The following is a 57,671-nucleotide window of genomic DNA, read 5'->3' as shown; positions in this document are numbered from 1 at the left end:
CGCCGACGGATGAGTCGACTTGGGCAAGAAGGGTTGTCGGCACTTGAATGAAAGCAACACCGCGCTGATAACACGCCGCTGCAAAACCTGCCATATCACCAATGACACCGCCTCCGAGAGCAATGATCGTGGTATCTCGACCATGATTATGCTCAAGCAAACCGGTATAAATCTGCTCTAAAGTTTCGCTAGTTTTGTATTGTTCACCATCAGGTAAGGTGACCACATCAACCTGAAAATTCGCTAAAGTGCGTTGCAATAGCTCTAAATATAAGGGCCCAACTGTTTCGTTGGTCACCACCATAATTTGGGTTGAACGAAGCACTCCCTGAAAAAAATCGGGCTGACCTAACAGGCCTGGCCCGATTGAAATGGGATAGCTGCGATCACCTAATGCAACGGTTAACCTTTCCATAAGATTGATTTAAAACCCTAACAATTCAATAATCTGATTGGCCACCGCTTTCGCACTTTGATCATCAGTGACGACTCGATAGTCGGCAATTTCTTCATACATCGGCAAACGTTCTTGGGCTAATTGCTCAAGACGCTCACGCGGATCATCGCAGTTTTGTAGCAGTGGTCGACGTTTATCTCGCTGAGTTCGCGCAAATTGCTTCTCAATAGATGTTTCAAGATAGACAACAATGCCGCGAGCTGAAAGACGGTTGCGACTCTCTTTACTCTTAATACAGCCGCCTCCCGTTGCTAAGACGATCCCTTGTAACTGGGTCATATCATCTATAACAGTCTCTTCGCGAGCACGGAAACCTTCTTCACCTTCCACATCAAAAACCCAGGAGATATCGGCACCGGTACGGCGCTCAATCTCACTGTCAGTATCATGAAACTGCATGTGCAGTTGTGAAGCTAAGTGACGTCCAATGGTACTTTTGCCTGCGCCCATCGGACCAATTAAAAAAATATTTCGTTTTTCAGCCATGTTCTCTACATTAACAATCTATTGCGTCAATTCATCCCCCGCTGACAAACTTGCGGAGTACCATCGTAACCAACCTTTTTATTTTACCAAAGATCAGGTGCGCGATTATCTCAGTTTGCACACTGCTTTGGCAACCGGAAATTCAGCTGGGCAGATGCTTAGCCAATATCTTTGGCGATGTGACTATGGTGGGTGTGACAAATATTAATAATTCATTCTTTTGTACTTTGTGAATAGTATGACGAAATAGTTGACCAATTGCAGGAATATCTCCAAGGAAAGGTACTTTGCTCACTGATTTTTGTTTCTGCTGTTGATAAATACCGCCTAACACAATCGTTTCACCATTATGTAATAGCACTTGGGTTTTGATCTCTTGGGTATTAATCGCAACCGCCCGCCCAGTTGGCGTTTCAACTGTATTCCCTTCGTTATTTTGAGTGATTAATAGATTTAATAAAATGCCATTCGATGGGGTGATCTGGGGCGTCACCCTCAGACTCAACTCGGCTTTTTTAAAAGTGACTGAAGTCGCGCCACTGGCAGCTGACTCCACATAAGGGATCTCGCGCCCTTGAGCAATATAGGCAGGTTGCAAGTTCGCAGTGGTGATCTGCGGGGTCGCAATAATTTCGCCTTTATTTTCCTCTTCAAGAGCAGATAGCTCTAGATCGAGCATAGAGGCAGAACCAATATGGCCAAGTTTAAAGGCCGCTTGACTGGTTGGCTGCGCCACTGGCAACTGGATATTCAGCGCATCCATGTTATCAGTTGTCCCTATCTGTGGGTGTTTCATCGTCCATTGCACCCCGAGTTCCTTAGAAATATTCGAATGCACTGTCACCATTCGAGAGGCAATATCAACCTCCCGCACCGGTTTATCCAGTGTGTTAACCAACTGCTTTAAAATACGCATCTCAGAAGAGAGCGCACGAATAATTAATGTATTGGTGCGAGTATCCGCCGATAAAGTGCTGCGAGCAGACAAACGGTGGCGCATCGCTGAACGAATAATCTTGACGAGTTGTTTCACCTTCGCATAGCGAATTGGAATAACCGCACTATGAAGGGAGGCGATACGCGTCGCTATTTTGGCTTCATCAAGCTGCTGGCGCTGACGTTTTAATAACGACTGTAGCGGCTCAATAAACCATGTGTTCTGCACTCGACTGGCATGCAAACCACAAAACTTTAAAATCAATGCAAACACTTTACGCCAATTTTGCTGGTGCAAGGTTAAACTTATTTTCGGTGCAGATTGAGTACGCAATAAAACATCTTGACCGACTCGGTCCGCCAGCCATAACAAGAGCTTATCAACGGGCATCTGAGAAACATTGAGCGCAATTTGCGCCTGCGCCGTGCCAGTCTGAGCACGAATCACTAATTGGTGACGATGCTTATTGGCTTGTAGCTGAGGCTGCAACGCTCCGTTAAATTGCACGCTTAAACGAGCTGGATGAGTCCGCCAGCGCAGCTTTTTTAGTATCGGATGACTCTTTTTTAAGCGTTTTAATGCCAAAATAGAACCATGTACGGGTGAATCAAACCACAAATTTAACTGACCATTTCGGCTAACAGCTCGATAATGGGGTAATGTACCGACAAACTGTAACACCACTTCAGGCTGTGTATCGCGAGTACGAAATTGCAACGACAACGATTGCGGCTGAGCCTCTACCCGCAAAGCATAGCCGCCCCATATCAACCCTATCAACAAAAGTATTAGTGGTAATCTCGCGCCATGTGGCATTGCTGCGGCGTGACATGGGCTATCAGTTGAATGCTGTTGTGTTGAATGCTGAAAAGTCGCCATAGTGTTCCTTCTAATCGCTGACCTTGTGCAACCCAGCGATACCCTCCATTGGGTTGCTGCATTAGCGCGTAATGACTATTTCTCGTGTCGAGCTCACCTCGATAATGCCAATGATGAGGGCACTCTAAATGAGAAGCAGATAATGTTGGGCTATTGCGTTGTATTTTCGTCTTGGCAGACGCCGACGGGCTATCAATAGGTGCACGAGTGCCTGGCTTATCACTTTTCGTCATTGGTCGTAAAAATGGATTGCGAATCGCCCAAGTGGACTCGAAACCACATACCACTATCAGCACAAAAATCATCACACGAGTCATGAATGCGGCGACCAGTTTAATATCAGTTCTATCCGCAACATTTGTCCATCTGCTGTTTCACTGGCAAGTTTCAACTGTTTCAAGCGCTGCGTAATACCCAGCATTGATGCTCGGTTCAGCCACTGGATAAGGGGCCCAAATTGACCATCACCTATCAGGCTAAGCTGATGACCATGGATCTGGTAGGCTCGTAAGGTAAAAGGCAGATGACTCAGCCAATCAGATGCGAGTTTAATTTGCCCTGAGCGGTGCATCGATGAGCGTTGCCAAAGGCTATGTTGTAACTGGCGCTGTGCAGCACTGATCTGAGCGAGCTGCGCGCGACAAGCTAACCAGTCCCAACCTAATCCGAGCAGGGTGAGCATTACACCTAACATGATGAACTTACGCAGTGTGCTCTGTGAACTAATCATGGTTAAGTCTTAATTCCAGTACAAATTGATACTCTTGTTGAGTTGGTTTACGTTGTAGTTTCTTTAATTGCCCCACCCGCACCCAACTAAGTGCGCGTAATCGCTGCAAAAATAGCCTAGCTTGCAGCGCTTTGTGCACTCGCCCTACTAACATTAACCGCTTGCGACTGATACGAAGTTGTCGCAAATAAGCCTTGGGTGGAAGCTGCTGAGTAATATTCATAAGCCGAGTTGACCAAAATTTAACGGGATGTTTATCAATAGCCGACATGGGTTGGCCACGCCATTGCTGACGCAATTGCAGCTCATGATCGCGAGCCGTTGTCAATTGATGATGCAACTGCCGATTATGCAGCGCTAAAGTCCCTAGCAACAATAGCGACAACATCACTACCGACCACGAGAATTTATCGGTGTGAGGACGTGTAGGAACAAAGTTATAACCGCTCATGCGAGATGGCCAAAGCCGCACCGAACGCGGCTAAAGAGTCATCATGTTGAGCCCATAGACGCTCCCCAGAGCGGATTATGACAGGTGATGGGTCAAGCGATAGATGTTCCAAACTACGAATTTGTTTGAGCTCAATACCAGACAAACGTCGCCATAAAAGTTGTAATTGCGTTAAATAATGTGCCAATGACTCACCTAAACTGACATCGAATCGGCGCCAGTCCAATAATCGTTTATGTAAAAATAAACTCACCTCTTGGGTCTGGTTCACTTGGGCAACATGCAGCTCAGCATAGCGTCCCGGCCAAGGGGACTCAACGTGCCACCAAGCGTAGGCGCGAGCAAAACAACTTAAATCAATTCGCTGCAATGACCAATGTAGACGATGGCATAAGGTCTGTAACACCCCCAGTAAGCGCCGTTCAATCATCACAACTTGATACAATCCTGCCCCGAAACGCTGACCATCACCAGCCAACCAACGGCTTTGAACTAACTGCTGAGGTTCAATGATCATACCATTGCGCTGACAACGGTCAGCAATAACACTCGGCTGATGAGCTTGAACGGTCGGTAGACTAACCAGTGTGTGCCTAACGCAGCTTAAAGGCAGATTAATCGCCACCGAAACACGTCCTTTACCAATCGTTTTTTTAAGTTCTCTCAAGCCAGCTGCTAGCCATTGCGGCTTGTTCCAAAGCAGTTCAGGCCAACTTTCGTCACATCTAAGCGCTTTCGTAAATGGTTTAGGGGCGAGGCCAGCTTGCAACCCAACCGCACAAAGCTGATGGGCTTGCAGCTCAATCCCTAGATAGAGAGGTTTTATCATCAATCGCTCCGCGTGTGTGCCATCGATCTTCGTATTTTACTCATTAATAATATTTTAATCAATAGTGAGTAGGTATATTCCTTTATGCTTATTCGCTTAAAATAGGTCGAATCATAACCTCGCTTGCTTATATAATTGCTGGTATTTGCAATAGACCATGGGCAACTTGAATCAATGAAGCGACTAAAACGACTTATAGGGATCATGCTGCTCGGCGCCGTTGTCGGTACAGCAGGCGTTGGAGCAATGTATATCTATGTGCTGCCCGAACTACCAGATGTAAATTCGCTCAAGGATGTTCAATTGCAGACCCCTATGCGTGTTTTCACCTCCGATGGCAAACTCATTTCGCAGTTTGGCGAAAAACGCCGTATCCCACTGCCGATTCAAGACATACCGCTGAAAATGAAACAGGCCTTTATTGCTACTGAGGACTCTCGTTTTTATCAAAACCCAGGGATTGACCCAATAGGGATCATGCGCGCTGCGCTTAATCTCGTGCTCACAGGTAAAAAATCACAAGGGGCGAGTACCATCACCCAGCAAGTCGCTCGCAACTTCTTTCTAACTCGGCAAAAAACCTATATCCGCAAGATAAAAGAGATCTTCTTAGCACTGCAAATCGAGCATATTCTCAGCAAAGATGAAATTTTAGACCTCTACTTAAATAAGATCTCGCTTGGTTATCGTGCCTATGGTGTGGGAGCTGCAGCGCAGGTCTATTATGGCAAGTCGGTCAACCAACTGACGTTGCCGCAAATGGCGATGATAGCAGGTCTTCCCAAGGCGCCATCGGCGCTCAATCCGTTACATGACCCTATTCGCGCTAAATCACGCCGCAATGTGGTATTAGGGCGAATGTTAGAGCAAAATTATATTGATAAAGCAACCTACCAGCAGGCGATTGCCACACCATTAAGTGCCACCTATCACGGCGCAGAAATTCAAGTTCATGCGCCCTATTTGGCCGAAATGGTGCGCCAAGAAATGGAACAAAAATATGGTGATAAAGCCTATACTCGTGGCTTAAAAGTCTATACCACCGTAACTTCCCAGCGGCAACTGGCCGCTGAAAAAGCGCTGCGACAAAATCTGCTCAACTACGATATGCGCCACGGGTTTCGCGGCCCAGTGATGCATTTGTGGAAAGATGGTCAAACACCGCTCAGCCAGCAGGCAATCACAGATAAGCTTGCAACCTTGCCTAATTATGCGCATCTGCGCGCAGCCACCATCACAGACGTAGCCGACAAACAAGCGACTGCGATCATCAAAGGGGGACAAACGATCACCTTGAATTGGGATGGCATGAAGTGGGCGCGTCGTTTTATCTCTGATGATAAACAAGGCAATGAACCGCAAAACGCTCATCAAATCTTGGCACCCGGTGATGTAATCTGGGTATTGCCCGAAGCTGACAGCAACGATTATCGTCTCTCGCAATTGCCCGATGCCAGTGCTGCAATTGTAGCGTTGCGTCCAGATGATGGCGCTATCGAGGCCATTTCCGGTGGCTTTAGTTTCAATCAGAGTAAATTTAACCGTGCCATTCAGGCCCGTCGTCAAGTCGGTTCAAATATTAAACCATTTATTTACTCCGATGCCTTTGCCAGTGGGATGACACTAGCAACGCTAGTCAACGACGCGCCGGTCAATCAATGGGATCAGAGTTTAGGAACGGCTTGGCGCCCCAAAAACTCACCGCCCGTTTACGCTGGCCCGCTGCGCCTTCGCGTCGCCTTGGCTGAATCGAAAAACGTTGTCTCTGTCAGAGTGGTGCGAAAACTGGGTATCGACAGTGTCGTTCAGCATTTACACCTGTTTGGTTTTGCCAAAGATGAACTGCCACACAATGATACCATTGCATTAGGTTCAGCCTCATTGACTCCTATACAAGTCGTCAGAGGGTATGCCACCTTTGCCAACGGCGGCTTTTTAATTACGCCTTATTTTATTGATCATATTAGTGATTCAACCGACCAGATTATCTATCAAGCGAAACCCAAAATTGCCTGTAGTCACTGCGAGCATCCGCAAGTGCCACCGACAATAGTCCAGCTAACAAGTGAGCCTGGCAATCCACTCAAACAATGCCCGATTGACTATGCCACACCAGAGCAATTAGCACCGCGCATCATTTCACAACAAAATGCATTTTTAGTGGCCCAAGCGATGCATAGTGTCATTACTGGTGGCGGCAGTTGGGCGCATCATACCGGATGGAATGGTACAGGTTGGCGCGCATTAGAATTACACCGTGATGACATCTATGGCAAAAGCGGCACCACCAATGATTCGCGAGATGCCTGGTTTTCCGGATTTGGTCCCGGTATTGTTGTGACCAGTTGGGTAGGCTTTGATGATTACACTCGAAACCTAGGTAGCAGCGCTTATAACAATAATTTGGGCAAAGATCAGGTTTATGGCGGCGAGTTTGGCGGTAAAACAGCGCAGCCAGCATGGATTGATCTGATGCGCGCAGCTCTCACTGGGATCCCTGAGCATCAGCTCCCCACACCGCCAGGCATTGTTTCTGTCAGGATTGATGATAAAACTGGATTACTCAGCAATAAAACCGACTACACCAGTCGCTTTGAATATTTTATTGCAGGAACTCAGCCAACCCAATATGTACAAACATCGGGTAGTAATAGTGATAGTAGTATTCAGGATCAGATCTTTTAACGACCCGCTCATAAAGCGAAGGTTGTTAAACGAAAAACGCTAGAGGGATGAATTAGAGCACTCGCGCCGCTTAAGCGTCGTGGGTGCTCCATAGCATAGCGATTAGAATTGAATAAGCCCTTGGATAAGCTTGGCAAGTTCATTAAAACAGGGGCGACGCACCGAGTGCATCCGATAGACTAAACTGATAGTGCGCCCCGGTTGCGGTTCTACAAAGCGTTTATAACAAAGATCAGCGTGATCTTCGCCAGCCGGAGGGACGGCGAGTTCAGGTAATAACGTGATCCCACAATCAGCGGCGACCATATGTCGTAACGTTTCAAGGCTGGTTGCTTTAAAACTAGTATCCTCTTTGGCTCCGGCAGTAAAGCAATAACCTAAAGCTTGGTCACGTAAACAGTGGCCGTCTTCTAGCATCAATACGCGGTGGCCTTTAAGCTCTTCGATAGCGACCCGTTCTCGCTGATGCCACGGATGCATTTTCGGTAATGCCAGTAACAACGGCTCACGATACAGATCGATACGGCCAAAGCGTTCCATATCTGGTAAAATAGCCAAAATTAAGCAGTCTAACTCACCTTCTTCAAGTCCTTTCACCAAGGCACTCGTCTGTTCTTCATAGAGAAACAGCTCAAGATCTGGAAAATGTTCACGAATTGGCGGCACAATTTTAGGTAAAACATAAGGTGCAACCGTTGGTATCAGTCCCATGTGCAATGGCCCAGCAAGCGGAGCTTGATAGTTCTTAGCAATATCTTTAAGCCCTTTCACCTCCAACAAAATCTGCCGCGCTTTAGCCGCAATATCCTCGCCAGCATGAGTGAATATCACTTTGCGAGAAGTCCGTTCAATGAGCAATAATCCCAACTCTTCTTCTAGCTTAGAGATCTGACCGCTCAATGTAGGTTGGCTGACAAAACACTTTTCTGCCGCTTTGCGAAAATGTTTCACTTCTTGTAGCGCAATTAAATACTCTAAATCTCGCAAATTCATGATGATTTCCAGACGTTGAGTGGAGAACAAGGGCCATGCTGCGGCTTGCCATCACAAAGTAATGTAAACGAGAGGCGCAGTACCATCGAGATGAACGCCAATAATGACGTGTTCTATCAGCCATTATGCCTAGACTGATAGTTTTAAACAATCAAAATTATAGCTGAAAAAGATGAGTGGTGATTGATTCAGCCTGCTTCAAAGTGTTATGTTATAACAACTAAATAACCCAAGGAGATGTCCATGTCACTGCGCCGTTTGCTGCTGGTAGCTATTGCGTTAACTTTCAGTTTTTTAAGCAGTTTTGTTCTAGCTACACCTCTTCATATTATTGCAGCTGAAAACTTTTATGCTGATGTCGCCAAACAGGTCGGCGGCGAATATGTAAGCGTTTCAAGTATTTTGTCAAACCCTGATGACAACCCTCACCTGTTTGAAGCAAGTCCAACAATTGCAAAGTCAATCGCGCAAGCCAAGATAGCGATTTATAGTGGTATTGGTTATGACAGCTGGATGTCGAAATTACTGGCTGGACATTCACACCTAACTATCATTGACGTTGCAAGCTTAATTGGCCGCCAAGACGGAGATAATCCACATATTTGGTATGACCCACACACCATGCTGACCTTCGCATTAGCGATTAAACAGCAGCTTATTCGGTTAGACCCCGCGCATCAGGCATCTTATCAACATAATTGGCAACAGTTTGTTGCATCTATGCATCCTATTTTAACCGACATTGATAGCCTGCGTCAGCGCTATGCGGGGACCGAAGTAACTGCCACTGAACCGGTCTTTGGCTATATGTTTGCAGAACTTGGATTTAAGGTGCGTAACCTTGGTTTTCAGATGGCAGTGATGAATGATACCGAGCCTTCCATTAGCCAAATGAAAGGCTTACATAACGATCTGATTGAGCACAAAGTTGCTTTCTTACTGTATAATCTGCAAGTCTCAGACCCAATGACAGAACAGTTGAAGACACTTGCGCAAACTCACAAAGTTGCTATTGTTGGTGCCACCGAAACGATGCCTAAAGGCATTCACTATCAACAGTGGCTCAAACAAGAATTGGATGCTGTGCAAAAAGTACTTAAAAAATAATGACTAATCTTGCTGTATCCGCAACTGACCTAAGCCTCAGCTTAGGTCACAGGCAACTATTCCATTGCGAGCACCTTGCTATTGAGCAAGGTGCTTTCGTTGGCCTACTCGGCGGCAATGGTGTGGGTAAAACTACTTTTTTACGGATGTTACTGGGACTACAAAAAGCTCATTACCATCATCTCGATGTATTAGGCAAACCCTGTAATGAAGGCAATGCGGCGGTCAGTTATCTGCCGCAGTTAAAAGCCCATAGTAGTCGCTTAGCCTTGTGTGCTGACTCATTGTTTCAATGTTGGCGACCACGTCATGTCAGTCGAAAACAGTGGCAACAACGAATTGACTATGCCATTGACCAAGTCAACGGTTTAAGCCTTGCCAAACAAGCCATGGATACACTCTCAGGGGGCGAGTATCAGCGCTTAATGCTAGCTCAGGCCTTACTCAATGAACCGAAGTTATTATTGCTCGATGAGCCGTTAGTTGGACTTGACCCAAATCGTCAATATCGCTTAGTGGAACTTATTTCTCACTTTCAGCAAGACCTCGGCGTGACTGTCATCTGTTCTACCCATGAATTAAACCCCTTTATCAACCATTTTACCTCGGTATTGTTAATTCATGAGCAGCTATTGCGCCAAGGTAAAGCGACCGAATTACTCACCAGTGATACCTTAAGTGAACTCTATCACTGCCACTTGCATGTGATCACCCACCATGGTCGCCAACATCTGATTGCTCATCCGGATTCTGATTTATATGTTTGATTACTCATTCATGCGTAATGCATGGTTGGCGACAACTTTTATTGCGCTATTAGCGGGCCCCATTGGTTATTTTTTAGTATTGCGCGGACAAAGCTTTGCTGGCCATGCTTTAGCCCATCTCGGTTTTACTGGTGCGAGTGCCTCGCTATTTTTAGGCGTCACACCCTTTTCTGGCGCGCTCATTGCCACAGTAGCCGGAGGCATTATTATCGGCTTTTTAGGCAACCGCTTAGAGCACCGTGATGTAGTGATAGGGATTGTCCTCTCGCTGGCATTAGGGTTGGGATTACTGGCACTGCATTTTTACACCCAATTTGCCACGCAAGCCAATAGCCTATTATTTGGCAATGTGTTAGCCGTGAGCCATACCATGGTGATCCGCTTAATCGTGCTCAGTTGTATCTGTGGCGTTGCCTTTTTATTGCTCGCTAGACCGTTACTACTCACCACCTTACAACCCGATATTGCTGAAACCCGCGGTTATCCGGTAGCACGCTATAGTATGATCTTTTTTGTATTATGTGCATTGGTAACCGCCGCATGTAGCCAAATAGTCGGAGCATTATTGGTCTTCACATTAATGATCGCGCCAGGCGCTGCCGCGCTGCAATTGACCTGTCGCTTAAAACAAGGGCTGATACTGAGCGCAGCAATGGCGCTCACCTATGGCCTTGGCGGCATTAGCCTTTCTTATTACACTGACTGGCCTATCAGCTTTACTATCACTGCGTTGAGTAGTTTAGGTTATACCTTAACCCGCATATATCGCGCCGTTAGCGAACATTGATGGATCAAGCGCAGCGCTTAGACACGTATCGCTTGCAATCCGGCCAGTAAAAAACGGTGCAAGTAAGTCACTAACTCAGCCGAGTCATAATCAAAAATTGGGGATAACGGCATGGAATTCTCGCGGTTGAGTACCAACAACATCAAACACGGTGCTAAGGTGCTAAACATCGCCGGTAGCAATCGCGAATCATCGAGCGGGATGCCTGTCACATCGGCAATTAACCCCTGTAGGCGAGTAAACTTAGGGCTAATTTGCTGTTCAACAAGTTGCGATAAAAACTCTGATGGCACCGCAATTTCACGTGCCCAAACCCGCAGTTGCCAGCTTTTGGCGTCCATAATTGCCGGAATAATTTCTGCTAGAAAATTATATAATTGCTCTGGCGCACTACACTTATCATCCAGTAAAGCATCAAGATGATCCAATTCTAAAAGTGCTTCGTGGGCTTGATATAAAATTTCTTTATACAACTCTTGGCGCGAGCCAAAATGATAGTTAACAGCGGCTTGATTCACTTTAGAGCGTTGACAAATCGCTTTGCTGGTGGTGCCTTGATAACCATATTGGGCAAATAACTCACCTGCCGCGTCAATAATTCGCTCTCGCGTTTTATCGCCATCAGGACGACGCCGGCGCATGGCATTCAGATCCGATTTCATAACCTTTTTTCACCTATAATGACACTAGGGTCAAATAACTATTGGGGTAGGCGCTAATTTAACAAAAAAAACTTTAAATTTAAATTTGAATTTAATATAGTGGCCATATCAATTTGTTTATCAGGAGAGTATTCATGGCTCGCAGAGTTCTTATCGCTATATTGATTGTGTTACTCGCAGCGGCAGGAGGTGGTTACTATACCTATGTCCATCTGCGCGCCAGCAACGCACCATTAACGCTCTATGGCAATGTGGATATTCGCACCACCGCATTAAGTTTTCGCGTTGGTGGACGACTTGCCCATCTGAATGTCGACGAAGGCGATACTGTTCACCAAGGTGAGCCATTAGCAACGCTTGACCCACGACCTTATCAAATCGCTCTCCAGCAGGCGATCGCCCAAGCGCAAGCGGCTAAAGCAAACCTTGATCTACAGCAAGCAGGCTATCGAAGCGAACAAATCGCAAGGGCCAAGGAACAAGTCAAACAGCTGAACTCAGCGTATCAATACGCGCAGCGCTCCTTAGAACGCTATAATACGCTGCGCCGCAAACAAGCGATCTCTCAAGATAAATTAGATGCCGCTCGCGATAAACGCGATCAAGCCTTTGCTGACTTACAGGCGGCCAAACAGCAGTTGTCCGAATATCAACAAGGGAATCGCCCACAGCAAATTGAACAAGCAAAGGCGCAGTTACAAGAAGCGCAAGCAGGCGTTGCCAAAGCTCAGCTTAATGTCGATGACACCCAGTTGGTAGCGCCCGCAAGCGGCACGATTTTGGTTCGCGTCCACCAGCAAGGGGCGATAGTTAGCGCCGGAAGCACTGTCTATACCCTCGCTCTCACTCAACCGCTATGGGTAAAAGCCTATATCAATGAGGCCGAGTTAGGTCAGGCACAACCGGGTCGAGCGGTGCTGATCACCACCGACAGTGCACAGGGTAAGGTCTATCATGGACATATCGGGTTTGTCTCAGCGAGCGCAGAGTTCACCCCTAAAACCGTTCAAACCACGGATCTGCGAACCTCACTGGTCTATCGGTTACGGATCATCGTTGATGATGGCGACACATTGCTTCGCCAAGGTATGCCCGTCACCGTTCGCTTTGCACCAGACAAATCACACTCATGAGCTCTGTAGCAATCGCCTTAAAAGGGCTGACCAAACAGTTTCAAGGCATGAGCCAAGCGGCCATTGCCCCACTCGATCTCAACATTGAGGCAGGCTATGTAACCGGTTTAATCGGCCCTGATGGCGCAGGTAAAACCACGCTACTGCGCCTCATTGCCGGACTTCTAATCCCAACAGAGGGGTCGTTGTCGGTCGCCGGATTCGATCCCGTCACCCAATTAGAGTCATTACATGCTCAGCTTGGCTATATGCCGCAAAAATTTGCCTTGTACAGTGCTTTGTCGGTTCAAGAAAATCTCGACTTATATGCAGACCTTCGCGACGTGGATTTAGCCGGCTGGCCAAAGATGCGCTCACGATTACTGCAATTTACTGATCTTGAGCGCTTTACTAAGCGCGCGGCTGGCAATCTCTCCGGCGGGATGAAACAAAAACTCGGACTTGCCTGTACCTTGGTCGGCCAACCTCAAGTCTTGTTACTTGATGAACCGGGCGTTGGCGTGGACCCCATCTCGCGCCGCGAACTGTGGAAAATGGTTCATGAGCTTGCAGGTGATGGGATGTTAATCATCTGGAGCACCTCATATCTAGATGAAGCAGAGCAGTGTCAGCAGGTTTTGCTGATGAATGAGGGAAAGCTGCTCTATCAAGGCAGCCCCTCCCAACTCACGCAGACTATGCAAGGGCGCAGCCTACTGATTGATGGCGGAAAGCAGCCGCGCCAGCGTTTACAACAAGTTTTACAGCAATCCCAAGTCCGTGACGCAGTGTTGCAAGGCAAGCAGATCCGCACGCTGATTGATAGCCCAGATAAACGCCTCGATCTCGCACAGGCATTATCGCTCAATGAGCAACAACTGCAGCCCACGCAAGCACGCTTTGAAGATGCCTTTATCGATAAACTTGGCGGGCAAGAGAATCGCCATTCGGCATTAGCCGATATTTTGCCGCAGATCCCAGATGATCACAGTCATGCTATTGAAGCGATTAACTTAACGCGCCGTTTTGGTGATTTTGTTGCAACCGACAACGTCAATTTTGCAGTCAAACGCGGGGAAATATTTGGCTTATTGGGTCCCAACGGCGCAGGGAAATCGACCACCTTTCGCATGATGTGTGGGTTATTGCCCGTCTCTTCGGGTGAAGCGCGTGTGCTCGGCATGGATCTGAAACACAGTCCAGGGAAAATTCGCTCTCGCCTTGGCTATATGGCGCAAAAATTTTCGCTGTACGGCAACCTGACACTCGAGCAAAACCTGCAGTTTTTCTCTGGGGCCTATGGCTTGCACGGCAATCTTCAGCGTCAACGCATCGATGAGATGGTCGAAACATTCCAGTTTGAATCTATTTTGCGACAAACACCCGATGCGCTGCCATTGGGCTTTAAACAACGCTTAGCACTCGCCTGCGCCCTCATGCATCAACCTGATATTCTATTTTTGGATGAACCCACATCAGGCGTCGATCCGCTGACCCGCCGCGAATTTTGGCTACATATTAATGGCATGGTGGAAAAAGGGGTCACGGTCATGGTCACCACGCACTTTATGGATGAAGCCGAATATTGCGATCGCATTGGCTTAGTCTATCGAGGCAAACTCATCGCGCTCGCTCCGCCTGATGATCTCAAAGCCAAAGTCATGCATGACGATGAACATGATTTAACCATGGAAGAGGCCTTTATTCGTTTAATTGAAACGCAGCAGGAGGATACATGAGCAGGGTATCGATACGCCGCTTAAGGGCCATGTGCAAAAAAGAGAGTTATCAGATCATTCGCGATCCGAGTAATGCATTGATCGCTATTGTGATCCCTTTGTTGCTGCTGTTTATCTTTGGGTATGGGATTAATTTAGATAGTGGGCAACTGCGCATTGGTGTAGTCGCTCATTCACAAGGGCCTGCCAGCCGAGCCTTGATTCAAACGTTCAAGAATTCATCTTATCTGGCGCTCACCGTCAGTGATCATAAAGCACCATTGCAAGCACAGTTGCAACAAGGGAAACTACGCGGCATAGTGATTATACCTCCCAATTTTGATCAATTGGTCAGCGCCGGGAAGATCCCGCCGTTACAGATCATTAGCGATGGGAGCGAGCCCAATACAGCTCGCTTTATGCAGCGTTACGTGCAAGGAGCGTGGCAAATTTGGCAAACGCAAGAGCAAATCAAACAGGGGCAAGATACGACCGAATTACTCACCACCAACGAGCGCGTCTGGTTTAATCCAGCGGCCATTAGTCGCCATTTTATTATCCCTGGTGCCATTAGTATTATTATGACGGTGATTGGCACCATCTTAACCTCGCTAGTGATCGCTCGTGAATGGGAAAACGGTACCATGGAAGCGCTGTTGTCAACCCAGTTGACCCGTACCGAGCTATTGCTCTCAAAACTACTTCCTTATTATGTACTGGGTTTGTTCGCTATGGGATTATGCGTCTTCGTCGCAACACTGGTATTAGATGTCCCCTTTCGTGGCTCACTATGGCTGCTGACCCTCACCACATTGCTTTTTTTAACCAGTAGTATGGGGATTGGTTTGCTGATATCAACATTGACAAAAAATCAGTTTAATGCGGCGATGATTGCTTTAAATGCTGCGTTTTTACCTGCCGTGATGCTCTCAGGTTTTGTCTTTGAGATCAACAGTATGCCGGCTGTCATTCAACTCGCCAGTCATATCGTTCCTGCCCGTTATTTTGTCAGCATCTTAAAAACCATCTTCTTGGCAGGGAATTTGGGCACCTTGATTCTCATTAATAGTTTATATCTGTTGGGGGCCTCTATTCTCTTTATCGGCTTAACCTTCTGGAAAACCCCCACCCGACTGGAGACTCATTAATGCTGCGCAGACTACTTACGTTAGTTGTGAAAGAGTTGCAATCGCTGTTACGTGAGCGACAAACTCGCACTATTTTAATTATTCCAGTGATTTTACAGGTTTTGGTTTTCCCTTTTGCAGCAACTTTAGATGTGACGCATGTGGCTGTAGCCGTGTTCAACCAAGATAGCGGTCATAGCGCTTTGCAATTAGTGCGACGTCTGCAACACGCGAGCGCCTTTGATAACCTTAAATCGGTACATAGCGAAGCGGCGCTGAAAACACTACTGGATAATCAAAAGGTGTTATTGGCACTGCGTATCCCCAATAACTTCTCTGCTAAAATAGCTGCCCACCAGCCTGTTCAGGTACAAGTCTTATTAGATGGCCGCAATTCCAACAGCGCCCAAATTGCAGGCAACTATGTCCAGCAGATTGTGGCGCGCTTTGCCAACGAGAAGACGGGGCAAGATCCCGGCGCCGCCCTCATCACAAGGAACTGGTATAATCCAAACTTAAACTACAAATGGTTTATTGTGCCATCACTGATTGCCTTGATCACCACAATTGGAGTGTTGATCGTCACCTCGCTTTCAGTGGCGCGTGAGCGTGAACAAGGCACGCTTGAACAGCTGTTAGTCTCACCCTTAAGTACCGCTGAGATCTTTTTAGGCAAAGCAATCCCCGCGATTATTGTCGCCATTATCCAAGCAACGGTGGTATTTGCCAGTGCCGTTTTTGGCTACCATATTCCGTTCCAAGGCTCGGTATTATTGTTCTATGCCACCATGTTGATCTATAGCCTGTCATTAATTGGAATCGGTCTACTCATTTCGTCTTTTTGCCGCACCCAACAACAAGCGTTTATCGGAGTATTTGTGTTTATGATGCCCGCCATCTTACTCTCAGGATATGTCGCGCCAGTTGAAAACATGCCGTATTGGCTACAAAAACTAGTCTGGGTTAACCCCGTGTTACATTTTACTGAGATAACCAAAATGGTCTATCTCAAGGGCGCGCAGCTATCCATCATCTTACCGCAGGTCTTTGCTTTAGGCGTCATTACTGTGATCTCAACCGCTGTCGCTTATTATATCTTTAAACGTAACATTGCCTAAATGAACAGGTGACAAGGTACGTATTTCAAAGCAAATGACAAATGCCCCACTGCTCCTATCACTTACATTGATCCATCCGATGTTTGCTCAAGTTAGCGAAGCCAAAGATGGGCTTGAGTCATCATAAAATACATGTATGCTTATACAGTATTTTTTAAATAGGAGATGGTATGAAAAGCTTCGTGGTGTTGTTATCAGATAAGAATAAAGCGCTGATGAGTAAATCGCTTATCCGCGGACACGTTGCATATTTGCAGTTGAAATGGCAAGAAGGGACTCTTAAATTCTGTGGCCCCTGCACCGATGGCACGGCGCTCATGGTGTTTGAATGTCAAACCCGCGCACAGGCTGAAGCACTGGTGGCTGGCGATCCTTTTTCGAAAGTCAGTTATTATCGACATGTTGAGATAAAAGAGATAGAGCCGGCCAACCCCGATAATAATTTCCATCTAGAACAAGTGCAGGACTTTTTGAGCCACAAATAACACACGTGAGTGGGGATGAACCAAACCTCGAACACATGAATCCCTGACCAACTATCGGAGTCGGCTAAAAGCGATGACGAACAGCTTCAGCGGATCCGGTGAAACGCGACCCGTTAACGCTTTTCGCTCTTGGCCAATAACCGGCTAATATGACAGTTGCGCCGCTGGATAAACATTTGCACGATAAAGAGCAACGCGCACGCGCCAAAAAAGCCAGCGAGCCCAATTTGGGTAGCAAAATCGGTAGGAAAAGCAAAACTCAGCCCGGCAAAAAACAAGCTTAAGATCAAGCGCACCCACGGGTGATTCATAATCGACCGTTTAGCCATGGTATTTTCCTTATATATCCGCCTTGCTCGAAGCGTCCATCAAAGCGCTGAGGAGCTGATAATCACGCTCGGTGTGCGGATGATAAACATTTAAGCGTCCCGATGTCTCACCACTGTAGCTTGACCAGATCTGTTTGGTCAATGTTAGCCTCCCGAGCTGGGCATGGCGAAACTCAAATTCAAGTTGCTCAACAGGGTGCATTGCAAGGCTTGCCCACGCGCGGGCAAACAGCGGTGATAATTCTTGAAACCGTTTCACTCGTTTTTGCAGTACGCAGTCATGCGTGCGTGTTGCCCAAAACCCGCGTAATAATCCCGCCATGACAAGCAACCGGTTATATAAGGATTGCTCATCACTGACAGGCAAAAATTGCTGCCAAGTGGCATTAGTTATTGTCAGATAGATGTAGTTACGATCATTGAGCTCAAGCTGGCTTAAATCGACCCCGCACATCAGATGAAACGCTCGATTACTATCGACAATATCAAAATAATCGTTAATAAATAGGGCCGGGAGCGGGTTTAATTGTGAAAGTAAGCGCTGACTTTGGCGACTAATATGTCGACATGGTTCTCTTTCATCCCGCGGCTCTTTGGTCAACAATGATCGGATATATTGACGCTCGGTTGTGCTCAGCGCCAATGCATCGGCTAAACGAGTCAACGCGTCTTGAGAAATTCCCGTCACTTTGCCGCGCTCAATTTTGCTATACCAAACCGTACTGATCCCAGCTATCGCTGCCACATCTTCGCGACGAAGCCCCGGAGTGCGCATGCGCGCAGGTTTTGTCAACCCGACAATTTCAGGGGTAAGCGATTCTCGTTTACGACGCAAAAAAGCGCCAATCAGTTGCCAATGATCATGCTGCATACACTATCCTGATCCTTTTTATACGTGGCTAACTTGTTTCTTGTACACCTCTAATTTATCAGCATAATAGCACCATCATCTTGCAATACCTACCTCATGCATAGGAGTCTGTTATGGCATCACAACCACGCTTACCCATTTTCGGACTGATTTTACTGGTGGCTGGGCAATTGTTGCCCCAATTGGATTTTTCGATCGTCAATGTCGCACTTTCCGCGATGGGGCACACGCTTCACACCAGCGCCACAGGCTTAGTTTTAATTGTAGCGCTGTACGGCTTAAGTTTTGCCAGTCTCATTGCCACCGGCGCTCGGTTGGGAGATCGCTATGGTCGTAAGCGCATATTTTTTATCGGTATTAGCGGGTTTGCCTTAGCCTCTGCACTATGTGGTTTTGCCAATGGACTTGTCATGATGCTCGTAGGTCGGTTACTGCAAGGGCTCTGTGGCGCACTCTTGATGCCACAGATTATGGCGACAATTCACGCGACATTAACCGGCCAGCAACATAGCCGCGCCGTTAGTATTTATACCTCGGTTGCTGGATTAGCCGTCGCATTGGGGCAAATGTTGGGCGGTTGGTTAGTAAGCGCCAACATTTTTGATCTCAGTTGGCGAATCGCCTTTTTCATTAACATACCTATCTGTCTACTGGTTTTAATGGCTGGTACGCGGCTTATCCCAGAAACTCGCGCTACGAACACACCGACAATGGACTTTGCAGGAATGGGCCTGTTCACCCTCCTCCTATTATGTATTCTTTTACCGGTCACCTTGGCTGAACATTGGCCACCTTTGGGGATATTGTTGCTAGCAGCCATCCCCCTAGGACGCCACCTATGGCGCATTGAACACGTTCAAGAGCAGCAGGGACGAAGCCCTCTCTTACCGCCCTCATTATTTAGAAATGAAACCACGCGTACTGGCTTTATCGGCGAAGCGGTAGTGACATTTTTGTATCCTGGCTATCTGTTTGTCACTGCATTAACATTGCAAGATGCCTTAGCATTTAGCCCGCGCCAATCCGGTGACAGTTTTATCGCATTAGGCTTAGTCTATTTTCTCGGTTCACTACTAAGCCGTTATCTGACCCAACGATTTGGTAATTATCGCATATTTGCCAGTGGCGCAATGACGACCTTACTGGGGCTCGTGCTGACCACCGGTTTTATTCAAGTCTGGCACACCCATATCAGCATCATGCAATTGTCTATCGCCACAGGGATCGTCGGGCTCGGTAATGCGATGATGCTCACCGCGGCTTTTCGCATGGCCTTGGCCAAAGTGGCCCCTCATCATGCGGGTGAAGCGAGTAGCGCCCTAAATACCATTCAACAAGGCTGTTTTGCGCTAGGTACGGCGTTTGCGGGGGCTATCTATGCATTAATGCTTAACCATGGCTATGTGGCAGCGTTAGCAACAACATTTGGATTATTAGCTCTACTACTGATCGGCATGGCTTACTATATGTTAAAAGTCCCACGATTATATATCTGCACGCCAGATGAGAGCATCAGCTAAGTCTATAAATGCTGTAGGCATTGCCACCGTGTTTTTGATATTGCGTCGAGACCACGTCATTAAATAGACACACAGCGCTGATACATGCCAGTATGGTGCTTGCACTAAGTAGAAAAAATTAGATCTTGAGGTTATCCGTTATTGCTAATTAACATGTTTAGGTCGATGAGATTATTAAAACAGCGGATGCAGTGATTGAAAAATCTTTCCACGGTGCAAGCACCACGTTGATAGCTTTGACAGCCAAGTCGAAATTGGTCAATTGACGCTAAAATCACTGTATAAAAAAACATTAGATAAAACAATATTTGGCTTAACCCTCAGTAAGCAAAGAATATTTTAAAAAGATTGTTATTTAAACGAAAAAACGACGAGAAATACATCAAGAAAATAGGTAAAATACCGCGAAATTTTGTGTCTCCAACTGAGTATTGTTATGACAGACCTAAAAAAATACAGAAACATCGGCATTTTTGCCCATGTTGACGCAGGTAAAACCACAACCACTGAACGTATTCTGAAACTGACTGGTAGAATTCACAAAACTGGTGAAGTTCATGATGGTGCAGCGACTACCGACTTCATGGAACAGGAAGCTGAACGTGGGATTACCATTCAGTCAGCTGCAACAACCTGTTTCTGGAAAGAGCACCGCCTGAACATTATCGATACTCCAGGACACGTTGACTTCACAGTTGAAGTCTATCGTTCACTGAAAGTGCTCGACGGCGGTGTCGGGGTATTCTGTGGTTCAGGTGGTGTTGAGCCACAATCTGAAACCAACTGGCGTTATGCGAATGATTCAGAAGTTGCGCGGATCATCTTCGTCAATAAAATGGACCGGATGGGTGCAGATTTCTATCGCGTTGTCGATCAAATCAAAAATGTTCTAGCGGCCCGTCCATTAGTAATGACACTGCCAATTGGCCGTGAAGAAGATTTCATCGGTGTAGTTGACGTTTTGAGTCAAAAAGCTTACGTCTGGGATGAAACTGGTCTGCCAGAAAACTACGACATCATCGATATTCCAGCAGATTTAGTTGACGATGCTAAGGCGTATCGTGAAGAGTTGATTGAAACAGCACTGGAAATCGACGAAGAATTGATGCTGACTTATCTTGAAGAAGGTGAGGAACCTGCACTTGAAGATATCAAACGTTGTATCCGTGAAGGAACACGTACGTTGCAATTCTTCCCAACTTATTGCGGTAGTGCTTTCAAAAACAAAGGTGTTCAACTGGTATTGGATGCAGTTGTTGACTACCTGCCATCACCAGATGAAGTCGATCCACAAGATCTGACTGACGAAGAAACGGGTGAGCCAACAGGTGACAAAGCGATTGTTTCTGCTGACGAACCACTACGCGCTTTAGCATTCAAAATTATGGATGACCGTTTTGGCGCATTGACCTTCGTTCGCATCTACTCTGGCGTATTGAACAAAGGCGATACCATTCTGAACTCAGCAACGGGTAAAACAGAACGTATCGGCCGCATGGTTGAAATGCATGCCAATGAACGCAATGAAATCAGCTCGGCCCAAGCCGGTGATATTATCGCTATTGTTGGGATGAAAAACGTTAAAACCGGCCATACCCTGTGTGACGTAAAACACCCTTGTACACTGGAAGCAATGATCTTCCCAGAACCTGTTATCTCAATTGCAGTAACACCAAAAGACAAAGGTTCTGTTGAGAAAATGAGTATTGCCATTGGTAAAATGGTTGCAGAAGATCCATCGTTCCAAGTTGAAACTGACGAAGATTCAGGTGAAACCATTCTTAAAGGAATGGGTGAGCTGCATTTGGATATTAAAGTCGATATCTTAAAACGTACTTATGGGGTTGAGCTGCAAGTGGGTCAACCACAGGTTGCTTACCGTGAAACGATCACTCAAGCTATCGAAGATAGCTACACCCATAAGAAACAGTCTGGTGGTTCTGGTCAGTTCGGTAAAATTGATTACCGCATCCGTCCTGGCGAAGTCGGTTCTGGCTTCAAATTTAAATCAACTGTAGTTGGTGGTAACGTTCCTAAAGAATTCTTCCCAGCGATCGAAAAAGGATTTGCTGGCATGATGCAAGAAGGGACATTAGCTGGCTTCCCAGTGTTAGACGTTGAAGTTGAACTGTTTGACGGTGGTTATCATGCTGTGGATTCATCTGCTGTTGCGTTTGAAATCGCCGCGAGAGGTGCATTCCGCCAGTCTATGCCAAAAGCTGGTCCTCAGTTGATTGAACCTATCATGAAAGTTGATGTGTTCACACCTGATGACAATGTGGGTGATGTAATTGGTGATTTGAACCGTCGCCGCGGTATGATTAAAGACCAAGAACCAGGGGCAACAGGCGTTCGCATTAAAGCTGACGTTCCATTGTCTGAAATGTTCGGTTATATCGGTCATCTGCGTACAATTACATCAGGTCGTGGTCAATTCTCTATGGAATTCTCTCATTACCTCCCTTGTCCACAACAAGTGGCTGAAAAAGTAATTGTAGAAGCGAAAGCACGTAAAGCAGCTAAATAATTACTCGTTTTATGTTTATGGTTGTAAAAACCCACTGGTTTCACTGGTGGGTTTTTTTATGCATAGAAGATTATACAGATTAGCGGACACAGCACTGACCCCGTAATCGTCCGAAAAATCGACACGCATTGACGCAGCAGCAGTTCCCTTTTTTTTCGTCCAAGAGCTCTTTCCTGTTCAGCAACCCGGGGGAAATTTTTGAAGATATCGCGGTAAAATAGGTGATGTGGACGCGCTCTAGCTCTATTATTTTATCGCGCCACAACGGCAGAAAAAGTTGCTCATTTAATTGCAGATATGTGTTTTCAACGATCATCGACAACACGAGTGGAGGGCATACGTCTTAGCGATGATAGCATCACGATCTGATCCAATCAGCATCGATGCTATTTAATATAGTGAGCGTCACTGAGCCAAGAGCTGAATGAATAAAAAGAGCTATTCAGTTATCCTGAACGCCCTTTTATTGTGTCTAACAAGATTTATAACGCAGCCTTGATACTATCTTCGATAGGCGTTGTTGGTCGGCCAATCAGTGTTGATAGCGCTTTGCTAGTGCTATAAAGGCCACCGAGAGAAGCGCCGGTTTCAGAGTTGGCCAAGATGCCAGCGAAACCCTCAGGTAAGCCTGCACCCACCAGAATTTTGGCATATTCCGCCTCAGAAACGTTTTGATAAGCAACTTTTTTACCAGAAACCTTGGTAATAGCCGCTGCATAATCACTTAGTGTAAAGGCGTGGTCACCTGCTAGTTCGTAGATTTTCCCTGCTTGAGCATCTTGCACAAGAACGACCGCTGCGGCGGCGGCGTAATCGGCTCGAGCGGCGGTTGATAATAGCCCTTCCCCAGCACAACCAACTAGACCGTATTCAAGCGTCGTTGCAATACCCATAGTATAGTTTTCTGAGTACCAGCCGTTGCGAAGTAACACATAAGGGACACCAGAATCAGCCAACAACTTTTCTGTTGCGACGTGCTCTTCAGCAAGAATGAGAGGGGAAGTATCAGCTTTTAAGATACTGGTGTAAGCAATAAGAGAGACACCAGCCGCTTTTGCTGCATTAATAACGTTTTTGTGTTGAGCTGCCCGTTGCCCCACTTCGCTGGAAGAAATCAAGAGTAATTTTTCAACACCCGCAAAGGCGGTTTTTAAACTCTCCGGCTCAGAGTAGTCAGCTTGGCGAACTTGAATACCCTTTTCGACCAGATCATTGACACTGTCAGGATGACGAACAGCCGCGATGATATGACTCGCTTCAATTCTTTCTAATAAAGAATCGATCACCAAACGGCCTAACTGTCCGGAAGCACCTGTAACTAAAATCATGATTATCTCCTTTGTATTTTAAGTTGTTAGCCGTAGAATAGATCACTAACAAACTTTTAGTAAGTACATACAAAAAGGTAAGTATGAAAGAAAATATGCAAACTGATCCTCATCTAAAAAAATCTGGGTTGTCAGTACAATTTGATCGCGGCAATGTGTTTTCTGATAAGTGCCCTTCTCGTGCGATTCTCAAACATGTAACAAGTCGTTGGGGCGTATTAGTTTTGATCGCCTTAAAAGATTGCAATGCGCATCGGTTTAGTGAATTAAGACGAACCATTAATGGCGTAAGTGAGAAAATGCTAGCGCAAACGCTACAAGCTTTGGAACAAGATGGTTTTGTATTGAGAGTTTCATTCCCCGTGGTACCACCTCATGTTGAATACAGTTTAACGAGTTTGGGAATGGCGGTCGCTGAGCGAGTTGTCAGTTTAGCGGATTGGATCGAAGACAATATTAACCATATTCTTAGCAATCAGTCACAGCAGATAGAGTCAGCAGCCAATTGATAGCCGTTCAACTATTGTTTAATGCTAATGAAGCTCCCTAAGCTTAGGTATAAATAACCAAAGTGTTTAAAATAGATGCTGCCGCTTAAATCCATCTAAACGGCAGCGGGTTCGTCAGCTCACTAATGGGGCAAAGCGCTGCTGTAGGTAGATATTAATATCACTAGATTCATACAACCATTGTTCTTGACCATCATCATGAATGATTTTCAGACAGGGAACTTTTACGCTTCCCCCGCCTTCGAGCAGCGCTTGACGCGCACGAGCATCACGCTGAACGTTTTGCATTGAAATTGGCAGTGCCAAATGATAAATCTCTTTTTTCACCTTAATGCAAAATGGGCATGAGGAAAATTGATATAAACTCAGCTGTTGACAATCTGCGTCTACCTGCGCTTGCTGTTCATCTGATCGTTGAATGGGTTTTGGTTTAGAGATAGCAGCATAGATCAGCATAAATGGCATCAAAACACGGCGCAGTACTTTAAAAAATAAACGGATCAAAATTCGCATTGTTACCTCTTTAACACGATGGAATGTTAAGCAATAGGAGTTATTAAACACACTACTCATATCAGCGTGTATCTTCTTAAAATAACGCGATTAAAGTAATGCTTAAGTAAACACATGTTTATTGATTGTTTACAGTTTGATTGACAAATCGATATAATAACAATCATAAGTTCAGTACCACAAACTGCAGGCATGGTGAAGCTTACCTAAATACGCCGCAGGATCAATGTTTCCTTTTTATAACAAGATCGCAATGTGAGTGCTGAATACAGTATTAGGACGCCCCTTCGCGAGCCTAATTCAATTCATCTATTTTTATTAGTTTATGCTAACACTCTATCTTGTGATGAGGGCCTCGCCCTGTGACAACGACTGGCAGTGAAAGACGCAAACTGATTCAGTCAAATGATAATGGTGTGGTATTTATTGTGATTGTCAAATTAGCTTTACAGGCATGTGCAGAAAATAAGAAACGAAAAGCGCGCAATATCATTAAATTTATATTTCGCGCACTCGTCTTTCATCGCTATTTTCGCCAAATGTTTAATATCTTTGGTCACGGTGAACGCTCGCAAGTACTGATTGAGCAGCCCAAATATTTGATGAAATGCATGATCCCTTTTTTACATGTGGGATTGTCAAAGCAGACCATTATTGAACTACTCGATGCACACTATGATTGGTTGGAATCAACGTTCACCGAGTCAGCTCGTAAAAAAATCTATCTTGAGCACATTGTACTCAATACTCTCGAGGCCGATGATCTACGCTGTCATCTCACCTTAAATTTTGATGTAAAAGTACGCAAGGAAGGAGAACTGGCGCTGTCACTCATCGATGACACTGGCTATCAATATTATACCTTAGCCTTTACTTGTCAAAATAATAGCTTTCACATTGGCTGCATCCAAGGCAGCATTGATGATAACGGGTTTAGCCATGCCTTTACTAAAGCTTTTCATGGCATGCGTCCTAAATCATTCATGGTTGAGAGCTTACGGCTGTTAGCCCAACCGCTCCATATCCAACATATTTATGCTGTGAAAAATGAGTCACATATCTACAATGCAAAACGTTATCACGGGAAAGCTCAGCGTTTTAACTTAAATTATGATCAGCTCTGGGAAGAGCTCGATGGTGTTGAACATGATCAGTGGTTTTATGAGCTACCTTTAGTGTCCAAACGCCGGCCCTTAGAGGAGATTAAACGTTCCCGCCGTAAGACTTATCGGATGCGCTACGAGTGGTTGGAGCATTATCAATGTGTGTTAAGCCAAGCATTATCGCCTTATCTTATTGAAAAAAAGGATTATAAAATTACCAGTTAATCCAATCTATTGAGCTACACTCGCCGGATTTTAAGTCTTCTGCGCACCACAAAACCATTAACATTGGCTATTCACGTGGTATTGCTTTTTTCGGGTTGCATAGGTGCTAACAACAGATGGAAAGCGTGGTAGGTGCCGCGCAAACTATGACGGATAGATGCGTTGACTACCCGCGTCTGTCCACAATACTCACTGGAAGCGCTCTGCTGTTGCCGCAAGTCGTCTAATACCGCACCAAACAACTTTCGGAAATATAGAATACAATGTCTTGATTTTTTCAATCGCGATTCAAGTAAGTTAGTCTTATGATGAACTAAGAGTGAGCAGTTGGTCTTCACCGCGAAGAGGGCCGCTGTCTTTGTATGGTGATGACAAGAGGATAATAATGCATGAGTGATACAAACTATGAACCTCCAAAAGTCTGGCGTGATGACAGCAAAAATGGTGGCACGTGGTCACAAATCAATCGGCCAACCGCAGGTGCTCGTTATGATGCAAAGCTCCCTGTAGGCAACCATCCTCTTCAATTGTACTCAATGGGGACGCCGAATGGACAAAAAGTAACCATTATGCTTGAAGAATTACTGGCGCTTAATGAATCGGGTGCCGAGTATGATGCTCATCTGATCCGAATTGCAGAGGGCGAACAATTTTCCAGTGGCTTCGCCAACATTAATCCGAACTCAAAAATACCCGCTTTAGTTGATCAATCCGAAACGCCATCGATATCCATTTTTGAATCTGGTTCAATTCTGCTTTATCTTGCCGAAAAATTCGGCCATTTCTTACCAGAGTCAAGATCGAAACGAACCGAAGTCCTCAACTGGCTATTTTGGTTACAAGGTTCTGCGCCCTATTTAGGCGGTGGCTTTGGTCATTTCTATAGTTATGCACCCAAGAAGTTTGAATATGCGATCAACCGCTTTACCATGGAAACTAAACGTCAATTGGATCTGTTAAATCAACAATTAGCCGATCAACCCCATATTGCGGGCCAAGACTATTCCATTGCTGATATTGCCATTTGGCCTTGGTATGGCAACTTAATTCAAGGGAAATTATATGATGCCGGTGAATTCCTTGATGTGACATCCTATCCCCACTTACAACGTTGGGCCGAGCAAATCGCTCAGCGCCCCGCCGTAACGCGCGGTCGGATCGTAAACCGAACATGGGGAGAGGTTCACTTAGCTGAGCGCCATGCTGCTTCTGATTTTGAAGGCCTCGTATAAACCTACTTTTTGTTCGCGAGGTGATCATCGCCTCGCATCATGATGCACAAAATATCTTCTTAATTATGATCTAATTGTCACCCCGAGTTCTTGATCGACTTTAAAGCCATGCAAAATCCTATATTCGCCTATACTCACTTATAAAGACCTCAGCCAACGGCATTCCATAAAATGGTATTTCAAATATATTATTTTAGTCACTTTATTTACACCCTATTCAATAAAGGGTATTCTCAATGCATGATTACAAATCAAAAATAGTCATGCTAATACGGCATACGCGCGAGTGGGATCATGTATGAATAGCAATTTTGATAATTTCATTAGATACTCGCCGAATGCTATATTGTTAGTTGATCTGACGGGCCATATTTTAAAGGCCAACGAGCAAACCCATCAATTATTAGGCTACACAAGCGAGGCGCTGAAAGGTCAGCCTATCGAAGTGTTGGTACCCGACACCAACCCCCATCATCAACGCCTACGTGATGATTATATGCGCCAGCCACGCCCGCGCTATTTGGGTCAAGACCTAGCCATTAAGGCGCGCCATAAGAATGGTGCTCTAATTTCAGTCGAGGCGGCTCTCATCCCACTAACTAGTGACAATGATGAAGTGGCTGGCGTCATTGTGACATTAATTGATATTCGCCAGCAACTGGCGACTGAGCGTAACCTCACCGATGTGATTGAGCACTCACCCAACTCGATTATTACCACTAATCACTTAGGTCAAATCGATATCGTCAATGCGCAAGCTGTACAGCTATTTGGCTATCCCCGTGCGGAGTTAGTTGGCCAACAAATTGAAGTATTGCTTCCCGAAGCCTTACACCACCATCACCGACAATTACGCCATGACTATATGGCAAGCCCAAGCGTCAAAACAATGGGCAAAGGGCGTGACCTTCAAGGGCGTCACAAAGATGGAACGTTGATTGATGTCGAAGTCGCATTGGCACCATTATTTGATACCGAGCAGAAACCCTCTGGTGTGGTGGCTACGATTATAGATATTCGCCAAAGGCTGTTCACCAAGCGCCAGTTAGCCAAACAGATCGATGATTTAAAGCGCACAAATCAAGAACTCGACCAATTTGCCTATGTCGCTTCACACGATCTTAAATCACCGCTCAATGCGATTCAAAAAATCGTCGGATGGATAGAAGAAGATTGCGGTGCGATCTTACCGCAATCCTCACAGCAGCACTTGCAGTTGCTCGAACAACGTACCCAGCGGTTAATGCGTCTGCTCGATGATCTACTCGCTTATTCGCGGGCTAACCGCTTTGAATATGAGCAGCAAACCATTGAGTTAAATACACTAGCAAATGAGCTCTATGCATTAATAGATGCGCCCAAAGAGATCCAATTTGAGTGTGATCATGTGCAGCTTAAGGTGCCACGCAGTCCATTTGAAACTATCCTCAATAATTTAATGAGCAATGCTGTTAAACACCGAGATAACGACACCCGTAAAATTCAAATTCACTATCATACGAGCCACAATACTCATTATCTTGAAGTGGAAGATGATGGTCCTGGTATTCCACCATCGCTACATGAAAAAGCCGTAAGCATGTTTCAAACGCTACAACCGCGCGATCGTGTAGAAGGTAGTGGCATGGGCTTGGCATTAGTAAAGAAGATTATAGAACATCAAGGTGGGTCACTGACCATTCGTTCTGATGGAAGCCGAGGGACCACAATTGCCCTGCAATGGCCGTTTATAGAAACCGCACCCAAGGATATATCTTTTAATGGCAGATAATATTGTGACCCTATTACTGGTTGAAGATGATGACATTGATGCCATCAGTATCGAGCGTAACTTTAAAAATCAACGTATCGCCAACCCAATCATGCGCGCCTACGATGGTCTTGAAGCGTTGGAACTATTACGCAACGGCCAAGTCCCTTCCCCCTTTGTGATTCTCCTTGATTTACAGCTACCTCGGATGAATGGTATCGAATTTTTGGATGCAATTCGTCAAGATATCGAACTCCGTCATGCCGTTATTTTTGTCCTCACCACATCTCGCTCCGAGCAAGATATCCTCCACAGTTATAGTAAAAATATTGCCGGTTACTTCGTCAAAGATGAAGCCGCTGATAGCTTTCGTGATGTGGTGAAACTATTAGATGGGTATTGGCATATTGCCCAGTTACCTCAAGTGAAAATGGATAGTTCAGCTTAAAACGGGGTAAAGTATAAGCATGCATATACTAATTGTTGATGATGATGCAGTTGATCGCCAAGAACTAAGGCGCATATTATGTAGTGCCCAAGAGCCAAGAGAGATCGAGGAAGCGAGTAGCGTCGAAGAAGCATTGACACTGCTCAATACCTGCCATTTTGATGTTATTTTGCTAGACTATTCGCTACCCGGGCGAGACGGCATGGACTTACTTAAAGAGCTTCGCCTTAAGGATGTCCATCAGAGTAGCGCGATATTAATGATCAGTGTTTCAGAAGATGAGTCAATAGCACTGATGTCATTGCAGGCTGGTGCACAAGATTTTCTCACCAAATCAGATATGAATGCACCGCGTTTAAATCGAGCCATCCAACATGCTCAGACGCGTTTTAAACTTGAGCAAAAACTACGTGTTAGCTACGATAAAATTAAGCGGATTGCTGAAGTTGATAGCCTAACCGAATTGGCAAATCGCTATTTATTTAATCAACATCTTAACGATGCCCTGCTTCGTCACAAAGATTCCACGCATCACTTTGCACTTATCTTACTTGACTTAGACCACTTCAAATACATCAATGATTATCATGGCCACAGTATCGGTGATAAACTTTTATTCCAAGTTGCACAGCGTATTTCGGCATGTTTACGTAGCAATGAACTACCCTCGCGCATCGGTGGTGATGAGTTTGCTATTCTTGTCGAAAAACTATCTACCCCAGCCGATGCAACACTTGTCGCAACACGGATTCTCGATGCGATGAAAACCCCGTATCAGGTTGATGGTTTATCAATCAACACCGGCACGAGTATTGGCATCGCTTGGCAATCAGACCCTCTCATTAGCGCCAATGATATTTTCAAACATGCAGATATAGCCTTGTATCAAGCCAAGCACCAGGGTCGCCATCAAGCCTGTTTTTTTCACGACGAACTGCAAACAAAATTCTCACATCGCTATCAATTAGAGACGCAGCTTCGTCAAGCGATAGAGCTACAACAATTTGTGATGCATTATCAGCCCATCTATACGACATCCAGTCAGACAATTGTCGGGTTTGAAGCGTTGATCCGCTGGACACAAAATAGTCGCATTATTAGCCCCGCCGAGTTTATCCCTATCGCTGAACAATCAGGGCTTATCCATCGAATAGGCCAATATGTAATTGCACAAAGTATTCTTCAATTGTCCATTTGGAATAGTCAAATAGAACAACCGCTTACGATGGCCATTAATATCTCAGCGGTGCAGTTAAACGACGATACCTTAGCTAACTTCATCAAACACTGCCTGCACATTCATCAAATCCAACCTGAACAGATCACCATTGAATTAACCGAGACCGCTTTAATTGGTGATAGAACGAATCAAACTGAGAGCATTATGGCGCTCAATCGACTTGGATGTCGGATTGCCCTTGATGATTTTGGCACCGGTTTTTCTTCAATATCACATTTGCGGCAGTTTCCAATTCATATCGTTAAAATTGATCGATCGCTAATGCCTTCCTCACCCAAGGACCACAAAGCACAAGCACTGATACAAGGACTGGTCTTGATGCTGACAGCGCTTGATCTGAAAATGGTTGCTGAAGGAATTGAAACGCTCGAACATGTTACGCTCTGCCAACAACTCGGTATTCATAACATGCAAGGTTATTATCTTGCTAAGCCTAACCATGCGGATGTAATCAGTACATTCATCGGCTAACGCTTATGTTTTATGCTGTTTGATGAGCTTCGGGCCGATTGCAAACCCAATGCAATTGGCCCGCATGTCATATAAGCATCCATCTTTCATTGTTTCTCCAGCAGCAGCTCACATCCGATTGATCCGCTAATTATCGACAGACAACTCATCCTTAACGATACGATGAAGCAAAAATGAAGAGATTCAGAATCACCCTGTTCACCAATACGTGTTTCTAATAACCTGTTTGATCACCACCCAACAGGTCGCAGCATAAACGCATCGCATTTAAGCGACCCACTCAACTGGTATAACCATCACGCTATTTCCCTGAGGTCAGTCAATCTAGAGCATGACCATCTGTTGAAAAATAGCTTTCATCACCTTTCCCCCAACATCTTTTGGCATTGGCTCAATGCACTAAACACGACAAATTCTTTCCTAATTCTATCCTCAATATCGAGCTGATGAACAAGGTTTTTGATGGAGTGATTGTTATAAATGGCCATTCGCAAGACGATCGACCCTCAAGCCAGCTGACGCTTTCGTATTAGTCGGTGAATACGCTTCGTCTATCAGCTATAGGGAAGGCAATCAGACAATACTTCGACCTAATTGGGTTTTCAACTGTTGATGACATCTAGGGTTTGTGAGATGCCCATAAAAAAATCCGAGTGTATTGAATACACTCGGATTTTGATATCTTTGAAAGAGCACTCAACCGACCATACGTGACTGAACTGATCGGCATTACCGCCTAAAAGCGATCTTTTTCTATTAGCAATCGTTAAAACGATTACGCGATAACTTTAGATACCACGCCAGCGCCAACTGTACGACCGCCTTCACGGATCGCAAAGCGCAACCCTTCATCCATCGCAATAGGTGCAATCAAGTCAACTTTAAACTTAACGTTGTCACCAGGCATTACCATTTCCACGCCTTCTGGCAGCTCTACAGCACCCGTAACGTCAGTTGTACGGAAATAGAACTGTGGACGGTAACCTTTGAAGAATGGGGTATGACGACCACCTTCTTCTTTGCTCAGAACATAAACTTCTGATTCAAATTGTGTATGTGGTGTAATTGTACCTGGTTTAGCCAATACTTGACCACGTTCAACATCTTCCCGTTTAGTACCGCGCAGCAATGCACCGATGTTTTCACCTGCACGACCTTCGTCAAGCAGTTTACGGAACATTTCAACACCTGTACAAGTGGTTTTAGTTGTCGCTTTGATACCGACGATTTCAACTTCATCGCCAACTTTGACAATACCACGTTCAACACGACCGGTCACAACTGTACCGCGGCCTGAGATTGAGAAAACGTCTTCAATAGGCAACAAGAATGGATGATCGATATCACGAACAGGCTCAGGAACGTAATCATCTAATGCCTGCGCCAATTCAATGATTTTTTCTTCCCACTGCGCTTCGCCGTTCAATGCACCCAGTGCAGAACCTTGAATAACAGGCAGATCATCACCTGGGAAATCATATTCGCTCAACAGCTCGCGAACTTCCATCTCAACCAGTTCTAACAACTCTTCGTCGTCAACCATGTCACATTTGTTCATGAATACAACGATACAAGGCACTCCAACTTGGCGAGACAGTAAGATGTGTTCACGCGTTTGTGGCATTGGGCCATCAGTTGCTGCAACCACTAAGATCGCACCGTCCATTTGCGCAGCACCCGTGATCATGTTTTTCACATAGTCAGCGTGTCCGGGGCAGTCAACGTGTGCATAGTGACGTGCTGGTGTATCATATTCAACGTGAGAAGTATTAATTGTAATACCGCGTTCACGTTCTTCAGGGGCGTTATCGATAGAAGCGAAGTCTTTCGCTGAACCGCCGTATGTTTTTGCCAATACAGTAGTAATAGCCGCTGTCAGAGTAGTTTTACCATGGTCAACATGACCGATGGTGCCAACGTTAACATGTGGTTTCGAACGTTCAAATTTTTCTTTAGACACAATATGTACCTTCTATATCACTAGGCTTGAACAATGCCAAGCCTTAGCCTAAATGGATTTATCTAGTTTTAGCGTCAATTACAGCATCTGCAACATTTTTTGAAGCTTCACTATACTCTTTGAACTCCATCGAGTAAGAAGCTCGTCCTTGTGTTGCAGAACGCAAATCCGTTGCATAGCCAAACATTTCAGCCAGCGGCACTTTGGCACGGATGATTTTCAGGCCAACAACGCCTTCATCCATACCTTCAATCATACCACGGCGACGATTGATGTCACCGACTACATCACCCATCCATTCTTCTGGAGTTGTGACCTCTACTTGCATCATTGGCTCAAGCAGAACAGGTGATGCCTGCAAAGCACCTTTCTTAAAGCCCATAGAAGCGGCAATTTTAAATGCCATTTCGTTCGAGTCGACATCATGATAGGACCCATCAAACAGCGTCACCTTGATATCTAACATAGGATAGCCCGCTAAGACGCCTTGCGACATTTGCTCATGGGCTCCCTTCTCAATGGCAGGAATGAATTCTTTCGGTACCACGCCACCAACAATTTTATTCTCAAACGTGAACCCTGTACCTGGCTCTTGAGGTTCCAATTTCAGCCACACATGACCGTACTGACCACGACCGCCTGATTGACGAACAAATTTACCTTCAACTTCCGTTGCTTGGCGAATGGTTTCTCGATAGGCCACCTGCGGTTTACCCACATTACATTCAACACCAAACTCACGTTTCATTCGGTCCACGATGATATCAAGATGCAATTCACCCATTCCTGAGATAATGGTCTGCCCTGATTCTTCATCCGTTGCAACTCGAAATGATGGGTCTTCAGCAGCTAGTTTACCTAACGCAATCCCCATTTTTTCCTGATCGGCTTTAGTTTTAGGTTCAACGGCAATTGAGATAACAGGCTCAGGAAACTCCATCCGTTCCAAAATCACTTTGTTATCCATATCACATAAGGTATCGCCGGTTGTAACATCCTTCAAACCAATCGCCGCTGCAATATCACCCGCACGGATCTCTTTAAGCTCTTTCCGATCATTCGAGTGCATCTGCACGATTCGCCCGATGCGTTCACGTTTAAGTTTAACCGAGTTAAACACCTGATCACCTGAATTGACCACCCCTGAATAAACGCGCAGGAAGGTTAATGTTCCAACGAAAGGGTCTGTGGCAATTTTAAAAGCTAATGCAGAGAACGGTTCGCTATCATCAGCATGACGTTCAATCGGATTTGCGTCTTCATCTTCACCTTTAATTGATGGGACATCAACAGGTGAAGGCATAAATTCAATCACTGCATCTAGAACAGCCTGGACCCCTTTATTTTTAAAGGCGCTCCCACAGGTTGCTATAACAATTTCATTGCGTAAAGTACGCTGGCGTAATGCGTGTTTTATTTCCTCTTCTGACAGTTCACCATCAGTAAGGTATTTATCCATTAATTCATCAGACGCTTCAGCAGCGGCTTCAATCATATACTCGCGCATTTCAGCAGCTTTATCAGCTAGTTCGGCGGGAATTTCCGAGTAAACAAAGGTCATTCCTTTGTCTTCTTCATTCCAATTGATCGCTTTCATTTTAATTAAATCGATCACACCTTTAAATTCTTCTTCAGCACCGATATTAAGCTGAATAGGGACACACGTTGCACCTAGCCGTTTACGGATCTGGTTAATCACCCGTTCGTAGTTGGCACCGGCTCGGTCCATTTTATTAATGAACACCATCCGCGGAACATGATATTTATCGGCCTGACGCCAGACAGTTTCAGATTGCGGTTCGACACCTGATGCGCCACAGAAAACGACCACAGCACCATCAAGTACGCGCAATGAACGCTCTACTTCAATGGTAAAGTCTACATGTCCGGGAGTGTCGATGATATTGATACGATGACGAGGGAATTGAGCCTGCATACCTTGCCAAAAGGTGGTGGTTGCTGCAGAAGTAATAGTAATACCTCGCTCTTGCTCTTGAGCCATCCAGTCCATAGTGGCAGCGCCATCGTGTACTTCACCAATCTTGTGAGACAGCCCTGTATAGAACAAGATACGTTCTGTTGTGGTAGTTTTACCAGCGTCCACGTGAGCACAAATACCGATGTTACGGTAGAGCTCGATTGGAGTTGTGCGAGCCATTTTTATCCTCTTACTAAGGGCAATCCCTTAGAAAAAATCGATAAAGAAATAAAAGCGGCAGCATGATACTGCCGCGTAAGGAATTACCAACGATAATGAGCAAATGCTTTGTTTGCTTCAGCCATACGGTGAACGTCTTCACGTTTTTTAACCGCAGAGCCTTTGTTCTCAGCTGCGTCGAGGATTTCACCTGCTAAGCGCTGAGCCATAGATTTTTCACCACGTTTACGTGCAGCATCAACCATCCAGCGCATACCCAAGGTATTACGACGAACTGGGCGAACTTCCACTGGAACTTGGTAAGTTGAACCACCTACACGGCGAGATTTAACTTCCACCGATGGGCGCACGTTGTCTAGAGCTACTTCGAAAACTTCTTGGTGACCTTTGCCTGATTTTTCAGCAGCAATATCCAGTGCACCGTATACAATTTTTTCAGAAATAGATTTTTTACCGTCAACCATAACTACGTTGACAAATTTAGCCAACAACTCTGATCCGAACTTAGGATCGGGTAGGATTTTACGTTGACCGATGACGCGACGTCTTGGCATCTTAGTATTCTCCGATTTGCTTCAGGTTACCCCAAAACGAACTTAATAAAATTTCGTTAAAATGAATGTTTGGCCTTACTCAACGGAGAACCATTAAGATTTAGGCCGCTTCGCACCGTATTTAGAACGACCTTGGCGGCGAGTAGATACGCCAGCACAGTCTAATGCGCCACGAACAGTGTGATAACGCACACCTGGTAAGTCTTTAACACGACCACCACGGATCAGGATCACTGAGTGTTCTTGCAAGTTATGGCCTTCACCACCGATGTATGAAGTAACTTCAAAACCGTTAGTTAAGCGAACACGCGCTACTTTACGCAGTGCAGAGTTAGGTTTTTTAGGCGTAGTAGTGTATACACGAGTACATACACCACGACGTTGTGGGCACGCTTGCAAAGCCGGTACGTTGTTTTTAACAACTTTAGGGCTACGCGAATTGCGAACCAACTGATTAATAGTTGCCATTGAAAATAGCTCCTGGTTCAAATTTTTTAAACATGTGAAAAATCCCCCCGCAAATCGGGGAGGCGAAATTTTATTCGCTTCATGGCGCAGAGTCAAGATAAACGGGTACTTTACAAGAATGATATTATCGACACCGATTATTTCCCCCGATGAACGGCAAAAATTTCACCGAATAAGTAGTTTTCAGTTTACTGCTAACTCAGTTAAAGGTCATCAATAAGGTCAAGTTATTTCAAACTGAGGAACTGACAGCCCATGTCAGGCTATTAACGTGTTGGGCACTTAATGCGACCCATTGACTCATGCTAATAGTAGGATAAAGTGCAGGAGCTTGTACGCCCCTAGCGTCAAGATCGTCAGTAAGAACCGACAAGCGATTAGTTTGGGCTAATGCGAGAAGCTCAGGATGTTGATAGCACACCAAATAGACGCCATTTTCAATGAGCAATAAATGGTCGTCACAGGTAAGCATCGCTAAGCATTGCGTCAACTGTTGACTGGGAAATTGGCAATCACGATAGATGTGCAACATCTAAAACCTCAGGACAATATCAGAGTGATGGAGCAATTGTTTTAGCTGTGAGGTATCAACAACCTGCGGCGCCAGAGCCAATACATCAATATCTAAATGACGCTGCTTAAGGGCCTGCTTGCTGACATAAAGTTGCTCAATATCATAAAGCTCAAGCATGGCATAGGTTGGCTCAATATGACGCTGTAAAATAGCCTCTGGCTGTTGACCTTGGCATAACTGCCAAACGCCATCAGCGTCAAACAAGACTCGAATATCATCACAGACAGCAGACGCTGCGAGTATTGCATCTAACCCTTCACGAGCATCACTACTACCATGCGGCGGATGAGTCATAATAAATAGCATCGAGCTCATAACTGCACCACTCGGTCACTTTGTAACATCGCGATGGAAAGCTCAGCCAACCCTGCAATGATAAAAGGCGATTGTAGATTATAGTGTGGCCAGCCATTTAAACTTGCATGCGCTTTGCCAATGACCCCGCGGCGCTCTGCAGCGCTCACACAAACCAATAATGAACAACCTGAGCGCTGTGCTAGAGCGCACCAACGCGCATACAGGTTGATCTCATCACTGGCTGGAGACAGTAGATAATTGGCGTGCGACACCCCATCCAAATAAAAAAATACCGTCTCAAGTTGATGGCCAGCTTCATACACACTATTGGCAAAGCGCAGCGCAGTCGTACCGCCTTGGCGGCCATAGGCCGGTTGAGTTACCAATAAAGTATAACGCAATGTCATTATTTCACGTAAGCGACGGCTTCAACTTCAACCAACACATCCTTAGGCAGGCGCGCAACTTCTACACATGAGCGAGCCGGAGCCATCTCTGGGAAATACGAGCCATAGATGACGTTAAATTCGGCGAAGTTCTCCATATCACTTAAAAAACAAGTTGTCTTGACCACCGTTGAAGCATCCGCGCCTGCTGAATCTAATACGGCCATTAGATTTTCCATAACCTGTTTGGTTTGCTCGCTAATTGATCCCTCAACCACAGCCATCGTGTTTGGATCAAGAGGGATCTGCCCCGAAGTATAGACAATGCCATCCACTTTAGTCCCTTGCGAATAAGGACCAATTGCGCTAGGTGCTTCATTGGTTGATACGATTTGTTTACCCATAATATATGTCCCAATTCATTAATACTGTCATCACAAACAAAGATATCAGTCTGTGCATAGCCAGTGTATTTGTCAACTAACTAGTTTAGGATTAAAAAAAGGCGACCATTGGGTCGCCTTTTTTAGACAGATAACACACCTGAACAGCGAATTACTCGCCTTGGTCAGCTGCGTTAAGCAGATCCGCTAAGTTTTGCTCAGCTTCATCTGCAGTTACCGTGGTTTGTTGCGGAGCAACTTCTTTTTCTTTGCGAGCACGACGTTGCTGATGATAAGAGAAACCTGTCCCAGCTGGGATCAAGCGACCGACAATCACGTTCTCTTTGAGACCGCGAAGCTCATCTTGTTTACCGCTCACTGCCGCTTCAGTCAGAACACGTGTGGTTTCCTGGAACGATGCCGCTGAGATAAATGACTCAGTTGACAACGATGCCTTGGTAATCCCCAGCAGTTCACGCTGATAAGTTGCCGGCCGTTTGCCGTCATTTTCAAGACGACGGTTTTCAATGTTCACCCGCGCCACTTCAAGTTGTTCACCTGGTAAGAACAGGCTATCACCAGCAGTGCTAATGATACACTTACGCAACATCTGACGGACAATCGTTTCAATGTGTTTATCATTGATTTTCACGCCCTGCAAACGGTAAACGTCTTGTACTTCATTAACAATGTAGCTCGCTACAGCACCGATACCACGTAGACGTAAGATATCGTGTGGTGATTCAGGACCATCGGCAATCACTTCACCTTTTTGGACTTTTTCACCTTCAAACACGTTGAGGTTACGCCATTTCGGAATCATTTCCTCAAACGCATCCCCTTCGTTCGGGGTGATTACCAAGCGACGTTTACCTTTAGTTTCTTTACCAAAACTAATAGTCCCGTCAATCTCAGCAAGAATAGCTGGCTCTTTAGGTTGACGTGCTTCGAACAAGTCAGCAACACGTGGCAGACCACCAGTAATATCTTTAGTACCGCCAGATTCTTGAGGAATACGCGCTAAAGCTTCACCGATGTTCACAACCGAACTATCTTCCAGGTTCACAATTGCTTTACCTGGCAAGAAGTAAGAGGCCACAATATCAGTGCCCGGAATCAACAGCTCATCGCCGTTGTCGTCGACCATTTTCACCATCGGACGCATTTCTTTACCTGCGCCGGAGCGTTCATTCGCTTCCATGACAACGATGCTAGATAGACCTGTCAGTTCATCGGTTTGACGACTGACCGTAACACCTTCGATCATATCAACAAATTTAATATGACCAGCCACCTCGGTAATAATTGGGTGAGTATGTGGATCCCAGTTAGCAACGATATCGCCTGGTTTGACTTCACCTTCATCTTGTACTTCGAGGATACTACCGTAAGTCAGTTTATGACTTTCTTTCGTACGGCCCATATCATCGATAATGGTCAGTTCAGTTGAACGCGAGGTGACAACCACTTTGCCTTCAGCGTTTTTCACATACTTAGCATTATGCAGCTTCACAGAACCTGTGTTCTTAACCTGAATACTGCTTTCTGCAGCGGCACGCGATGCAGCCCCACCAATATGGAAGGTACGCATCGTTAACTGTGTACCGGGTTCACCAATTGACTGGGCTGCAACAACCCCAACCGCTTCACCGATACCCACTAAATGGCCACGCGCCAAATCACGACCGTAACATTTAGCACAGACGCCATAGTCGACATTACAGCTAATCACTGAGCGAACTTTAACATGATCGACTGAATTGACTTCCAACAGGTCACATAGTTTTTCATCAAGTAGTGTGTTGCGGGCAACGAGTAACTCGTTGTCAGAGCCAGGTTTGAATACATCTTCTGCAACCACACGTCCAAGAACGCGTTCACGCAGTGGCTCAACCACATCACCGCCCTCAATCAGCGGCGTCATGACAACCCCTTCATGGGTGCCACAATCGTCTTCAACAATCACTAAGTCTTGCGCCACATCAACCAAACGACGGGTCAAGTAACCTGAGTTTGCTGTTTTCAGTGCCGTATCCGCCAAACCTTTACGCGCACCGTGCGTTGAGATGAAGTATTGTAATACGTTCAAACCTTCACGGAAGTTCGCAATAATTGGCGTTTCAATGATCGAACCATCTGGTTTGGCCATCAAGCCACGCATCCCTGCTAACTGACGGATCTGAGCGGCACTACCACGTGCACCAGAGTCAGCCATCATATAGATGCTATTAAATGAGTCTTGAATTTCCTCTACGCCATCACGGTTAATCACCGTCTCAGTCGAGAGGTTGGTCATCATTGCTTTAGACAATTTATCGTTGGCTGTCGCCCAGATATCAATCGCTTTATTATAACGTTCACCTGCAGTCACCAAACCGCTTTGGAATTGCTCTTGAATTTCTGTAACTTCTGCTTCAGCATCACCAATAATCTGTGCTTTCTCTGGCGGAATTTCCATATCGTTAATACCGATAGAGATCCCTGACAGAGTTGCATAGTGATAACCGGTGTACATTAATTGGTCAGCGAAGATAACTGATGCTTTAAGCCCCAGACGACGATAACAAACGTTAATCAGTTTAGAAATCTGCTTTTTACCCAGCGCATTATCGAGGAGGGAATAAGCCAACCCGTCAGGGAAAATCAACCACATGATCGCGCGGCCAACCGTTGTATCTTTAAGCTCAATTTTTTCGATGCGTGAGCCATCTTCGGCGACTTCAACTTCGCGAATACGAACTTTCACACGAGCATGCAAATCAACTAATCCAGCACGATATAGCTTCTCAGCTTCTTTCGGGCCTTCTAAGTACATGCCTTCGCCTTTCGCGTTAACTTTTGAGCGAGTTGCATAATAGAGGCCCAAAACAACGTCCTGCGATGGTACGATGATTGGCTCACCGTTAGCAGGAGACAGTACGTTGTTGGTTGCCATCATCAATGAGCGAGCTTCAAGCTGAGCTTCAAGAGTCAACGGCACATGAACTGCCATTTGGTCGCCATCGAAGTCAGCGTTGTAGGCCGCACACACCAATGGGTGCAACTGCATCGCTTTGCCTTCAATCAAGACCGGTTCAAACGCTTGAATACCTAATCGGTGCAATGTTGGTGCACGGTTGAGCATGACAGGATGTTCGCGGATCACCTCTTCTAGGATATCCCAAACTTCCACACCTTCACGCTCTACCATTTTCTTGGCAGCTTTAATTGTAGTTGCAAGACCACGCGCTTCGAGTTTGCCATAGATAAATGGTTTGAATAATTCAAGCGCCATTTTCTTCGGCAGACCACATTGGTGCAGACGCAGGTAAGGACCCACTGTAATCACAGAGCGACCTGAGTAATCGACTCGCTTACCCAACAAGTTCTGACGGAAACGACCCTGTTTACCTTTGATCATATCGGCCAAAGATTTCAGAGGACGTTTGTTTGAACCCGTAATTGCACGTCCGCGACGACCGTTATCAAGCAGTGCATCAACAGCTTCTTGCAACATGCGTTTTTCGTTACGCACAATAATATCGGGTGCAGCCAAATCCAACAGTCGTTTCAGACGGTTGTTTCGGTTGATTACACGGCGATATAGATCGTTCAAATCGGACGTTGCGAAACGACCGCCATCAAGCGGTACTAATGGACGTAGATCAGGTGGCAGTACTGGAAGTACAGTCATGATCATCCATTCTGGTTTGTTACCAGACTGCTCGAACGCTTCCATTAATTTCAGGCGCTTAGTCAATTTTTTACGTTTGGTTTCAGAGTTAGTCGTTCCTAACTCTTCACGCATCGACTCGATTTCACTAGGCAATTCTAAATGACGCAGCAGTTCAAGAACCGCTTCGGCACCCATTTTTGCTTCAAATTCATCGCCATATTCTTCTAACGAGTCCAAATATTGCTCTTCGGTGAGCATTTGGCCGCGTTCCAATGTAGTCATACCCGCTTCGGTAACCACAAAGGATTCAAAATATAAAACGCGTTCAATATCGCGCAAAGTCATATCCAGTAATAAACCAATGCGTGATGGCAATGATTTCAAAAACCAGATATGTGCAACCGGTGATGCCAGCTCAATATGACCCATCCGTTCACGACGGACTTTAGATTGAGTGACCTCAACGCCACATTTTTCGCAGATCACACCACGGTGTTTGAGACGTTTGTATTTGCCACACAAACATTCATAATCTTTTACCGGACCAAAAATCCGCGCACAGAACAGACCGTCGCGTTCTGGTTTGAAGGTACGATAGTTGATCGTTTCCGGTTTTTTTACTTCACCGAATGACCAGCTACGGATCTGGTCAGGCGAAGCCAAACCGATTTTGATCCCTTCAAACTCTTCAGTCTTGTTTTGTTGCTTAAGAAACTTAAGTAAGTCTTTCACGTTTCTCTCCAGTGTGGAGTCAAACCTAGCGGGAGGCGTGCATCACGCACGCTCCCAATATAAGTCACTTGTTCTACTGACAGTTAATGCTGATCCAGCTCGATATTGATACCAAGTGAGCGGATCTCTTTAAGCAGTACGTTAAACGATTCTGGAATACCTGGCTCCATTTTATAGTTACCATCCACAATGTTTTTATACATTTTCGTACGACCATTGACGTCATCTGATTTCACCGTCAACATCTCTTGCAAGGTATAAGCCGCACCATATGCTTCAAGTGCCCATACTTCCATCTCACCGAAGCGCTGACCACCGAACTGAGCTTTACCACCCAGAGGTTGCTGTGTTACCAAACTGTACGAACCAGTTGAACGTGCATGCATCTTGTCATCAACTAAGTGATTCAGTTTGAGCATGTACATATAACCTACCGTAGTCTGGCGCTCAAATGGCATGCCACTACGACCATCATACAATTGGATCTGCCCAGAATCAGGGATATCAGCCAAACGCAACATTTCTTTAATTTCAGGCTCATGAGCACCATCAAACGCGGGCGTTGCCATTGGCACACCTTTACGTAAGTTCTGGGCCAGAGTCATCAATTCGTCATCGCTATATTCGTCTAAATCAACATGCTGACGAGTTTGTCCTAGATTATAAACTTTCTGGATAAACTCACGAAGCTTAGCCAGTTCCACCCCACGTTGGTTTTTAAGCATTGCATCGATTTTCTCACCGACACCTTTTGCCGCCATTCCTAAGTGTGTTTCCAATACTTGTCCAATGTTCATTCGCGATGGAACCCCTAGTGGGTTCAATACGATATCAACTGGACGACCGGTTTCATCATATGGCATGTCTTCACGTGGAACGATGATCGAAACCACCCCTTTGTTCCCGTGGCGACCCGCCATTTTGTCACCAGGCTGAATGCGACGTTTCACGGCCAAATACACTTTAACGATTTTCAGCACACCTGGTGCGAGATCGTCACCTTGCGTGATCTTACGGCGTTTAATGTCGAGTTTTTTCTCAAAATCAGCCTTGAGTTCTTCATACTGATCGGCGATCTGTTCAAGCTGAGTCTGTGCACCTTCATCAACCAATGCAATTTCAAACCAATCCAGTGGTCGCATCCGGCTCAAGTCAGCTTCTGATTTACCCGCACCTAGTAACACTGATTTGGCACGTGACAGAACACCTTCTTCAAAGATTTTGAACTCTTCAGTTAAATCTTTTTTCGCTTCACGCAGCTGAGAGTCTTGAATATCAACAGCTCGTTTATCTTTTTCCACGCCATCACGAGTGAAGACTTGGATATCGATAACAGTCCCGTAAGTCGAATTAGGTACTCGCAGCGATGTATCTTTTACATCAGATGCTTTCTCACCGAAGATCGCTCGCAATAACTTCTCTTCTGGAGTCAGCTGAGTTTCACCTTTAGGGGTGACTTTACCGACCAGAATATCGCCAGGTTTCACTTCAGCACCCACATAAACAATCCCAGACTCATCCAGTTTGCTTAATGCTGACTCACCAACGTTAGGAATATCCGCAGAGATCTCCTCTGGACCTAACTTGGTGTCACGCGCAATACAAGACAGTTCTTGAATATGGATCGTGGTGAAGCGATCTTCTTTAACTACATCTTCATTTAATAAGATGGAGTCTTCATAGTTGTAACCGTTCCAAGGCATGAAGGCGACACGCATATTCTGACCCAGTGCTAATTCACCTAAGTCAGTTGATGGACCATCAGCCAGTACATCACCTTTCATCACCGGTTCGCCTGTTTGTACAACAGGACGCTGGTTAATACAGGTGTTCTGGTTAGAACGGGTATATTTAGTCAACGTATAGATATCAATCCCAGCTTCACCAGGGAGCAGTTCATCTTCGTTAACTTTAATCACGATACGTGATGCATCGGCATAGTTGACTCGGCCACCGCGTTTAGCAACAACGGTTACCCCAGAGTCAACCGCAACAGCACGCTCAATCCCAGTTCCGACTAGCGGTTTATCCGCACGAATCGTTGGAACGGCTTGGCGTTGCATGTTCGATCCCATCAAGGCTCGGTTCGCATCATCATGTTCTAAGAACGGAATCAATGACGCTGCAACAGAAATAATCTGTTGAGGTGATACATCCATGAACTGAACTTGGTCAGCCGTCATGTAGGTTGAATCACCCGCGTAACGACACGGTACTAGTTCATCAGTTAAACGACCATCTTCATCAAATGGCGCGTTCGCCTGAGCAATAACGTATTTACCTTCATCAATCGCTGACAAAAATTCAACATCATCAGTAATCAAACTATTATTAACACGTCGATACGGCGTTTCCAAGAACCCGTAATCATTGGTTCGTGCGTACACCGCCAATGAGTTAATCAGACCAATATTGGGTCCTTCAGGGGTTTCAATTGGACATAAACGACCGTAGTGCGTGGCATGTACGTCGCGCACCTCAAAGCCTGCACGTTCACGAGTCAAACCACCCGGGCCTAACGCTGAAACACGACGTTTATGCGTCACTTCAGACAACGGGTTGTTTTGGTCCATAAACTGAGACAGCTGTGATGAACCAAAGAACTCTTTAACGGCAGCCGAAATCGGCTTGGCGTTGATCAAATCTTGCGGCATTAACGTATCGAGATCACCTAAACTTAAGCGCTCACGTACGGCGCGTTCAACACGCACTAGGCCAACACGGAATTGGTTCTCAGCCATTTCACCGACACAACGGATACGACGGTTACCCAAGTGGTCAATATCATCCACTTCACCATGACCGTTACGAATATCAATCAGTGTTTTAATCACTAACAAGATATCGCGTTTATCCAAAATGCCCGATTCATTGCCATCGTCACGATTCACACGGCTGTTAAATTTCATCCGTCCGACAGTTGACAGATCATAACGATCCGTACTGAAGAATAGATTTTCAAACAAGCCTTCGGCTGCTTCGCGAGTTGGTGGCTCACCAGGGCGCATCATCCGATAAATTTCAACTAATGCTTCGAGGCGATTAGTCGACGAATCGGTACGCAATGTTTCCGAAATGAAGGCGCCATTATCTAAGTCATTGGTATAAATAGTTGCCAATTTAGTGAAGCCCGCCTGCGACAATGCCGCGACCAACTCCATCGTTAATTCTGTATTCGCAGCAGCAACTACTTCACCGGTTGACTCGTCGATATAATCTTTCGACAGAACTTTACCGGCTAGATATTCCAATGGCACTTCTAACTGCGTGACATTCGCTTTTTCTAAAGTACGAACGTGACGAGCCGTGATCCGACGTCCTTTTTCGACAACCATTTCACCGTCGAGCAAAATATCAAATGATGAAATATCACCGCGCAAACGCGCAGGTTCTAATGACATCCATACTTTGCCTTCGCGGATTTCAAAATCAGTCGTATCGAAGAAGTAATTGAGGATCTCTTCAGTCCCCATGTCCAGTGCCCGCATAATAATAGTTGCTGGCAACTTGCGACGGCGGTCGATACGAACAAATAGGTTATCTTTTGGATCGAATTCAAAATCCAACCAAGAACCACGATAGGGAATCACTCGCGCGTTATATAGAACTTTCCCAGATGAGTGGGTCTTGCCGCGGTCATGATCAAAGAATACCCCTGGACTACGGTGCAGCTGAGATACGATCACCCGTTCGGTGCCGTTAATCACAAAAGTTCCGTTTTCGGTCATGAGCGGAATTTCGCCCATGTACACTTCTTGCTCTTTGATATCCTTGACAGTGCCCGCTGGTGCGTCTTTATCGTACAACACCAACCGTAGCTTAACCCGCAGCGGAGCAGAATAGGTTACACCACGAATTTGACATTCTTTCACATCAAATACGGGTTCACCAAGACGGTAACTAACATACTGCAACTCTGAATAGCCAGAGTAACTGGCTATGGGGAAAACACTACGAAACGCTGCTTCCAGGCCATACTCGCCTTCCGGATCGACTTCGATAAATTTCTCGAAAGAATCAAGCTGTATAGATAGCAGGTAAGGCGTATCCACTACTTGAGGACGTTTCCCGAAGTCCTTACGAATGCGTTTTTTCTCTGTATAAGAGTAAACCATATGGTTCCTCAGCTCGCTGATAAGTGACCCACTCTGTCCTTTGACGGGACAGTTCTAACTTACGTCATTTCTGTATTTGAAGTACGCAGGAGATTCACGTACTCGGGCGCAAGATGACCGGTTTAAATGACATGAAATAGCCGACATCCTACAGCGCAAAAAGGCCGGTGATTAAAAAATCACCAGCCACTGCCCTATTCAGGCTGTAATCTGCAGTATAGCAGATTATTTGACTTCAACTTCAGCACCAACTTCTTCAAGCTGAGTTTTAAGCTGAGCAGCTTCTTCTTTAGAAACAGCTTCTTTAACTGGAGTTGGAGCAGCTTCAACCAAAGCTTTCGCTTCTTTAAGACCCAGACCAGTTGCAGCACGAACTGCTTTAATAGCAGCAACTTTGTTCGGGCCAGCAGCTTTAAGGATAACGTTGAATTCAGTTTGTTCTTCAACTGCAGCGCCTGCATCAGCACCGCCAGCAACAACAGCAGCAGCTGCAGTTACGCCGAATTTCTCTTCCATTGCTTCAATCAAAGCAACAACATCCATTACTGACATTTCAGCAACAGCATCAATGATTTGGTCTTTAGTGATAGACATGACTCAAAATCCTAAATCTTAATTAAAATTTATACAGTTAAGCAGCAAATTGCAAATTTAAGCTGCCGCTTGCTCTTTCTGATCGCGAATAGCCGCGATAGTGCGAACCAATTTGCCAGCTGAGGCTTCTTTCATAGTCGCCATCAGTTTTGCGATTGCTTCGTCGTAAGTTGGCAGTGTTGCCAAAACGTTTACGTCTGCTAATGCGCCTTCATACGCTGCAGCTTTAACTTCGAAGTGTTCTTGCACTTTAGCGAAATCAACAAACAGACGCGCAGCGGCACCTGGATGTTCGCTTGAGAATGCAATTAAAGTTGGACCTTTAAAGGTTTCAACTAAACATTCGTAGCTAGTACCTTCTACGGCACGGCGTGCGAGCGTGTTACGAACAACACGTACATAAACACCAGCTGCACGTGCTTTCGCACGCAGTTCAGTCATAGCGCTTACAGTCACACCGCGAGAGTCGGCAGTAACAGCAGAAAGGGCACCTTTGGCAGCTTCGTTGACGTCAGCGACAATTTGCTTTTTGTCTTCGAGTCTTAATGCCATTGGCTTTACTCCTGGATTCCAAACTAGGAAAACCTAGTACTAATGTTCCCCTAAATAAAACTAATTTAGGGCACTTGTACGGCTACAGATCCAGAATAAGTCATAAAACTATTCAGGGTTCTTTCACCGTCTGCGCAGGAAATTTAAGACAATTTGTTGATTGTCACCTGCGGTCTTGGACGTGGGCAAATGTTACACCCAGACCCATAAGATAAGGCGCGCAATTTTACAGCAATTAACGCGCCATGTAAACCTAAATCGGATTAAGCAAGTTGTTCTAGAGATGCAATATCAATAGAAATACCAGCACCCATCGTAGTTGATAGATTTACTTTTTTGATGAACTGACCTTTAGACTGGGCAGGTTTAGCTTTACGCAGTGCGCTTAGCAACGCTTCCAAGTTCTGTTTGATCTTGTCATCGTCAAAGTCAACTTTACCGATGGTGGTATGAATAATACCGTTTTTGTCGTTACGATAACGCACCTGACCGGCTTTAGCATTATTAACCGCTTCAGCAACGTTCGGCGTTACAGTACCAACTTTAGGGTTTGGCATCAGCCCGCGAGGACCTAAGATCTGGCCTAATTGACCCACAACACGCATCGCATCAGGTGAAGCAATAACCACGTCGAAGTTCATTTCGCCCGCTTTAATTTGCGCTGCTAAATCATCCATACCCACGATATCTGCACCAGCTGCTTTCGCCGCTTCTGCATTGGCACCTTGAGTGAACACAGCAACACGAACGGTACGGCCAGTACCATTGGGTAGAACAGTCGCACCGCGAACATTTTGATCAGATTTACGAGGATCAATACCCAGGTTAATAGAAGCATCAACACTTTCAACAAATTTAGCCGTCGCTAATTCTTTAAGCAAAGCAACCGCTTCGTTGATTGAGTAGTCTTTAGTCGCGTCAGTTTTTTCGCGAATAGTACGCATACGTTTAGAAAGTTTTGCCATTGTCTAGCCCTCTACTACCAGGCCCATTGCACGGGCGGAACCTTCGATTGAACGAACCATCGCATCTAAATCAGCGCCGGTCATGTCTACTTCTTTAACTTTAGCGATCTCTTCAAGCTGCGCACGAGTTACCGTACCCACTTTTTGCTTGTTCGGTGTACCAGAACCAGACTTGATGCCCGCCGCTTTTTTAAGCAGGTATGAAGCAGGTGGTGTCTTGGTTTCGAACGTGAAAGAGCGGTCACTATAAACAGTGATAACAACAGGAACTGGCGCGCCTTTTTCTAAGCTGTCAGTACGAGCGTTGAACGCTTTACAAAATTCCATGATGTTCACACCATGTTGACCTAATGCAGGACCAACTGGTGGACTAGGGTTTGCTGCACCAGCAGCAACTTGTAGCTTGATATAAGCTTGGACTTTCTTAGCCATAATTTCCTCTAATTTGGGTCTAGCGCCTCAATCCAACGTGGACCTTAGCTTCCCGATATAACAAAAGGGCAGCGGATTATAAAATATCCTCTGCCCTATCTCAACCATTTCTGGCGAAATTTCGATCAGCCTTTTTCAATCTGACCGAATTCTAACTCAACTGGTGTCGCCCGACCGAAGATCAGAACAGATACTTTTACGCGACTTTTCTCATAATCGACTTCTTCAATGGTACCATTGAAATCAGCAAATGGGCCATCAACCACGCGAACCACTTCACCGGGTTCAAACAGAGTTTTTGGCCGTGGCTTATCGGCAGACTCATTGAGACGATCTAAAATATTGTCCGCTTCACGATCAGTAATTGGTGCTGGGCGCTCTGGAGTGCCGCCAATAAAACCTAATACGCGAGGGACATTACGCACCAAATGCCAGCTCTCATCGTTCATGTGCATCTGCACCAGCACATAGCCGGGGAAGAACTTACGCTCACTTTTACGACGCTGACCTGCGCGCATCTCGACCACTTCTTCAGTAGGAACAAGAACATCCCCAAATAAATCTTCGTGGCCATGGATCTTAATGTGTTCACGCAGAGATTTAGCAACACGAGATTCATAGCCAGAAAAGGCCTGAACGACATACCAGCGTTTTTTTAACTCTTCGCTCATTAAACATTCACCCCTGTAATGAAGCTGACTAGACGAACGAGTATACCATCAAGACCCCATAAAATTAACGCAACCACCGCAGAAACTGCCAGTACAATCAGTGTTGTCTGCATAGCTTCTTGACGGGTTGGCCAAACAACTTTGCGCACTTCGGTACGAGCTTCTTTAGCAAAACTCCAGACAGCTTTCCCTTTAGTGGTCAGCATAGCGAGCCCTAAAGCAAGACCCATCGCGACGACAACTCCGATCACTCGAAACAGGATCGAGATATTAGAGTAATAGTAGTTGCCGACTACGGAAGCGGCGACGAGAATTGCGACTAATCCCCATTTTAGGCCATCCATAGACCCGCTCTGGTTTTCTGTATTCGTTGACATAAACTACCTGTTATCCCACACCTAAAAACGACGCTGTTTAGCGTGTCTACTTTATTTCTACTGAATTGAGCCAACACGTGCCAATTACCGGCGCTAAACTAGCTAATTGGCAGGGGTGGAGGGAGTCGAACCCCCAACCGTCGGTTTTGGAGACCGCCGTTCTACCAATTCGAACTACACCCCTACAAAAGAAAACCCCGTTTTTAGGGGCTTTCGCTTAAATTGTGAACCTAGTGTCAGCTACAATTTGACCTGTGTATCATGATACCAGAAATAGCGTGAGCTCGTAGAGGAAAAATTTAATTTTATTGTAATTTCGCTGCATTCTATACTGAGTGGTTAATTGCACTCGACTCCTTAAATAAACGACTCTGCAATGGTTGAGCAGATCTTACTTCATACAGCTCAAGCGGCAAGTCATCCGGGTCTTTAAAAAAGGTAAAGCGTTTTTGTGTATATGGGTCGACCCGAACACTCTCGCAGCTAATATCATGTCGCTGTAAATAGGCAATAACCTGATCTAAATCACACACTGAAAATGCTAGGTGGCGCAACCCACAAGCTTCTGGCGATGTGGATCGAGTCGGTGGATGGGCAAATGAAAATAACTCAATTTGACTGCCATCAGGCAGGGCTAAATCCAGCTTATAAGAATCACGTTCGGCGCGATAATGTTCAGCAATCACCGTTAGGCCAAGGATCTGAGTATAAAAATGTTTAGTGACCTGATAGTTCGAGCAAATAATTGCGCAATGATGAATAGCATCGAGCATGACAACCTCGCAGGTTAATGGCTATTTATTGAAAATGGATCGGTCAACAACAAAAGATGGCTAAGTTTAGTGTTTCAGGCTCTCCGAGCCAGTCTGCATGTTCAGTATGATCCATATAGTCGTCACCCGTCACCGCATGAACCAATACCGTCAAGTTTTGCCGATGAGTATCAATCCATGCGATAAACATCGCAAAATCAGCTTGAGTGAACTTCGTTTGAAAACTCCAGGATGGATGCGGTCCAACCTGTTTTTCATGGAATCGCCCCACTTCTAAATTAAGCTGCTCGATGATCTGCAAGCGTAGTGCGCGGGCTTGCTCGCAGGTTGTTTTGTCAAAATAAACATGGCTATGATAGTGCGCATAGTTATTACTGAGTGTGATAAATTGGGTCATAATAGTTCACCTAACAAATTAACTGAGTCAACAGTCGACATAAGACAGTACTATGGCTTAGCCTGTTGCGCAGGACTAGCTTGCTGCAACGCAAATCTTGCGGCGTAGTGAGTCACACGGCTAGCTCAATCAAGTGGTTTAGCCATGATAAATGAATGCTGGCTAAACCCAAGCGTAGTGTAAAACTGATGTGCTTTGTGATTAAAAGCCATTACTTCCAAGCGCACTTGCTTGGCGCCCTGTTCTCGCGCCCATTGATGAACTGCATTCATTAATGCTCGTCCGACTCCCCGCGAGCGATGATGTTCATCAACGACTATCGACCCAATGCGGCAAATTGGAAATTTGACTAAAAATGGAATGGTTTCATTTTGTGTGATGGTCGCAGTGATAAAGCCGATGACCTGCTGGCCACGCTGCGCCACAAAAAAACGATGTGTATTATTTTTTAACACATTAACTAAAAATTGTCGGTCGGCCGCCGATGGAGCATCAAAAGCCTCAGGCATCTGGTCAAAATGGATCTGTCCAATTTGTTGATTAAGCATGGTTAAAGCATCTAAATCGGACTCTTGTGCGGATCGAATAACCACCGTTCACCTCTCTTCGTTATATCGTCCCGCTTGATAATAACCCATTTATATTAGGATGGAATAGGTAGGTTCATGCATTCACTATATCTGATGTGTTACTTGTGTTGGCGCGATATTGCGACTTTCAAGTTACTTGGTGCCGGCTGTCGTAGTGAATAGGTTAATGCTGTCTACTGATATTGCTTCAATAATGTAAATTGAACGCCCCACATAAAATCAGTGAACCAATTAAATGGTGTTAGCATCTAGGCGATTGAGTTAGAACAAGCCTTAAAAAGCGCACAAGTGATTCTTATGCACGAATAAATAACATCACAGTTAGAGTGACATCTGCGAATAATTTATATTAAAAAAGGCCGCCTAAAGCGACCTTTTTTTATTAGCAATCGTTAAAACGATTACGCGATAACTTTAGATACCACGCCAGCGCCAACTGTACGACCGCCTTCACGGATCGCAAAGCGCAACCCTTCATCCATCGCAATAGGTGCAATCAATTCAACTGTGAATTTAATATTGTCACCAGGCATTACCATTTCCACGCCTTCTGGCAGCTCTACAGCACCCGTAACGTCAGTTGTACGGAAATAGAACTGTGGACGGTAGCCTTTGAAGAATGGGGTATGACGACCACCTTCTTCTTTGCTCAGAACATAAACTTCTGATTCAAATTGTGTATGTGGTGTAATTGTACCTGGTTTTGCCAGTACTTGACCACGTTCAACATCTTCCCGTTTAGTACCGCGCAGCAATGCACCGATGTTTTCACCTGCACGACCTTCGTCAAGCAGTTTACGGAACATTTCAACACCTGTACAAGTGGTTTTAGTTGTCGCTTTGATACCGACGATTTCAACTTCATCGCCAACTTTGACAATACCACGTTCAACACGACCAGTCACAACTGTACCGCGGCCTGAGATTGAGAAAACGTCTTCAATAGGCAACAAGAATGGATGATCGATATCACGAATAGGCTCAGGAACGTAATCATCTAATGCTTGCGCCAATTCAATGATTTTTTCTTCCCACTGCGCTTCGCCGTTCAATGCACCCAGTGCAGAACCTTGAATAACAGGCAGATCATCACCTGGGAAATCATATTCGCTTAACAGCTCGCGAACTTCCATTTCAACCAGTTCTAACAACTCTTCGTCGTCAACCATGTCACATTTGTTCATGAATACAACGATACAAGGCACGCCAACTTGACGAGACAGTAGGATGTGTTCACGCGTTTGTGGCATTGGGCCATCAGTTGCTGCAACCACTAAGATCGCACCGTCCATTTGCGCAGCACCCGTGATCATGTTTTTCACATAGTCAGCGTGTCCGGGGCAGTCAACGTGTGCATAGTGACGTGCTGGTGTATCATATTCAACGTGAGAAGTATTAATTGTAATACCGCGTTCACGTTCTTCAGGGGCGTTATCGATAGAAGCGAAGTCTTTCGCTGAACCGCCGTATGTTTTTGCCAATACAGTAGTAATAGCCGCTGTCAGAGTAGTTTTACCGTGGTCAACGTGACCGATGGTGCCAACGTTAACGTGCGGTTTCGAACGTTCAAATTTTTCTTTAGACATGCTCGTCCCTCATACAAGGAGTCAACTGGTGTTCTAGCACCAAAGGTTGTTGATACAAACGTTATAAAACGATCTAAGGCAGGCGAGATAAAGGACTGGTGCTGATAGGCAGAGTTGAACTGCCGACCTCACCCTTACCAAGGGTGCGCTCTACCAACTGAGCTATATCAGCACTGGAGCGGGCAGCGGGAATCGAACCCGCATCATCAGCTTGGAAGGCTGAGGTAATAGCCATTATACGATGCCCGCGCTGTTAGTCTTTAAATCAGACCACCTCAAACCGAGAAAAAGTGGTGGAGGGGGACGGATTCGAACCATCGAAGCTTTCGCGGCAGATTTACAGTCTGCTCCCTTTGGCCGCTCGGGAACCCCTCCATATTTTAGCTTAACGATGGTGCCGACTGCCGGAATCGAACTGGCGACCTACTGATTACAAGTCAGTTGCTCTACCTACTGAGCTAAGTCGGCGATGTCGTTAAGTGCTGCGCATTCTAGGGAATCCCTTTTTCAAATGCAACTGCTAATGTGAAAAAAAACTGTCTTTAGCGATTAAATGCATAATTTTCACTCAATATTGGCACTATTGAGGCCTTAAAGAAACTTCACCGGCTGAAAAAGCATGAATTTCATGGTTCTGTTTGAGTAACAAGTTACCTTGCGAATCAACACCACTCACATTCCCTTCAACGGTTCTGCCATCAGAAAAAATTAATTTTACAGCTTCACCATGAAAAATATCCAATTCATTCCATTGTTCAATAAATGGCACTAAGCCGTTCTCAGAGAACTGCTGATAGGCTTGATTCAGCGCTTGATAACAACGCACCAATAAATCATTGCGATCCACGATTTGCTCTTGTAAGCGGCTTAAATCGGCAACTTTTTGATCAATACCGGCTGATACATCGCCCAGACGCACATTAATACCGATCCCGGCGACGATGTGCACCAATTGCTGAGGCTGACCTGTCATTTCAATCAGTATCCCCGCCAGTTTTTCATAGCCAGCATAGATATCGTTGGGCCACTTTAACCCCACCGTAGTATATCCCATCTCTCGCAGCGTCTGTGCAACGGCGATACCAACGACCAAGCTTAAGCCTTGCAAGCCATCTAAGTTGCCCTCATGCTGCCAATGAATAGAAAATGGGAGCTGTCCGGCAACTGCCGAGTGAAAACTGCGACCACGCCGCCCACGCCCCGCATTTTGATAATCACAGCTAACCAATTCACCATGACTCAAATCATTTAAGCGGCCCATCATCCAGCTATTAGTGGATGCAATTTCCGAAAAGAGGTGAATGGGAGCCTTAATATGAGGCTGTAACTTGTCTAAATCTAACATCGAAATAGAATGTGCAAGACAGTAGCCGCGCCCTTTAACTGAGTATATATCAACGCCCATAGCCTGCAGCTGGTGAATATAAGTCGCAATGGAAGTACGTGAAACATTTAGGTGCTGTGCGAGCAATTGACCGGAGTAAAAATGACCATCGCTGAGGTAGTTCAAGAGCTCAAATGCATTATGATGATTTTGCATAGTTGGATAATTTCTCCCTTGATTGCATAAACCCATGCCGTCCAATCAACAATACTTCCGGTTCGAGAGTCACCGCAAAACGCGAGTGAACTTGTTGTTGTATATGGGCCGCTAATTGGGCTATTGCCAACCCGCTGGTTGTACCGGACTCATTGATTAACACGAGGGCTTGGTGAGAGTGTACCCCCGCACCATTTTGGCGATAACCTTTCAAACCACATTGGTCAATCAGCCATCCGGCCGCTATCTTATAATTTCCCTCAGGTTGTGAATAAAAGGGCAACTGAGGATATTGAGCTTGATAGTGACGCAGCCATGCTTCACTGACAATAGGATTCTTAAAAAAACTCCCAGCATTGCCAGTCTGCTTTGGATCCGGCAATTTTACGCGGCGAGTTCTACACACCAGTTCAAAAATTTGCTGAGCCGTCGCGGTATCATCTAATTCACGCAGTGGGCCATATTGACAATTAGGTTGCCACGCTTGGGGTAATTGCAGACCAACGCGGGTAATAACCATTGAACTGCGCGGCACATGCTTAAATAAACTGTCTCGGTAACCAAATTGGCACTGTGCTTGGGTGAGCACACTAAACTGCTCGCAGCTTGCATCCCATACTTCTACCCATCGGCAAAATTGGCTAAATTCAGCGCCATAGGCACCAATATTTTGCACCGGTGCCGCTCCCACAGATCCTGGGATGAGTGCTAGATTTTCCAGCCCGGGGACATCGCGATCGATCAACCAACTAACCAATTGATGCCAATTCTCCCCTGAGGCAGCTTCAATAAACCAGCCCTGTGGGTGTTGGACAAGTTGCCGCCCATTTAATCGATTCACCACTAAAGTGCCTTGAAAGTCTTCAACAAACAAGACATTCGAACCTTCGCCGATCACTAACCAAGGTAGGCCTTGGCGTTCAAGCTCTGCGAGCTCTTTTAAATCATCGAGATGATTCAGAATCAACAGATCACGGCAATATGCCTTTACACCAAACGTATGCAGTGATTGAACATCTTTCATGACTATCCGCCTTACCTTATTCTATCGGCATTTACGCCATTGCTATATGCGACTACTAATGGCGTAATAATACTTGCTTCATGCGGTGACTGTCGCCTTTTTGTAAGACCAGATCCGCCTTATCACGGGTATGAAGAATATTATCCTGCAAATTCACCAAATTGATCGTTCGCCAGATCTCTCTGGCAACACTAATGGCTTGTGTATCAGGTAAACTTGCATAGTGGTTAAAATAACTATTGGGATCGCTAAAAGCACCTTTACGGAAATCTAAAAATCGTTGGATATACCATTCTTCTAATTGCTCAACATGGGCATCGACATAAATAGAAAAATCAAGATAGTCAGACACATAACGACGCAGACCAGTATCATCAGTTGGATTTGATTGTAATACATTAAGCCCTTCAAGAATAAGAATGTCAGGCTGATCGATCACCTTGTGCTGGTTGGGCAAAATATCATAGGTAATATGCGAATAAACAGGAGCGATGACTTGCGGCTTACCCGCTTTAACATCCGCGACAAACTGCACTAACTTGCGCCCATCATAACTTTCAGGGAAGCCTTTACGATGCATGATGCCGCGCCTGTTTAGTTCATCATTTGGATACAAAAAACCATCGGTCGTAATCAATGCGACCTTCGGATGCTCTGACCAACGATCTAACAGCGCTTGCAAGATCCGCGCGGTGGTACTTTTCCCAACAGCAACACTGCCCGCGACACCAATTAAGAATGGGATTTTATCCTCATGGCCGAGAAATTCACCAATGACTTTACGCCGATCTTGGCGCGATTTCACATACAAATTAATCAATCGAGAGAGTGGGAGATAAATGTCACGCACCTCTTCAAGTGACACAGACTCATTGATCCCTCGTAGCTCTTCAAGCTCGATTTCAGTTAAAGTCAGGGGCACAGAATTACGGAGTTTCGACCAAGTGTTTCGATTAAAGGTCAAATAGGACTGCATTTGGTGTTGTTCAAACATATGTCGCTTCCTTGGCAGAGCCGAAACATTACCTTAAAGTCGCCCGCTCGTCACTGCTGTCAGCTATTTTAGACGGTTGATTTCTCTGGTAATTCCAAGAAGGAATAAGGAGTCATAATGGGAAGGATAACAAAGGGCCCCAAGAGGGGCCCTCATATTTAGGCTTTTTCGACCACGTTCACCAACGTCCAAGATTTAGTCTTAGAAATTGGGCGGCACTCTTTGATCACCACTACATCACCTTCAACGGCGCTGTTAGCTTCATCATGTACGTGCAGTTTAGTAGTACGAGTCATGAATTTCCCATAGATTGGGTGTTTTACACGACGCTCGATCAGAACAACAATAGACTTATCCATTTTGTCACTGATCACTTTACCTTGTAATGTACGGATTGTTTCGCTCATTACGCACCTGCCTTCTGATTCAGAATGGTTTTAACACGTGCGATACTACGGCGCACATTCTTCAGCAAATGTGTTTGAGCCAATTGACCCG

General features: G+C 45.5%; 55 protein-coding genes and 5 tRNA genes (2 of these 60 only partly in view). 17 read left to right on the top strand and 43 right to left on the bottom strand.

The genetic code is table 11. The features are described from left to right. From aroB to ABUE30_RS10815, 7 genes are all read right to left on the bottom strand, one after another. Positions 1–415: the beginning of a 3-dehydroquinate synthase gene (aroB, locus tag ABUE30_RS10845; RefSeq protein ID WP_408623790.1), read on the bottom strand. 662 nt of this gene lie to the left of the window's left edge; 415 of the gene's 1,077 nt are visible here — the first part of the coding sequence; its start codon is at positions 413–415; the stop codon falls past the left edge of the window. Positions 416–424: 9 nt separating this feature from the next. After that, complete coding sequence (aroK, locus tag ABUE30_RS10840) at positions 425–943, bottom strand: shikimate kinase AroK (RefSeq protein ID WP_408623789.1); 519 nt, start codon at positions 941–943, stop codon at positions 425–427. A gap of 142 nt (positions 944–1,085) precedes the next feature. Beyond that, a complete protein-coding gene (gene pilQ / locus ABUE30_RS10835) occupies positions 1,086–2,759 on the bottom strand; it encodes a type IV pilus secretin PilQ (protein ID WP_408623788.1) in 1,674 nt (557 codons plus the stop codon). Further along, positions 2,669–3,076 carry a hypothetical protein gene (locus ABUE30_RS10830; protein WP_408623786.1) on the bottom strand — a complete coding sequence of 136 codons (408 nt, stop codon included), beginning with the start codon at positions 3,074–3,076 and terminating at the stop codon, positions 2,669–2,671. Before ABUE30_RS10830 ends, pilQ begins: the two co-directional genes overlap by 91 nt. After that, positions 3,073–3,489, bottom strand: coding sequence for a hypothetical protein (locus ABUE30_RS10825; protein ID WP_408623785.1), 417 nt, complete (start codon positions 3,487–3,489; stop codon positions 3,073–3,075). Before ABUE30_RS10825 ends, ABUE30_RS10830 begins: the two co-directional genes overlap by 4 nt. Next, positions 3,482–3,940, bottom strand: coding sequence for a PilN domain-containing protein (locus ABUE30_RS10820; protein ID WP_408623784.1), 459 nt, complete (start codon positions 3,938–3,940; stop codon positions 3,482–3,484). Before ABUE30_RS10820 ends, ABUE30_RS10825 begins: the two co-directional genes overlap by 8 nt. Further along, the gene (locus ABUE30_RS10815) at positions 3,927–4,769 is read right to left on the bottom strand and encodes a hypothetical protein (RefSeq protein ID WP_408623783.1); all 843 of its coding nucleotides are present in this window, start codon (positions 4,767–4,769) and stop codon (positions 3,927–3,929) included. The genes ABUE30_RS10820 and ABUE30_RS10815 overlap by 14 nt, the downstream gene beginning before the upstream one ends. 174 nt (positions 4,770–4,943) lie before the next feature. Between ABUE30_RS10815 and ABUE30_RS10810 the strand changes: the two genes are divergently transcribed. After that, positions 4,944–7,454 carry a penicillin-binding protein 1A gene (locus tag ABUE30_RS10810; protein WP_408623782.1) on the top strand — a complete coding sequence of 837 codons (2,511 nt, stop codon included), beginning with the start codon at positions 4,944–4,946 and terminating at the stop codon, positions 7,452–7,454. Positions 7,455–7,556: 102 nt separating this feature from the next. Here ABUE30_RS10810 and oxyR read toward each other — a convergent pair whose 3' ends face one another. Continuing rightward, a complete protein-coding gene (gene oxyR / locus ABUE30_RS10805) occupies positions 7,557–8,447 on the bottom strand; it encodes a DNA-binding transcriptional regulator OxyR (RefSeq protein ID WP_408623781.1) in 891 nt (296 codons plus the stop codon). A gap of 243 nt (positions 8,448–8,690) precedes the next feature. On the opposite strand from oxyR, the gene ABUE30_RS10800 reads away from it, so the two are divergent. The 3 genes from ABUE30_RS10800 to ABUE30_RS10790 are packed head-to-tail and all read left to right on the top strand — an operon-like array spanning position 8,691 to position 11,108. Continuing rightward, on the top strand, positions 8,691–9,554 hold the full coding sequence (locus tag ABUE30_RS10800) for a metal ABC transporter solute-binding protein, Zn/Mn family (RefSeq protein ID WP_408623780.1): 864 nt from the start codon (positions 8,691–8,693) through the stop codon (positions 9,552–9,554). Then, positions 9,554–10,321, top strand: coding sequence for an ATP-binding cassette domain-containing protein (locus ABUE30_RS10795; protein ID WP_408623779.1), 768 nt, complete (start codon positions 9,554–9,556; stop codon positions 10,319–10,321). The genes ABUE30_RS10800 and ABUE30_RS10795 overlap by 1 nt, the downstream gene beginning before the upstream one ends. Beyond that, positions 10,314–11,108 (top strand): metal ABC transporter permease, encoded by a 795-nt coding sequence (locus ABUE30_RS10790; RefSeq protein WP_408623778.1) that lies wholly within the window; start codon positions 10,314–10,316, stop codon positions 11,106–11,108. Before ABUE30_RS10795 ends, ABUE30_RS10790 begins: the two co-directional genes overlap by 8 nt. A 17-nt stretch (positions 11,109–11,125) precedes the next feature. On the opposite strand, the gene ABUE30_RS10785 is transcribed toward ABUE30_RS10790, so the two are convergent. Beyond that, complete coding sequence (locus tag ABUE30_RS10785; RefSeq protein ID WP_408623777.1) at positions 11,126–11,770, bottom strand: TetR/AcrR family transcriptional regulator; 645 nt, start codon at positions 11,768–11,770, stop codon at positions 11,126–11,128. Positions 11,771–11,904: 134 nt separating this feature from the next. Between ABUE30_RS10785 and hlyD the strand changes: the two genes are divergently transcribed. From hlyD to ABUE30_RS10760, 5 genes are all read left to right on the top strand, one after another. Then, entirely contained in the window at positions 11,905–12,903 is a 999-nt protein-coding gene (gene hlyD / locus ABUE30_RS10780; protein WP_408623776.1) for a secretion protein HlyD, read from the top strand. After that, a complete protein-coding gene (locus ABUE30_RS10775; RefSeq protein WP_408623775.1) occupies positions 12,900–14,621 on the top strand; it encodes an ATP-binding cassette domain-containing protein in 1,722 nt (573 codons plus the stop codon). Before hlyD ends, ABUE30_RS10775 begins: the two co-directional genes overlap by 4 nt. Further along, positions 14,618–15,748, top strand: a complete 1,131-nt coding sequence (locus tag ABUE30_RS10770) for an ABC transporter permease (RefSeq protein WP_408623774.1) — start codon at positions 14,618–14,620, stop codon at positions 15,746–15,748. Before ABUE30_RS10775 ends, ABUE30_RS10770 begins: the two co-directional genes overlap by 4 nt. Further along, on the top strand, positions 15,748–16,845 hold the full coding sequence (locus ABUE30_RS10765) for an ABC transporter permease (protein WP_408623773.1): 1,098 nt from the start codon (positions 15,748–15,750) through the stop codon (positions 16,843–16,845). Before ABUE30_RS10770 ends, ABUE30_RS10765 begins: the two co-directional genes overlap by 1 nt. A 170-nt stretch (positions 16,846–17,015) precedes the next feature. Next, on the top strand, positions 17,016–17,330 hold the full coding sequence (locus ABUE30_RS10760) for a YciI family protein (RefSeq protein WP_408623772.1): 315 nt from the start codon (positions 17,016–17,018) through the stop codon (positions 17,328–17,330). A gap of 113 nt (positions 17,331–17,443) precedes the next feature. Here ABUE30_RS10760 and ABUE30_RS10755 read toward each other — a convergent pair whose 3' ends face one another. Both ABUE30_RS10755 and ABUE30_RS10750 read right to left on the bottom strand, forming a co-directional pair. Beyond that, positions 17,444–17,659: a hypothetical protein gene (locus ABUE30_RS10755; protein WP_408623771.1), complete on the bottom strand. Its 216-nt coding sequence runs from the start codon at positions 17,657–17,659 to the stop codon at positions 17,444–17,446. A gap of 10 nt (positions 17,660–17,669) precedes the next feature. Then, positions 17,670–18,530: a helix-turn-helix domain-containing protein gene (locus ABUE30_RS10750; RefSeq protein WP_408623769.1), complete on the bottom strand. Its 861-nt coding sequence runs from the start codon at positions 18,528–18,530 to the stop codon at positions 17,670–17,672. A 113-nt stretch (positions 18,531–18,643) separates the two neighbouring features. Between ABUE30_RS10750 and ABUE30_RS10745 the strand changes: the two genes are divergently transcribed. Together ABUE30_RS10745 and fusA (ABUE30_RS10740) are read left to right on the top strand one after the other, a co-directional pair. After that, a complete protein-coding gene (locus ABUE30_RS10745; RefSeq protein ID WP_408623768.1) occupies positions 18,644–20,050 on the top strand; it encodes an MFS transporter in 1,407 nt (468 codons plus the stop codon). Positions 20,051–20,486: 436 nt separating this feature from the next. After that, on the top strand, positions 20,487–22,577 hold the full coding sequence (fusA, locus tag ABUE30_RS10740) for an elongation factor G (RefSeq protein WP_408623767.1): 2,091 nt from the start codon (positions 20,487–20,489) through the stop codon (positions 22,575–22,577). A 482-nt stretch (positions 22,578–23,059) separates the two neighbouring features. On the opposite strand, the gene ABUE30_RS10735 is transcribed toward fusA (ABUE30_RS10740), so the two are convergent. Further along, positions 23,060–23,905 carry an SDR family oxidoreductase gene (locus ABUE30_RS10735; RefSeq protein WP_408623766.1) on the bottom strand — a complete coding sequence of 282 codons (846 nt, stop codon included), beginning with the start codon at positions 23,903–23,905 and terminating at the stop codon, positions 23,060–23,062. A gap of 83 nt (positions 23,906–23,988) precedes the next feature. Here ABUE30_RS10735 and ABUE30_RS10730 point away from each other — a divergent pair, with 83 nt between their 5' ends. After that, a complete protein-coding gene (locus ABUE30_RS10730; RefSeq protein WP_408623765.1) occupies positions 23,989–24,414 on the top strand; it encodes a winged helix-turn-helix transcriptional regulator in 426 nt (141 codons plus the stop codon). Positions 24,415–24,528: 114 nt separating this feature from the next. Here ABUE30_RS10730 and ABUE30_RS10725 read toward each other — a convergent pair whose 3' ends face one another. Next, the gene (locus ABUE30_RS10725) at positions 24,529–24,927 is read right to left on the bottom strand and encodes a glutathione S-transferase N-terminal domain-containing protein (protein ID WP_408623764.1); all 399 of its coding nucleotides are present in this window, start codon (positions 24,925–24,927) and stop codon (positions 24,529–24,531) included. Between the two features lie 362 nt (positions 24,928–25,289). Here ABUE30_RS10725 and ABUE30_RS10720 point away from each other — a divergent pair, with 362 nt between their 5' ends. The 5 genes from ABUE30_RS10720 (at position 25,290) to ABUE30_RS10700 (ending at position 31,396) form a co-directional block, all read left to right on the top strand. Beyond that, entirely contained in the window at positions 25,290–26,255 is a 966-nt protein-coding gene (locus tag ABUE30_RS10720; protein ID WP_408623763.1) for a VirK/YbjX family protein, read from the top strand. 389 nt (positions 26,256–26,644) lie between these two features. Further along, positions 26,645–27,487: a glutathione-dependent disulfide-bond oxidoreductase gene (yghU, locus tag ABUE30_RS10715; protein ID WP_408623762.1), complete on the top strand. Its 843-nt coding sequence runs from the start codon at positions 26,645–26,647 to the stop codon at positions 27,485–27,487. A 298-nt stretch (positions 27,488–27,785) separates the two neighbouring features. Further along, the gene (locus tag ABUE30_RS10710) at positions 27,786–29,258 is read left to right on the top strand and encodes a sensor histidine kinase (RefSeq protein WP_408623761.1); all 1,473 of its coding nucleotides are present in this window, start codon (positions 27,786–27,788) and stop codon (positions 29,256–29,258) included. Next, positions 29,248–29,685, top strand: a complete 438-nt coding sequence (locus ABUE30_RS10705; RefSeq protein WP_408623760.1) for a response regulator — start codon at positions 29,248–29,250, stop codon at positions 29,683–29,685. Before ABUE30_RS10710 ends, ABUE30_RS10705 begins: the two co-directional genes overlap by 11 nt. A gap of 19 nt (positions 29,686–29,704) precedes the next feature. Then, on the top strand, positions 29,705–31,396 hold the full coding sequence (locus tag ABUE30_RS10700) for a putative bifunctional diguanylate cyclase/phosphodiesterase (protein ID WP_408623758.1): 1,692 nt from the start codon (positions 29,705–29,707) through the stop codon (positions 31,394–31,396). Positions 31,397–32,171: 775 nt separating this feature from the next. Here ABUE30_RS10700 and tuf (ABUE30_RS10695) read toward each other — a convergent pair. The 30 genes from tuf (ABUE30_RS10695) to rpmC form a co-directional block, all read right to left on the bottom strand. Next, positions 32,172–33,356 carry an elongation factor Tu gene (gene tuf / locus ABUE30_RS10695; RefSeq protein WP_408623757.1) on the bottom strand — a complete coding sequence of 395 codons (1,185 nt, stop codon included), beginning with the start codon at positions 33,354–33,356 and terminating at the stop codon, positions 32,172–32,174. 58 nt (positions 33,357–33,414) lie between these two features. Further along, positions 33,415–35,514 (bottom strand): elongation factor G, encoded by a 2,100-nt coding sequence (gene fusA / locus ABUE30_RS10690; RefSeq protein WP_408623756.1) that lies wholly within the window; start codon positions 35,512–35,514, stop codon positions 33,415–33,417. Positions 35,515–35,597: 83 nt separating this feature from the next. Continuing rightward, positions 35,598–36,068, bottom strand: a complete 471-nt coding sequence (gene rpsG, locus ABUE30_RS10685; protein WP_408623755.1) for a 30S ribosomal protein S7 — start codon at positions 36,066–36,068, stop codon at positions 35,598–35,600. Between the two features lie 93 nt (positions 36,069–36,161). Further along, a complete protein-coding gene (rpsL, locus tag ABUE30_RS10680; protein WP_408623754.1) occupies positions 36,162–36,536 on the bottom strand; it encodes a 30S ribosomal protein S12 in 375 nt (124 codons plus the stop codon). 232 nt (positions 36,537–36,768) lie between these two features. Continuing rightward, a complete protein-coding gene (gene tusB, locus ABUE30_RS10675) occupies positions 36,769–37,068 on the bottom strand; it encodes a sulfurtransferase complex subunit TusB (RefSeq protein ID WP_408623753.1) in 300 nt (99 codons plus the stop codon). Continuing rightward, on the bottom strand, positions 37,069–37,425 hold the full coding sequence (gene tusC / locus ABUE30_RS10670; RefSeq protein ID WP_408623752.1) for a sulfurtransferase complex subunit TusC: 357 nt from the start codon (positions 37,423–37,425) through the stop codon (positions 37,069–37,071). Further along, positions 37,422–37,814 (bottom strand): sulfurtransferase complex subunit TusD, encoded by a 393-nt coding sequence (gene tusD / locus ABUE30_RS10665; protein WP_408623751.1) that lies wholly within the window; start codon positions 37,812–37,814, stop codon positions 37,422–37,424. The genes tusC and tusD overlap by 4 nt, the downstream gene beginning before the upstream one ends. Beyond that, positions 37,814–38,197: a RidA family protein gene (locus tag ABUE30_RS10660; protein ID WP_408623750.1), complete on the bottom strand. Its 384-nt coding sequence runs from the start codon at positions 38,195–38,197 to the stop codon at positions 37,814–37,816. Before ABUE30_RS10660 ends, tusD begins: the two co-directional genes overlap by 1 nt. A 151-nt stretch (positions 38,198–38,348) precedes the next feature. Then, a complete protein-coding gene (gene rpoC / locus ABUE30_RS10655; RefSeq protein ID WP_408623749.1) occupies positions 38,349–42,563 on the bottom strand; it encodes a DNA-directed RNA polymerase subunit beta' in 4,215 nt (1,404 codons plus the stop codon). An 83-nt stretch (positions 42,564–42,646) separates the two neighbouring features. After that, a complete protein-coding gene (gene rpoB / locus ABUE30_RS10650; RefSeq protein ID WP_408623748.1) occupies positions 42,647–46,678 on the bottom strand; it encodes a DNA-directed RNA polymerase subunit beta in 4,032 nt (1,343 codons plus the stop codon). 225 nt (positions 46,679–46,903) lie between these two features. After that, a complete protein-coding gene (gene rplL / locus ABUE30_RS10645) occupies positions 46,904–47,272 on the bottom strand; it encodes a 50S ribosomal protein L7/L12 (RefSeq protein ID WP_408623747.1) in 369 nt (122 codons plus the stop codon). A gap of 57 nt (positions 47,273–47,329) precedes the next feature. Beyond that, complete coding sequence (gene rplJ, locus ABUE30_RS10640) at positions 47,330–47,824, bottom strand: 50S ribosomal protein L10 (RefSeq protein WP_408623746.1); 495 nt, start codon at positions 47,822–47,824, stop codon at positions 47,330–47,332. Positions 47,825–48,087: 263 nt separating this feature from the next. Next, positions 48,088–48,789, bottom strand: coding sequence for a 50S ribosomal protein L1 (rplA, locus tag ABUE30_RS10635; protein ID WP_408623745.1), 702 nt, complete (start codon positions 48,787–48,789; stop codon positions 48,088–48,090). A gap of 3 nt (positions 48,790–48,792) precedes the next feature. Further along, on the bottom strand, positions 48,793–49,221 hold the full coding sequence (gene rplK, locus ABUE30_RS10630) for a 50S ribosomal protein L11 (protein ID WP_408623744.1): 429 nt from the start codon (positions 49,219–49,221) through the stop codon (positions 48,793–48,795). Between the two features lie 125 nt (positions 49,222–49,346). Beyond that, a complete protein-coding gene (gene nusG, locus ABUE30_RS10625) occupies positions 49,347–49,892 on the bottom strand; it encodes a transcription termination/antitermination protein NusG (RefSeq protein WP_408623743.1) in 546 nt (181 codons plus the stop codon). Next, a complete protein-coding gene (gene secE, locus ABUE30_RS10620; protein ID WP_408623742.1) occupies positions 49,892–50,269 on the bottom strand; it encodes a preprotein translocase subunit SecE in 378 nt (125 codons plus the stop codon). The genes nusG and secE overlap by 1 nt, the downstream gene beginning before the upstream one ends. A gap of 107 nt (positions 50,270–50,376) precedes the next feature. After that, a tRNA-Trp gene (locus tag ABUE30_RS10615) sits at positions 50,377–50,453 on the bottom strand. A 142-nt stretch (positions 50,454–50,595) separates the two neighbouring features. After that, complete coding sequence (gene gloA2, locus ABUE30_RS10610) at positions 50,596–51,042, bottom strand: SMU1112c/YaeR family gloxylase I-like metalloprotein (RefSeq protein WP_408623741.1); 447 nt, start codon at positions 51,040–51,042, stop codon at positions 50,596–50,598. A 43-nt stretch (positions 51,043–51,085) separates the two neighbouring features. Further along, positions 51,086–51,439 carry a DOPA 4,5-dioxygenase family protein gene (locus ABUE30_RS10605; RefSeq protein ID WP_408623740.1) on the bottom strand — a complete coding sequence of 118 codons (354 nt, stop codon included), beginning with the start codon at positions 51,437–51,439 and terminating at the stop codon, positions 51,086–51,088. A gap of 125 nt (positions 51,440–51,564) precedes the next feature. Then, entirely contained in the window at positions 51,565–52,032 is a 468-nt protein-coding gene (locus ABUE30_RS10600) for a GNAT family N-acetyltransferase (protein WP_408623739.1), read from the bottom strand. 398 nt (positions 52,033–52,430) lie between these two features. Next, on the bottom strand, positions 52,431–53,615 hold the full coding sequence (gene tuf / locus ABUE30_RS10595; protein ID WP_408623738.1) for an elongation factor Tu: 1,185 nt from the start codon (positions 53,613–53,615) through the stop codon (positions 52,431–52,433). 96 nt (positions 53,616–53,711) lie between these two features. Beyond that, a tRNA-Thr gene (locus ABUE30_RS10590) sits at positions 53,712–53,787 on the bottom strand. Between the two features lie 2 nt (positions 53,788–53,789). Further along, positions 53,790–53,864, bottom strand: a tRNA-Gly gene (locus tag ABUE30_RS10585). A gap of 42 nt (positions 53,865–53,906) precedes the next feature. After that, positions 53,907–53,990, bottom strand: a tRNA-Tyr gene (locus ABUE30_RS10580). A gap of 17 nt (positions 53,991–54,007) precedes the next feature. Further along, a tRNA-Thr gene (locus tag ABUE30_RS10575) sits at positions 54,008–54,083 on the bottom strand. 112 nt (positions 54,084–54,195) lie between these two features. Next, on the bottom strand, positions 54,196–55,155 hold the full coding sequence (gene birA / locus ABUE30_RS10570; protein ID WP_408623737.1) for a bifunctional biotin--[acetyl-CoA-carboxylase] ligase/biotin operon repressor BirA: 960 nt from the start codon (positions 55,153–55,155) through the stop codon (positions 54,196–54,198). Then, positions 55,139–56,179, bottom strand: a complete 1,041-nt coding sequence (gene murB, locus ABUE30_RS10565; protein WP_408623736.1) for a UDP-N-acetylmuramate dehydrogenase — start codon at positions 56,177–56,179, stop codon at positions 55,139–55,141. The genes birA and murB overlap by 17 nt, the downstream gene beginning before the upstream one ends. A 55-nt stretch (positions 56,180–56,234) precedes the next feature. Beyond that, positions 56,235–57,155: a type I pantothenate kinase gene (gene coaA / locus ABUE30_RS10560; RefSeq protein WP_408623858.1), complete on the bottom strand. Its 921-nt coding sequence runs from the start codon at positions 57,153–57,155 to the stop codon at positions 56,235–56,237. Between the two features lie 176 nt (positions 57,156–57,331). After that, positions 57,332–57,580, bottom strand: a complete 249-nt coding sequence (gene rpsQ / locus ABUE30_RS10555) for a 30S ribosomal protein S17 (protein ID WP_408623735.1) — start codon at positions 57,578–57,580, stop codon at positions 57,332–57,334. Continuing rightward, positions 57,580–57,671, bottom strand: partial view of a 50S ribosomal protein L29 gene (gene rpmC, locus ABUE30_RS10550; RefSeq protein ID WP_408623734.1) — the end only. 100 nt of this gene lie beyond the right edge of the window; 92 of the gene's 192 nt are visible here — the last part of the coding sequence; the start codon falls outside the window, past its right edge; its stop codon occupies positions 57,580–57,582. Before rpmC ends, rpsQ begins: the two co-directional genes overlap by 1 nt.

This window comes from Celerinatantimonas yamalensis (assembly GCF_046054155.1).
Taxonomy (GTDB): domain Bacteria; phylum Pseudomonadota; class Gammaproteobacteria; order Enterobacterales; family Celerinatantimonadaceae; genus Celerinatantimonas; species Celerinatantimonas yamalensis.
The sequence above is the reverse complement of the archived record's forward strand: the minus strand, read 5'-3'. Positions and strand labels throughout refer to the sequence as shown.

Excerpts from the sequence above, each read along its gene's own strand:
- aroK (WP_408623789.1), bottom strand. The coding sequence starts at position 943 with ATGGCTGAAAAACGAAATATTTTTTTAATTGGTCCGATGGGCGCAGGC.
- pilQ (WP_408623788.1), bottom strand. The coding sequence starts at position 2,759 with ATGGCGACTTTTCAGCATTCAACACAACAGCATTCAACTGATAGCCCA.
- ABUE30_RS10830 (WP_408623786.1), bottom strand. The coding sequence starts at position 3,076 with ATGACTCGTGTGATGATTTTTGTGCTGATAGTGGTATGTGGTTTCGAG.
- ABUE30_RS10825 (WP_408623785.1), bottom strand. The coding sequence starts at position 3,489 with ATGATTAGTTCACAGAGCACACTGCGTAAGTTCATCATGTTAGGTGTA.
- ABUE30_RS10820 (WP_408623784.1), bottom strand. The coding sequence starts at position 3,940 with ATGAGCGGTTATAACTTTGTTCCTACACGTCCTCACACCGATAAATTC.
- ABUE30_RS10815 (WP_408623783.1), bottom strand. The coding sequence starts at position 4,769 with ATGATAAAACCTCTCTATCTAGGGATTGAGCTGCAAGCCCATCAGCTT.
- ABUE30_RS10810 (WP_408623782.1), top strand. The coding sequence starts at position 4,944 with ATGAAGCGACTAAAACGACTTATAGGGATCATGCTGCTCGGCGCCGTT.
- oxyR (WP_408623781.1), bottom strand. The coding sequence starts at position 8,447 with ATGAATTTGCGAGATTTAGAGTATTTAATTGCGCTACAAGAAGTGAAA.
- ABUE30_RS10800 (WP_408623780.1), top strand. The coding sequence starts at position 8,691 with ATGTCACTGCGCCGTTTGCTGCTGGTAGCTATTGCGTTAACTTTCAGT.
- ABUE30_RS10795 (WP_408623779.1), top strand. The coding sequence starts at position 9,554 with ATGACTAATCTTGCTGTATCCGCAACTGACCTAAGCCTCAGCTTAGGT.
- ABUE30_RS10790 (WP_408623778.1), top strand. The coding sequence starts at position 10,314 with ATGTTTGATTACTCATTCATGCGTAATGCATGGTTGGCGACAACTTTT.
- ABUE30_RS10785 (WP_408623777.1), bottom strand. The coding sequence starts at position 11,770 with ATGAAATCGGATCTGAATGCCATGCGCCGGCGTCGTCCTGATGGCGAT.
- hlyD (WP_408623776.1), top strand. The coding sequence starts at position 11,905 with ATGGCTCGCAGAGTTCTTATCGCTATATTGATTGTGTTACTCGCAGCG.
- ABUE30_RS10775 (WP_408623775.1), top strand. The coding sequence starts at position 12,900 with ATGAGCTCTGTAGCAATCGCCTTAAAAGGGCTGACCAAACAGTTTCAA.
- ABUE30_RS10770 (WP_408623774.1), top strand. The coding sequence starts at position 14,618 with ATGAGCAGGGTATCGATACGCCGCTTAAGGGCCATGTGCAAAAAAGAG.
- ABUE30_RS10765 (WP_408623773.1), top strand. The coding sequence starts at position 15,748 with ATGCTGCGCAGACTACTTACGTTAGTTGTGAAAGAGTTGCAATCGCTG.
- ABUE30_RS10760 (WP_408623772.1), top strand. The coding sequence starts at position 17,016 with ATGAAAAGCTTCGTGGTGTTGTTATCAGATAAGAATAAAGCGCTGATG.
- ABUE30_RS10755 (WP_408623771.1), bottom strand. The coding sequence starts at position 17,659 with ATGGCTAAACGGTCGATTATGAATCACCCGTGGGTGCGCTTGATCTTA.
- ABUE30_RS10750 (WP_408623769.1), bottom strand. The coding sequence starts at position 18,530 with ATGCAGCATGATCATTGGCAACTGATTGGCGCTTTTTTGCGTCGTAAA.
- ABUE30_RS10745 (WP_408623768.1), top strand. The coding sequence starts at position 18,644 with ATGGCATCACAACCACGCTTACCCATTTTCGGACTGATTTTACTGGTG.
- fusA (WP_408623767.1), top strand. The coding sequence starts at position 20,487 with ATGACAGACCTAAAAAAATACAGAAACATCGGCATTTTTGCCCATGTT.
- ABUE30_RS10735 (WP_408623766.1), bottom strand. The coding sequence starts at position 23,905 with ATGATTTTAGTTACAGGTGCTTCCGGACAGTTAGGCCGTTTGGTGATC.
- ABUE30_RS10730 (WP_408623765.1), top strand. The coding sequence starts at position 23,989 with ATGAAAGAAAATATGCAAACTGATCCTCATCTAAAAAAATCTGGGTTG.
- ABUE30_RS10725 (WP_408623764.1), bottom strand. The coding sequence starts at position 24,927 with ATGCGAATTTTGATCCGTTTATTTTTTAAAGTACTGCGCCGTGTTTTG.
- yghU (WP_408623762.1), top strand. The coding sequence starts at position 26,645 with ATGAGTGATACAAACTATGAACCTCCAAAAGTCTGGCGTGATGACAGC.
- ABUE30_RS10710 (WP_408623761.1), top strand. The coding sequence starts at position 27,786 with ATGAATAGCAATTTTGATAATTTCATTAGATACTCGCCGAATGCTATA.
- ABUE30_RS10705 (WP_408623760.1), top strand. The coding sequence starts at position 29,248 with ATGGCAGATAATATTGTGACCCTATTACTGGTTGAAGATGATGACATT.
- ABUE30_RS10700 (WP_408623758.1), top strand. The coding sequence starts at position 29,705 with ATGCATATACTAATTGTTGATGATGATGCAGTTGATCGCCAAGAACTA.
- fusA (WP_408623756.1), bottom strand. The coding sequence starts at position 35,514 with ATGGCTCGCACAACTCCAATCGAGCTCTACCGTAACATCGGTATTTGT.
- rpsG (WP_408623755.1), bottom strand. The coding sequence starts at position 36,068 with ATGCCAAGACGTCGCGTCATCGGTCAACGTAAAATCCTACCCGATCCT.
- rpsL (WP_408623754.1), bottom strand. The coding sequence starts at position 36,536 with ATGGCAACTATTAATCAGTTGGTTCGCAATTCGCGTAGCCCTAAAGTT.
- tusB (WP_408623753.1), bottom strand. The coding sequence starts at position 37,068 with ATGTTGCACATCTATCGTGATTGCCAATTTCCCAGTCAACAGTTGACG.
- tusC (WP_408623752.1), bottom strand. The coding sequence starts at position 37,425 with ATGAGCTCGATGCTATTTATTATGACTCATCCGCCGCATGGTAGTAGT.
- tusD (WP_408623751.1), bottom strand. The coding sequence starts at position 37,814 with ATGACATTGCGTTATACTTTATTGGTAACTCAACCGGCCTATGGCCGC.
- ABUE30_RS10660 (WP_408623750.1), bottom strand. The coding sequence starts at position 38,197 with ATGGGTAAACAAATCGTATCAACCAATGAAGCACCTAGCGCAATTGGT.
- rpoB (WP_408623748.1), bottom strand. The coding sequence starts at position 46,678 with ATGGTTTACTCTTATACAGAGAAAAAACGCATTCGTAAGGACTTCGGG.
- rplL (WP_408623747.1), bottom strand. The coding sequence starts at position 47,272 with ATGTCTATCACTAAAGACCAAATCATTGATGCTGTTGCTGAAATGTCA.
- rplJ (WP_408623746.1), bottom strand. The coding sequence starts at position 47,824 with ATGGCATTAAGACTCGAAGACAAAAAGCAAATTGTCGCTGACGTCAAC.
- rplA (WP_408623745.1), bottom strand. The coding sequence starts at position 48,789 with ATGGCAAAACTTTCTAAACGTATGCGTACTATTCGCGAAAAAACTGAC.
- rplK (WP_408623744.1), bottom strand. The coding sequence starts at position 49,221 with ATGGCTAAGAAAGTCCAAGCTTATATCAAGCTACAAGTTGCTGCTGGT.
- nusG (WP_408623743.1), bottom strand. The coding sequence starts at position 49,892 with ATGAGCGAAGAGTTAAAAAAACGCTGGTATGTCGTTCAGGCCTTTTCT.
- secE (WP_408623742.1), bottom strand. The coding sequence starts at position 50,269 with ATGTCAACGAATACAGAAAACCAGAGCGGGTCTATGGATGGCCTAAAA.
- gloA2 (WP_408623741.1), bottom strand. The coding sequence starts at position 51,042 with ATGCTCGATGCTATTCATCATTGCGCAATTATTTGCTCGAACTATCAG.
- ABUE30_RS10605 (WP_408623740.1), bottom strand. The coding sequence starts at position 51,439 with ATGACCCAATTTATCACACTCAGTAATAACTATGCGCACTATCATAGC.
- tuf (WP_408623738.1), bottom strand. The coding sequence starts at position 53,615 with ATGTCTAAAGAAAAATTTGAACGTTCGAAACCGCACGTTAACGTTGGC.
- birA (WP_408623737.1), bottom strand. The coding sequence starts at position 55,155 with ATGCAAAATCATCATAATGCATTTGAGCTCTTGAACTACCTCAGCGAT.
- murB (WP_408623736.1), bottom strand. The coding sequence starts at position 56,179 with ATGAAAGATGTTCAATCACTGCATACGTTTGGTGTAAAGGCATATTGC.
- coaA (WP_408623858.1), bottom strand. The coding sequence starts at position 57,155 with ATGCAGTCCTATTTGACCTTTAATCGAAACACTTGGTCGAAACTCCGT.
- rpsQ (WP_408623735.1), bottom strand. The coding sequence starts at position 57,580 with ATGAGCGAAACAATCCGTACATTACAAGGTAAAGTGATCAGTGACAAA.